Annotated in this window: 50 protein-coding genes and 2 tRNA genes (1 of these 52 running past the window's edge); 27 read left to right on the forward strand and 25 right to left on the reverse strand. The window is 50.0% G+C overall.

All coding sequences use genetic code 11. The annotated features are described in order from the left end of the window. The first annotated feature begins 664 nt into the window (after positions 1 to 664). On the forward strand, positions 665 to 4,501 hold the full coding sequence (locus HQ41_RS06140) for a thiol protease/hemagglutinin PrtT (RefSeq protein ID WP_044189338.1): 3,837 nt from the start codon (positions 665 to 667) through the stop codon (positions 4,499 to 4,501). Positions 4,502 to 4,605: 104 nt separating this feature from the next. Here HQ41_RS06140 and ftsY read toward each other — a convergent pair whose 3' ends face one another. Next, positions 4,606 to 5,571 carry a signal recognition particle-docking protein FtsY gene (gene ftsY, locus HQ41_RS06145; protein WP_044189342.1) on the reverse strand — a complete coding sequence of 322 codons (966 nt, stop codon included), beginning with the start codon at positions 5,569 to 5,571 and terminating at the stop codon, positions 4,606 to 4,608. A 7-nt stretch (positions 5,572 to 5,578) separates the two neighbouring features. After that, complete coding sequence (gene nspC, locus HQ41_RS06150; protein WP_044189344.1) at positions 5,579 to 6,718, reverse strand: carboxynorspermidine decarboxylase; 1,140 nt, start codon at positions 6,716 to 6,718, stop codon at positions 5,579 to 5,581. A 308-nt stretch (positions 6,719 to 7,026) separates the two neighbouring features. Here nspC and mscL point away from each other — a divergent pair, with 308 nt between their 5' ends. From mscL to HQ41_RS06200, 11 genes are all read left to right on the forward strand, one after another. Further along, positions 7,027 to 7,470 carry a large-conductance mechanosensitive channel protein MscL gene (gene mscL, locus HQ41_RS06155; RefSeq protein ID WP_044189347.1) on the forward strand — a complete coding sequence of 148 codons (444 nt, stop codon included), beginning with the start codon at positions 7,027 to 7,029 and terminating at the stop codon, positions 7,468 to 7,470. Positions 7,471 to 8,556: 1,086 nt separating this feature from the next. Then, the gene (locus HQ41_RS06160) at positions 8,557 to 9,381 is read left to right on the forward strand and encodes a hypothetical protein (RefSeq protein WP_044189349.1); all 825 of its coding nucleotides are present in this window, start codon (positions 8,557 to 8,559) and stop codon (positions 9,379 to 9,381) included. Positions 9,382 to 9,481: 100 nt separating this feature from the next. Continuing rightward, positions 9,482 to 11,704: a hypothetical protein gene (locus HQ41_RS06165; RefSeq protein WP_044189351.1), complete on the forward strand. Its 2,223-nt coding sequence runs from the start codon at positions 9,482 to 9,484 to the stop codon at positions 11,702 to 11,704. A gap of 419 nt (positions 11,705 to 12,123) precedes the next feature. After that, positions 12,124 to 14,355 carry a formate C-acetyltransferase gene (gene pflB, locus HQ41_RS06170; RefSeq protein ID WP_044189353.1) on the forward strand — a complete coding sequence of 744 codons (2,232 nt, stop codon included), beginning with the start codon at positions 12,124 to 12,126 and terminating at the stop codon, positions 14,353 to 14,355. A gap of 12 nt (positions 14,356 to 14,367) precedes the next feature. Further along, entirely contained in the window at positions 14,368 to 15,096 is a 729-nt protein-coding gene (pflA, locus tag HQ41_RS06175; RefSeq protein WP_044189355.1) for a pyruvate formate-lyase-activating protein, read from the forward strand. A 5-nt stretch (positions 15,097 to 15,101) separates the two neighbouring features. Then, a complete protein-coding gene (locus HQ41_RS09360; protein ID WP_052405322.1) occupies positions 15,102 to 15,284 on the forward strand; it encodes a hypothetical protein in 183 nt (60 codons plus the stop codon). A 225-nt stretch (positions 15,285 to 15,509) separates the two neighbouring features. Further along, complete coding sequence (locus HQ41_RS09365; RefSeq protein ID WP_052405323.1) at positions 15,510 to 15,701, forward strand: hypothetical protein; 192 nt, start codon at positions 15,510 to 15,512, stop codon at positions 15,699 to 15,701. A 137-nt stretch (positions 15,702 to 15,838) separates the two neighbouring features. After that, the gene (locus HQ41_RS06185; protein ID WP_044189357.1) at positions 15,839 to 16,714 is read left to right on the forward strand and encodes a pirin family protein; all 876 of its coding nucleotides are present in this window, start codon (positions 15,839 to 15,841) and stop codon (positions 16,712 to 16,714) included. 337 nt (positions 16,715 to 17,051) lie between these two features. Continuing rightward, the gene (locus tag HQ41_RS06190; protein WP_044189360.1) at positions 17,052 to 18,017 is read left to right on the forward strand and encodes an ROK family protein; all 966 of its coding nucleotides are present in this window, start codon (positions 17,052 to 17,054) and stop codon (positions 18,015 to 18,017) included. A 109-nt stretch (positions 18,018 to 18,126) separates the two neighbouring features. Further along, positions 18,127 to 18,669, forward strand: coding sequence for an NUDIX domain-containing protein (locus HQ41_RS06195; RefSeq protein WP_044189362.1), 543 nt, complete (start codon positions 18,127 to 18,129; stop codon positions 18,667 to 18,669). Beyond that, positions 18,666 to 19,556 (forward strand): hypothetical protein, encoded by an 891-nt coding sequence (locus HQ41_RS06200; protein WP_044189364.1) that lies wholly within the window; start codon positions 18,666 to 18,668, stop codon positions 19,554 to 19,556. The genes HQ41_RS06195 and HQ41_RS06200 overlap by 4 nt, the downstream gene beginning before the upstream one ends. On the opposite strand, the gene HQ41_RS06205 is transcribed toward HQ41_RS06200, so the two are convergent. The 5 genes from HQ41_RS06205 to holA form a co-directional block, all read right to left on the reverse strand. Beyond that, on the reverse strand, positions 19,527 to 20,087 hold the full coding sequence (locus HQ41_RS06205) for an HDIG domain-containing metalloprotein (protein WP_044189368.1): 561 nt from the start codon (positions 20,085 to 20,087) through the stop codon (positions 19,527 to 19,529). The two genes, HQ41_RS06200 and HQ41_RS06205, sit on opposite strands and share 30 nt — an antisense overlap. A gap of 81 nt (positions 20,088 to 20,168) precedes the next feature. Then, positions 20,169 to 20,816 carry a MarC family protein gene (locus HQ41_RS06210; RefSeq protein ID WP_044189371.1) on the reverse strand — a complete coding sequence of 216 codons (648 nt, stop codon included), beginning with the start codon at positions 20,814 to 20,816 and terminating at the stop codon, positions 20,169 to 20,171. Between the two features lie 41 nt (positions 20,817 to 20,857). Then, a tRNA-Gly gene (locus HQ41_RS06215) sits at positions 20,858 to 20,930 on the reverse strand. A 326-nt stretch (positions 20,931 to 21,256) separates the two neighbouring features. After that, positions 21,257 to 21,475, reverse strand: coding sequence for a hypothetical protein (locus tag HQ41_RS06220; protein WP_044189373.1), 219 nt, complete (start codon positions 21,473 to 21,475; stop codon positions 21,257 to 21,259). 146 nt (positions 21,476 to 21,621) lie between these two features. Beyond that, on the reverse strand, positions 21,622 to 22,626 hold the full coding sequence (gene holA / locus HQ41_RS06225) for a DNA polymerase III subunit delta (RefSeq protein WP_044189375.1): 1,005 nt from the start codon (positions 22,624 to 22,626) through the stop codon (positions 21,622 to 21,624). An 88-nt stretch (positions 22,627 to 22,714) separates the two neighbouring features. Between holA and HQ41_RS06230 the strand changes: the two genes are divergently transcribed. Then, entirely contained in the window at positions 22,715 to 23,179 is a 465-nt protein-coding gene (locus HQ41_RS06230) for a type I restriction enzyme HsdR N-terminal domain-containing protein (protein ID WP_044189390.1), read from the forward strand. Between the two features lie 129 nt (positions 23,180 to 23,308). On the opposite strand, the gene HQ41_RS06235 is transcribed toward HQ41_RS06230, so the two are convergent. After that, a complete protein-coding gene (locus tag HQ41_RS06235) occupies positions 23,309 to 23,779 on the reverse strand; it encodes a GNAT family N-acetyltransferase (protein ID WP_044189392.1) in 471 nt (156 codons plus the stop codon). Between the two features lie 854 nt (positions 23,780 to 24,633). Between HQ41_RS06235 and HQ41_RS06240 the strand changes: the two genes are divergently transcribed. The 3 genes from HQ41_RS06240 (at position 24,634) to HQ41_RS06250 (ending at position 29,585) form a co-directional block, all read left to right on the forward strand. Further along, positions 24,634 to 25,965 carry an alpha-L-fucosidase gene (locus HQ41_RS06240; RefSeq protein WP_044189394.1) on the forward strand — a complete coding sequence of 444 codons (1,332 nt, stop codon included), beginning with the start codon at positions 24,634 to 24,636 and terminating at the stop codon, positions 25,963 to 25,965. 5 nt (positions 25,966 to 25,970) lie between these two features. Beyond that, on the forward strand, positions 25,971 to 26,717 hold the full coding sequence (locus HQ41_RS06245) for a copper homeostasis protein CutC (protein WP_044189398.1): 747 nt from the start codon (positions 25,971 to 25,973) through the stop codon (positions 26,715 to 26,717). 222 nt (positions 26,718 to 26,939) lie between these two features. Beyond that, positions 26,940 to 29,585 carry a transglutaminase family protein gene (locus HQ41_RS06250; RefSeq protein WP_369794233.1) on the forward strand — a complete coding sequence of 882 codons (2,646 nt, stop codon included), beginning with the start codon at positions 26,940 to 26,942 and terminating at the stop codon, positions 29,583 to 29,585. A gap of 92 nt (positions 29,586 to 29,677) precedes the next feature. On the opposite strand, the gene HQ41_RS06255 is transcribed toward HQ41_RS06250, so the two are convergent. The 9 genes from HQ41_RS06255 to HQ41_RS09655 form a co-directional block, all read right to left on the reverse strand. Then, a complete protein-coding gene (locus HQ41_RS06255) occupies positions 29,678 to 30,304 on the reverse strand; it encodes a fumarylacetoacetate hydrolase family protein (protein WP_044189404.1) in 627 nt (208 codons plus the stop codon). Further along, positions 30,301 to 30,978, reverse strand: coding sequence for a redox-sensing transcriptional repressor Rex (locus HQ41_RS06260; protein ID WP_044189406.1), 678 nt, complete (start codon positions 30,976 to 30,978; stop codon positions 30,301 to 30,303). The genes HQ41_RS06255 and HQ41_RS06260 overlap by 4 nt, the downstream gene beginning before the upstream one ends. Positions 30,979 to 31,073: 95 nt before the next feature. Continuing rightward, positions 31,074 to 31,826: a DNA repair protein RecO gene (gene recO, locus HQ41_RS06265; protein WP_044189408.1), complete on the reverse strand. Its 753-nt coding sequence runs from the start codon at positions 31,824 to 31,826 to the stop codon at positions 31,074 to 31,076. 22 nt (positions 31,827 to 31,848) lie between these two features. Beyond that, entirely contained in the window at positions 31,849 to 32,553 is a 705-nt protein-coding gene (locus tag HQ41_RS06270; RefSeq protein ID WP_044189410.1) for a YjjG family noncanonical pyrimidine nucleotidase, read from the reverse strand. Next, complete coding sequence (locus HQ41_RS06275; protein ID WP_044189411.1) at positions 32,553 to 33,407, reverse strand: hypothetical protein; 855 nt, start codon at positions 33,405 to 33,407, stop codon at positions 32,553 to 32,555. Before HQ41_RS06275 ends, HQ41_RS06270 begins: the two co-directional genes overlap by 1 nt. Before the next feature lie 26 nt (positions 33,408 to 33,433). Continuing rightward, positions 33,434 to 34,123 carry a 16S rRNA (cytidine(1402)-2'-O)-methyltransferase gene (gene rsmI / locus HQ41_RS06280; protein ID WP_044189412.1) on the reverse strand — a complete coding sequence of 230 codons (690 nt, stop codon included), beginning with the start codon at positions 34,121 to 34,123 and terminating at the stop codon, positions 33,434 to 33,436. A gap of 17 nt (positions 34,124 to 34,140) precedes the next feature. Further along, positions 34,141 to 34,953 carry an MBL fold metallo-hydrolase gene (locus HQ41_RS06285; protein WP_044189414.1) on the reverse strand — a complete coding sequence of 271 codons (813 nt, stop codon included), beginning with the start codon at positions 34,951 to 34,953 and terminating at the stop codon, positions 34,141 to 34,143. 85 nt (positions 34,954 to 35,038) lie between these two features. Beyond that, the gene (locus HQ41_RS06290; RefSeq protein WP_044189416.1) at positions 35,039 to 36,118 is read right to left on the reverse strand and encodes an asparaginase; all 1,080 of its coding nucleotides are present in this window, start codon (positions 36,116 to 36,118) and stop codon (positions 35,039 to 35,041) included. A gap of 426 nt (positions 36,119 to 36,544) precedes the next feature. Beyond that, positions 36,545 to 36,724, reverse strand: coding sequence for a hypothetical protein (locus HQ41_RS09655; protein WP_152567357.1), 180 nt, complete (start codon positions 36,722 to 36,724; stop codon positions 36,545 to 36,547). Positions 36,725 to 37,219: 495 nt separating this feature from the next. On the opposite strand from HQ41_RS09655, the gene HQ41_RS09875 reads away from it, so the two are divergent. Further along, positions 37,220 to 37,360, forward strand: a complete 141-nt coding sequence (locus tag HQ41_RS09875) for a hypothetical protein (protein WP_235316919.1) — start codon at positions 37,220 to 37,222, stop codon at positions 37,358 to 37,360. A gap of 396 nt (positions 37,361 to 37,756) precedes the next feature. Here the strand turns inward: HQ41_RS09875 and HQ41_RS06300 are convergent, their stop codons facing one another. Then, positions 37,757 to 39,586, reverse strand: coding sequence for a tetratricopeptide repeat protein (locus tag HQ41_RS06300; RefSeq protein ID WP_161780587.1), 1,830 nt, complete (start codon positions 39,584 to 39,586; stop codon positions 37,757 to 37,759). Between the two features lie 1,287 nt (positions 39,587 to 40,873). Here HQ41_RS06300 and hcp point away from each other — a divergent pair. Then, positions 40,874 to 42,532 (forward strand): hydroxylamine reductase, encoded by a 1,659-nt coding sequence (gene hcp / locus HQ41_RS06310; protein ID WP_044189427.1) that lies wholly within the window; start codon positions 40,874 to 40,876, stop codon positions 42,530 to 42,532. 146 nt (positions 42,533 to 42,678) lie between these two features. Here the strand turns inward: hcp and HQ41_RS06315 are convergent. The 6 genes from HQ41_RS06315 to HQ41_RS06340 all read right to left on the reverse strand — a co-directional run bounded on the left by HQ41_RS06315 (position 42,679) and on the right by HQ41_RS06340 (position 47,986). Further along, a tRNA-His gene (locus HQ41_RS06315) sits at positions 42,679 to 42,754 on the reverse strand. A gap of 225 nt (positions 42,755 to 42,979) precedes the next feature. Beyond that, positions 42,980 to 43,411 carry a ribose 5-phosphate isomerase B gene (rpiB, locus tag HQ41_RS06320; protein WP_044189480.1) on the reverse strand — a complete coding sequence of 144 codons (432 nt, stop codon included), beginning with the start codon at positions 43,409 to 43,411 and terminating at the stop codon, positions 42,980 to 42,982. Between the two features lie 21 nt (positions 43,412 to 43,432). After that, complete coding sequence (locus HQ41_RS06325; protein WP_044189430.1) at positions 43,433 to 45,472, reverse strand: transketolase; 2,040 nt, start codon at positions 45,470 to 45,472, stop codon at positions 43,433 to 43,435. Positions 45,473 to 45,601: 129 nt separating this feature from the next. Next, positions 45,602 to 46,330 (reverse strand): SDR family oxidoreductase, encoded by a 729-nt coding sequence (locus tag HQ41_RS06330; RefSeq protein WP_044189433.1) that lies wholly within the window; start codon positions 46,328 to 46,330, stop codon positions 45,602 to 45,604. Between the two features lie 21 nt (positions 46,331 to 46,351). Then, complete coding sequence (locus HQ41_RS06335; RefSeq protein ID WP_044189434.1) at positions 46,352 to 47,482, reverse strand: 4-phosphoerythronate dehydrogenase; 1,131 nt, start codon at positions 47,480 to 47,482, stop codon at positions 46,352 to 46,354. Positions 47,483 to 47,677: 195 nt separating this feature from the next. Beyond that, complete coding sequence (locus tag HQ41_RS06340; protein ID WP_044189437.1) at positions 47,678 to 47,986, reverse strand: DUF3467 domain-containing protein; 309 nt, start codon at positions 47,984 to 47,986, stop codon at positions 47,678 to 47,680. Between the two features lie 19 nt (positions 47,987 to 48,005). On the opposite strand from HQ41_RS06340, the gene HQ41_RS09935 reads away from it, so the two are divergent. Continuing rightward, positions 48,006 to 48,140: a hypothetical protein gene (locus HQ41_RS09935; protein ID WP_255327526.1), complete on the forward strand. Its 135-nt coding sequence runs from the start codon at positions 48,006 to 48,008 to the stop codon at positions 48,138 to 48,140. Positions 48,141 to 49,166: 1,026 nt separating this feature from the next. Beyond that, the gene (locus tag HQ41_RS06345; RefSeq protein WP_044189439.1) at positions 49,167 to 50,090 is read left to right on the forward strand and encodes a glucosaminidase domain-containing protein; all 924 of its coding nucleotides are present in this window, start codon (positions 49,167 to 49,169) and stop codon (positions 50,088 to 50,090) included. Between the two features lie 225 nt (positions 50,091 to 50,315). Here HQ41_RS06345 and HQ41_RS09940 read toward each other — a convergent pair whose 3' ends face one another. Continuing rightward, a complete protein-coding gene (locus HQ41_RS09940) occupies positions 50,316 to 50,441 on the reverse strand; it encodes a hypothetical protein (RefSeq protein ID WP_255327528.1) in 126 nt (41 codons plus the stop codon). A gap of 10 nt (positions 50,442 to 50,451) precedes the next feature. Between HQ41_RS09940 and HQ41_RS06350 the strand changes: the two genes are divergently transcribed. The 7 genes from HQ41_RS06350 to HQ41_RS06380 all read left to right on the forward strand — a co-directional run. Next, on the forward strand, positions 50,452 to 52,353 hold the full coding sequence (locus tag HQ41_RS06350) for a T9SS type A sorting domain-containing protein (RefSeq protein ID WP_044189441.1): 1,902 nt from the start codon (positions 50,452 to 50,454) through the stop codon (positions 52,351 to 52,353). A gap of 263 nt (positions 52,354 to 52,616) precedes the next feature. Continuing rightward, on the forward strand, positions 52,617 to 53,780 hold the full coding sequence (locus HQ41_RS06355) for an AIR synthase-related protein (RefSeq protein ID WP_044189443.1): 1,164 nt from the start codon (positions 52,617 to 52,619) through the stop codon (positions 53,778 to 53,780). A gap of 50 nt (positions 53,781 to 53,830) precedes the next feature. Continuing rightward, a complete protein-coding gene (locus HQ41_RS06360; RefSeq protein ID WP_044189445.1) occupies positions 53,831 to 54,244 on the forward strand; it encodes a hypothetical protein in 414 nt (137 codons plus the stop codon). 27 nt (positions 54,245 to 54,271) lie between these two features. Beyond that, positions 54,272 to 55,360 (forward strand): peptide chain release factor 1, encoded by a 1,089-nt coding sequence (gene prfA / locus HQ41_RS06365; RefSeq protein ID WP_044189448.1) that lies wholly within the window; start codon positions 54,272 to 54,274, stop codon positions 55,358 to 55,360. Positions 55,361 to 55,375: 15 nt separating this feature from the next. Next, entirely contained in the window at positions 55,376 to 56,212 is an 837-nt protein-coding gene (gene pyrF, locus HQ41_RS06370) for an orotidine-5'-phosphate decarboxylase (protein WP_044189450.1), read from the forward strand. Between the two features lie 11 nt (positions 56,213 to 56,223). After that, the gene (lpxD, locus tag HQ41_RS06375) at positions 56,224 to 57,273 is read left to right on the forward strand and encodes a UDP-3-O-(3-hydroxymyristoyl)glucosamine N-acyltransferase (RefSeq protein ID WP_044189452.1); all 1,050 of its coding nucleotides are present in this window, start codon (positions 56,224 to 56,226) and stop codon (positions 57,271 to 57,273) included. Position 57,274: 1 nt separating this feature from the next. Continuing rightward, on the forward strand, positions 57,275 to 57,671 hold the start of the coding sequence (locus HQ41_RS06380; protein WP_044189455.1) for a bifunctional UDP-3-O-[3-hydroxymyristoyl] N-acetylglucosamine deacetylase/3-hydroxyacyl-ACP dehydratase. 989 nt of this gene lie beyond the right edge of the window; 397 of the gene's 1,386 nt are visible here — the first part of the coding sequence; it begins with the start codon at positions 57,275 to 57,277; its stop codon lies beyond the right edge, outside the window.

Here is a 57,671-nt window from a genome sequence, read left to right on the forward strand (position 1 = left end):
GCAAGCATTGATTTGGCGGAGAAAGGAGTGCTTCATACGGTCGCGACGAACCTGAGTATATACTTGTAGGAAGCTCGGAGCTTGTTCGGTTGGTTTGGGTGCCATGTCGATACAATTAATTACATATTAAAGATAGTAATAATCAGAGATATATACAACGTTTCTAACCGAAAACAGGCAAAATGCCGTGCAACGGTCTCCTATTTTGCGTGTTTCCTCCCATCAATCCTTTAGGATTAGTCGATACACCTGATGAGGTTAACCCTACGATCCGAATCAATCTGCCCATCAATTTCTTTCAGCCAAACCATTCTCCTTTATGAACCGTTATACCATTCACATAAATTCCTCACTATATCCTTAACACTCCTTAACCAAAAAGTAGAACAATTGCCATACTAAGTTTGGGCATTTTTGAGTAGATGCCACTAACCCTAGGCTCCCCCGCCCTTATGCTCAGACCTATGAATAGAGCACAAGAGCCTAACATTTGTATCAAACATATATTCGTCATCAACATCATTACCCAAATATCCGTATATTTGCGCTCTCAAATAGCCGATAAGCAACACGTTCACAGTTATTAACACCATATATTAGTATATAGCCCGAGGACACCTCTATCTATATTCAGTATCAAAATCACAGCGTAATCCACAAAGACATGAAGCAGAGATCTATTTTATCTTACTTAGCCTTTGGCTTGTGCCTCCTCCTTGCATGGAGCGGTTGGGCAGGGCCAATAGGCAGAGAGCAGGCTATGCGCCTAGCCGAGCGATATGTACAAATTGACCGAGCAGGAGAGCTTAGGCTCGCCGAGGGAGAGAAGAAGGGCGGACTAAAGCCTACATACTACATCTTCAACGACACCGACCGCTCTGGGTTTGTGATTATCTCGGGCGATGACACCACGATACCTGTCCTTGGCTACTCCGACAAGGGGCAAGTCCATCTAAATCGACTACCCGAGCAGCTCTCTGGTCTGCTCAAACGACACCAAAAGCAGGTCGATGCACTACGCTCCACCGCAGTTACCCCCGGGCTCCCTAGCCCAACGCCGAAGCCTAACCCCAAAGCCATACGGGGGCCTCTGACCAAATCTCTGTGGGATCAAGACAAACCATTCAACGACCAAGCTCCCATTATCGGCAAAGAGAGGACGGTAACAGGCTGCGTCGCCACGGCTATCTCGCAGGTTATGTACTACCATAAGTGGCCCGAGCGAGGCAAAGGGAAGCACACCTACACACCTCGAACTGGCTCGATCGGGGAGCTGTCGGCGGACTTTGAGCAGTCTGTCTACGACTGGGCTAATATGATTGACTCCTACACGTTTGATTGGAAGTGGAACAACGACACCCGTACCTACGACAAAGAGGGGCATTGGACAGAAGCTCAAGGCAAGGCTGTAGCTAAACTCATGTCCGACGTCGGGATTGCGGTCAATATGAACTATCGACGCTCTCGTGACGGCGGCAGCGGTGCCTACATGCACGATGCTGCTCGTGCGCTCAAGAAACACTTCTCCTATCATGTACGTCATCTCTCTCGCAACGAGAGCCCCAACCAGCTCTTCCTCTCCCTAATACAACAGGAGCTAGACCTAGACAACCCCATCATCATGTCTGGTGCTCAAAACGACGCAGGACATGCGTGGGTCATAGACGGCTATGACGAAAACGGCTATCTACACACCAACTGGGGCTGGGGAGGCACAAGCAACGGCTACTTCGCTCTCAGTTTCATGAGCCCTCCGATACTAGGACATGGCGGTGGAGATGGAGGATTTAACCAAGGACAGGACATCATCTTGGTACGCCCCGATAGAGAAGGACACGAACCCTTCCCTATCCAAGAGCGGCGCTACTCCTTTTTCGGCGACGGTGGCTTGTCATTTAGATCCGAGATAACCGACCTCGATCAAGACAAAATAGGGCTGATGCTTACCAATCTGAGCACCAACGCCTCGGACCTCTACCGTGGCGATCTTTCGATCTCCCTACGGGACGCCTCCGGCCAAGAGATTATGCTCTCGCAGACCAATCTCGACCTAACTGGGATCTCTAGAGGGTCATACTTCACCTCCCTACTGACCTCTATCACACTAGATCCTATGCCCGCCGATGGCACATATACTTTGAGAGCAGTATGCCGAGAGATCATTGAGCCAGACACCAATGTAGATGTACCCAATGCACAGCCTTGGCTTGAGGTTGAGTATGGAGAGCCGCTGAGTATCGAAATCAACCAAGGACGTATCACACTACCTACAATCCCCACAGAGATCAATCTATCTCTCAGCAAAGAACCCAAGCAGACAACCCTATTTTGGTCAAATCATCAGACCAGCCTACAGTTGTCTATATCCAATTCTACTCGCTTTACCACCGACTACGGCTATATCGTCGTGGAGCTAAGCCGTGCAGGAGTATCGGTAGATAAGATGAGGAGTGAGGGGTATCAGTTCTTTGATCATAGCACTTTCGATGGGATTATCACATTTCATCAAACCCCTAGCTCTTCACTGGCAGCAGGTATCTACGATGTCACCTTCTCATTCCTCGTACCAAGCAAAACGGTGCACTACACCGATGGGACAAGCCAAACTATTCCGGAGCGGAGCTATCCTATCAACAACCCTTTCGGTACCTATAAGCTAGAAATACTTGACGCAAACCAAAAGCCTATCCTGACCTACAGACCCAATAGGAACAGCAACCTAGACACACCAGAGAGCGGGACAAAAGATCTGGAGATACGCCTCAATGACGAGCTGTGGACGGAAGAAGAGCTAGACCTCAAACAGCTCGATAGCTCTACCCTCTCCATCGCCTGCGAAATCGAGAACGTAGGAGCCGAGAGCTTCACGGGTTCTCTCCGCTACGATCTAGTAGACGTAGAGCTAGGACAGCGCTATCCCTTGGGGGCGACGGGCGAGCTAACAATCCATAAACATAGGAGCGTTGATATCTCCAAAACTAAGATCAATATCCCCAAATCCGCATTCGAGCCTATACCCCTAGGGCGAACCTACGAGCTACACCTCACCGCCAATATCGCTGGTGTCGATCGAGATGTTTGGGCGACGGGGACCTATCGCCGTACACTCAAGCTCAAACAGGGTGGCACTCCCACCCCACCCAAAACCTATTATAAAGTAACCCTCACCTCAAATGAGGGCGGGCGCATTAGCATACCCGATGTCCAACTATCGGCAGTCGAGGCTAAGAAAGAGCTTAGAGTAATCGTAGAGCCAGAAATAGGCTATGAGCTGGCGAGCTTGACCGCTGGCGGCAAGGACATCAAGGACACAAAGACATTTGTCGTCGAGGGAGATACGGAGGTTATTGCCCAGTTCACTAAAAAAGTCTACCGAGTAACCCAAAAAGTAGAGGGGCAAGGAAGCATCAAGATATCTGGAGCAGATAAGCTAGAAGCAGTGACACACGGTACGCAGCTGAGCATACAAGCTAGCCCTGCCGAAGGCTACGAGCTGGCGAGCTTGACCGCTGGCGGCACAGACATCAAGGCCACAAAGACATTTATTGTCGAGAGAGATACAGAGGTTATTGCCCAGTTCACTAAAAAAGTCTACCGAGTAACCCAAAAAGTAGAGGGGCAAGGAAGTATCAAGATATCTGGAGCAGATAAGCTAGAAGCAGTGCCACACGGTGCACGGCTGAGCGTACAAGCTAGCCCTGCCGAAGGCTACGAGCTGGCGAGCTTGACCGCTGGCGGCACAGACATCAAGGACACAAAGACATTTGTCGTCGAGGGAGATACGGAGGTTATTGCCCAGTTCGCTAAAAAAGTCTACCGAGTAACCCAAAAAGTAGAGGGGCAAGGAAGCATCAAGATATCTGGAGCAGATAAGCTAGAAGCAGTGCCACACGGTATGCAGCTGAGCGTACAAGCTAGCCCTGCCGAAGGCTACGAGCTGGCGAGCTTGACCGCTGGTGGCACAGAGATCAAGGCCACAAGAACATTTGTCGTCGAGAGAGATACAGAGGTTATTGCCCAGTTCGCCAAAAAAGTCTACCGAGTAGACGTACCTAATGCCCTAGAACATGCGACACTTCGTGTAGAGGGAGCGCAAGATCTCTCCGCCGTCGAGTATGGAACAGAGCTCACACTCATCATTACGCCTCAAGCAAGCTATCTAATAGATGAGGTCAAAGTAAACAATCGTCCACTCGATGCGCCATATCGCTTCTCTGTTACTGAGCAGTGTACGGTTGAGATCACAATCAAGCAGGACACAGGCCTGACCGATATTGCAGGTGCCGAAGCCTTAATCTACCCCAATCCTGCGAGCCACTTCGTCATCATCAAGCACGTTAGCCCTAGCACTCCACTTCGCCTACGCACACTAGACGGCAGAGTGGTACGCCAAGCAGCCATGCCAGAGGCCAATGAGTTTAGATGGTCGGTAGCAGATCTAGGGCGAGGCCTATACATCATAGAGATTGGCCTACAAGCCTACAAGCTGATCCTCGAATAATCGCTCCCGATCGGAGCGGCAGGGCTTCCGTCTAAAAGCAACTATCCCCCAGATTGCCGAGTGCAATCTGGGGGATAGTCCGTTGATACTAGGCAGATAAAAGCCTACTGACCGAATAGCGAGTCCACAAATTCCTTTTTGCGGAAGAGCTGTAGGTCGTCGATGCCCTCACCCAAGCCAATGTATTTGACAGGGATTTTGAACTGATCTGAGATACCGATGACGACACCACCCTTGGCTGTGCCATCAAGTTTCGTAACGGCTAGGGCATTTACCTCCGTTGCTGCGGTGAACTGCTTGGCCTGCTCAAAAGCATTCTGTCCCGTAGAGCCGTCCAGCACTAGCAGTACTTCGTGTGGCGCATCGGGCACAACCTTCTGCATCACACGCTTGATCTTGCTCAGCTCATTCATCAACCCAACCTTATTGTGCAGACGTCCAGCCGTGTCGATGATCACGACATCTGCCTCTTGTCGAACCGCTGCGCTCAGCGTATCGTAGGCTACCGAGGCTGGGTCGGCATTCATCTTTTGTTTGATTAGGGGCGTGTCGGTGCGTGATGCCCAGATCTCGAGCTGCTCAATGGCTGCAGCACGGAAGGTATCGGCTGCTCCTAGCACAACCTTGAGACCTGCCTTCTTGAACTGATGCGCTAGCTTGCCAATCGTCGTGGTCTTACCTACGCCATTGACCCCTACCACCATTATGACGTATGGCTTCGCTCCCTCGGGAATACCGAAGGCATCGCCATCGATGACACCATTCTCGGTCAGCAGGGCTGCGATTTCTTCTCTTAGTAGAGTCGTCAGCTCACCTGTGGTTACATACTTATCCCGTGCGACACGCTCCTCAATGCGTCGAATGATCTTGAGCGTCGTGTCCACACCTACGTCCGAGGTTACTAGGACGTCCTCGAGGTCATCGAGCACATCATCATCGACCTTACTCTTACCGGCAATCGCTCGGGTGAGCTTGGAAAAAACATTCTCCTTACTCTTATTAAGCCCTTCGTCAAGCTGAGCCTTTTCTTCTTCCTTCTTTTTCTTGGAGAAAAAACTAAATAGTCCCATAGTATTTCTAGTCCATACGGTTTTTATAATCCTCGTAGCTATACTCACGAAGCATCTGTAGAGAGCCATCTAAGCGACGAAAGGCTATTGAGGGATGCGGAATGCCATTGAACATATTCGTCTTGACCGTGGTATAGTGCAGCATATCCTCAAAAATAATCCGCTGGCCGATCTCTAGAGGTTGCCCAAACGCCCAATAGCCGATGAAGTCGCCACTCAGGCAGCTATTCCCCCCGATGCGGTAGGTATGCGGAGCCTCGGTATGCGTCTGCACAATGCGTGCACCTCGTATGGCTGGTTGGTAAGGCATCTCCAGACAGTCGGGCATATGGCAGGTAAAAGACACATCAACAATAGCTGTCTTGATGCCATGATGCTCCACAAGGTCTATGATCGTCGCCTCGAGATAGCCCGTTTGCCAAGCGAAGGCACTCCCCGGCTCGAGAATGAGCTTGAGGTGCGGATGTCGCTCGCCGAAGGAGCGGAGCGTCTGCACGAGGTGATCTACATTATAGTCCTTGCGTGTCATCAGATGTCCACCACCCATATTGAGCCACTTGGCCTGCTCTAGAGCCTTGGGGAAGTTACGCTCGACGATCTCGAGCACCTCGCTTAGATTCTCGGCATCGCCCTCGCAGAGGACATGCAGATGCAGCCCCTCAATACCCTCGGGGAGCCTATCGCCCAGCTCGCTAGCCGTCACGCCAAATCGAGAACCGGGAGCACAAGGATTGTATAGATCCGTTTCGACCACAGAGTACTCTGGGTTGATGCGCAGGCCAAAGGACACACCTTGACTTGCCTCTATCTGCTCTCGGAGAAGCTCAATTTGGCTCAGCGAGTTGAAAGTAACGTGACTACTATATTTAAGGATCGTAGGGAAATTCTCGGGCGTATAACCGGGGCTAAACGTATGAGCAGGCGCACCCATCTCTTCGTAAGCTAGCTGAGCCTCGTAGATAGAGCTGGCCGTACTGTGCTTGATGTATTCGCGGAATACGGGGAACGTTTTCCAGAGCGCATAGGCCTTGAATGCTAGAATAACTTCAGCACCACTTCGTTCGGCAACTGAACGGATTAGCTCCAAGTTGCGGCGTAGTAGGCTTTCCTCTAGCACGTAGCAAGGTGACGGAATGTTATTGTTCATTTAATTATAGTCGTATCATCTTTATTTGTACAAAGATAAAAAACTGTTTGCAAACCTTGCTGTCCTCGCCTAGCTCCTCTCTCCATGCGGTTAGAGAGCAGAGGAGATAGCCCTCAAATATCGGCTCCAATCCCTTGGTTACAACGAATAGCAGACTTGCTCCTCGCCCCCTATCTCTCCTGCTATTTTAAGCAACGACAGCAGCACTCCTTTTCGGAGCGAAACAATTAAATTTATATAATTTTAAATAAAATTAGATATCTTTGCCTTGATTATTCCAATACGAATCATTTAATACAAATAGACAAATGGGAAAGTTTATCCAAGAGTTTAAGGAATTTGCGATGAAGGGCAATGTGATGGATATGGCAGTGGGTATCATCATTGGTGGTGCCTTTGGCAAAATCGTCAGCTCTTTTGTCAATGACATCATCATGCCTCCTATCGGCCTGCTGCTCGGAGGTGTCAATTTTACAGACCTCAAGCTCACCCTCAAAGAGGGCGTAGCAGAGCAAGTGAATGCCGCTGGCGAGGTAGTTAGCCCTGCCGTAGAGGCTGTAACGCTCAACTACGGTAGCTTCCTACAAGTGACTGTAGACTTCTTGATTATCGCTCTAGCCATCTTCCTCATGGTGAAGGGGGTTAATAGCCTACGCAAGAAGCAGGAAGAAGCACCTGCCGAGCCTGCAGCAGATCCAGCAGATATCGCTCTACTCAAGGAAATCCGCGACGAGCTCAAGAAGCGCAACTAGTACGATCATCCTAGACCTCCCCTCGAGGCTCTGGGTGTCGTATAGCAACCAAACAACCTAGACACCCAAGGGCGGTGTGCTGAAATACAAATTTCGGCACATCGCCTTTTGATTTCGGCCACTCCTCTATGAGAAACGAAAGAGCAGCAAGTCGTTCATCATCTTTTTAGGTTAAGAAACGTAAAAAACCCAAGGGGATTTTGGCTGAGGAGAGAGGGCTCTTGCTATGGAATAGTAAGCCAATCGGCAAGAATTGGAGGACTAATCTAAACGGATTGGTGGGCTAATCCTCTCAGAGGTGCCCACTCATCTGAGAGGATTGATGGGAAGAAATCTCCCAAAGTCGTGCATGCACGAAGACAATTACAGCAGGCAGCACAACAAACGAACTAAAATCTAGGCACTTACAGAAAGCTCGTTTTAGGCGGTTATTTTCACTCAGCTGGGAGCAAGTGCACAAGAGAGGTCAAGCGCAATCTAGAGCCTCCTAGAGGCCAAATACGCGATCTACCGTTTTTGACCCACGCTCAAGGCATTTCTCTCTTCAACATTCTGAAATTTGAGCTAAAATATAAATTTTGGTCTTCCCTACTTCTCTCTCAGCACGGCTCTATCCTCCCAATCCACAATATGCTAAGGACACAAATTTAATATCAGCTAAGGACACAATTTCATAATAATCAATATGTCGCAAGGTCTCAAGCGCACAGCCCAACGCTACATCTAGCTATTCTACACCATAACGGCTCTATCGGGGCGGATCCGATGCGTAGGGATACCCCACTCAACTCAAACTGGCAAGTATTCTAAAAGTTCTATTAGCAGATTCTCGCTTGACATGATAAGCGATAATGATTGATTGAGAATATCATATACTATTGTGTATATGAGTTTTTTGCTGTAAATTTGCGCTCTAAACAAAGAAACAAGAACAACATAAAAAGCTAACTACTAAAACAATATAAAACAAACTATATTGTCGCTCATTCTTAGATATTTCAAAAACAGCCGTCTTCTTTCGCAAATTAAGCAGCTAATAAGCGAAGGTCAGCGAATAATATAGTTTAGTTCCATCATAAATACAGTATGAACACCCTAGCCTCTAAAAGATTCAAAAAACGTACTCCCTCTTCTGTATCTCTGTTTGAATACATCGTTGCCAAACTAGTTGGCATAGGGGAGATACCTCCCAAATCCATAAAAGAATACAACGAAGAACTCGAGCAGTACAATATGACACGCTATATGAAAACACTGTACTTCTTATGCCTTGCTAGTTGCTGTGTAATTAAAGATCAGAAGCTATTTACCCCTCAGATTAGATCCCCCAAAAGACTCCCTGGTTCAAAGAAAAGACTCACTGATTCTCTTTATGAACAAAGTTTGTTTAGATTTTTCAACTTCACGACCTTTCCTAATGGGCCTGTAGAACAAGATATATATAACAGTATGTTAAAATCCGATGCTGCAGTGAGATGGTTTACACTTGACCGAGTAATGAAAATGAAAGAAAGTGTGAGTAAGGGGAATAAATCTGACGAAGTTCCTATATTCGATGGAATTAAACAGTATGAAGATGAGTTTACAGAAACTGTTATTTTAGTTAAGAAGTCTCTCAAGTACTTATTTAGTGGAGAGTACACCCCTTATTCCCAGAAGCAGGAGACTGGATCAGACCTCATCAAATATAAGGAGATTGACACACAAATGCTTATTGATGTCTCCCACTCTTTCCCTACCTGGAGAGCCCAAAAGGACGAGGATAATAGGTTAAAGGATTTGAAGGGAGCAGAAGCTATCTTTGCATTCATCAAAGCAAACAGATTGGAGAAAAATATGTCGAGACATTTGGAAGAAGGAACAAATTTGATGGCAGAGATTAGGGCATTTGAAGAATTCCGCCGAGGATAGGACAATACAAATCAATGAGGCTAGACTACTCTATGGACGAGTCTAGCCTCATTCTATATCCAATCAGACTAGAAAACATTTAAAACATACACTAGACAATATGGAATCAGAGATATTGTATATCAAACACCTTAAGAATTTAGTCGAGGAATTACTAAGAACAAGTGAAGAGACTTCCGAAGAACAAGCACTCCCAAAAAGAGATGAAAAACGATCAAAAGAGTCTCAAGAGCAAGAAGAAGTCCTCAATGCTATAAGTAAGACTTGGCTACTATTTGCAAATTCAATTATGAGTGGAGAGTTTCTTTCTCACAAAGACTACTCTCGAGATTTAGATGATATCATTCGATGGGTTGAAGAGCGAGTGAAAAAAATCAAGCCAGTATCAGCCGCCGATATAAATAACACAGAGCCCTCTTTGCATCCAATTTTATTCGTTATTCACGATTTATGCTTCAAGCTACGAACTCTGTGTATGCTCATGCGCATTCAGATTAAGATTGAGGAGAAGAATGATGTTTGGGCAATCTCCTCCCCTTTGTCTCAAATACCATTCAGCACCTCGCATCCACACGATGAACTTTTACCTCTAATAAATGGTGTGAAGATCTTGGTGGAATACTTAATTGATATGACTGAGATTGATTTTACTTGCCGTACAAGTGAAGAGAAGCTTAAAATGCTGTGCACTTTCTTTGATTTATGCGGAGCTTTAGCTGAAGAAAAGCCTATTTTCAGCACTGAGAAAAAAACAAACGATTTACTTTATGTCAAGCCAGAGGCAAAGGGGACAGCCATCGAAATGCTATATGGTAAATACCTATTTCAAGCTATTCAATGCAAATGTTCTCTATTAGCCTATCAATCCGCATTTAAAATAGAGAAGTTCGGAGGTGAAAGTATTGACGTTGCTGATAGAGACCAACAAAAGTCTTCAAAATATACAAAGCAGCCTATATGGCTATGGTCTAATTACAATGAAAAAACATACAGAGCTGTAGGAGGATCCTTTTTTATTCTCAACGGCGAACGTTATTCTAGCTCTTGGATGCTTACAGATGTCCCTTTATTTTCTTATTGGAAGAAGAATTTATTCAACTCTACAAACACCCATGCGCCGAAAGATCTAAACAGAAACCAAAAAGACACTAAGCATATATCTCAGTACAATGAGTACATAATGCGTTCTAAAGAAAACAGAGATAAGTTCCAACCTATCATTCAAAAAATACAAGACTGTGAGGATTCAGTGGCTGAGCTCTATAAAATCGCCACTGATAATAATATCTTGGAGAATGACAAAGATGATAATGCCCCTCTTGATTTTCTAATCGTATACATGAGAAAAGTAGAGCAGCAAAAAACAAGTTCTGATAATTACGAAGACAATCATAAGCGGGTAGAACTCCTTGGAGCTCTATTGTTACACTTACATCACATCAAAAAGAAGTACAAACGAATTAATCAGCCCTACGAGCAAATTCGTCTTTTTGAGGATTCTTTTTTCACTTATGAACCAGGGAAGCCATCGTTTTTTATTGCCTCCTTTGGGTGTAAATTTGTCAATCCTGATTGGTTGGAAGATGTTGATCTACGATACAATCGACTACTCAGAAAATTTAGAATAGATGAGTCTAAAGAACTATATAATGATGCTCAAGCTATATTTAAAAACGTGAAAGCTCATGGGAAGACACTTGAAACTCTACAAAAAGATAATGTTGAGTCTCTCAAATCACAACAGCGAGACTACCTTGCCCTTCTAGGTATTTTTTCTGCACTTATTGCTCTCACTATTAGTACCGTTACATCATTTAGACTTGCAGAAACTATTTGGGACTACTTAGTGATGCTCGGAGGAGCTTATCTACTAATTGCTCTACTTGTACTAGTCCTATATCTAAGGAATGAAGAGCAAGGAGTGATTGAGAAGTGCCTAGAAGGCGATGAGAAGGAGGGAAGCAAACCAATATCACCAAATAAGAAGGCGCAATTAGGCGATGAGAAGGAGGGAAGCAAACCAATATCACCAAATAAGAAGGCGCAATTGTGCAATTCTACTAAGATTATATACTTATCGATGGCTATTGCTGCACTCCTCGCGCTTCTTGGTATTGGCGTTAAGAGTGGATACATAAGAACTCCTTTAGGTATTACCATCATAACAACGGATAGTATCAACCTTAAAACACCAGCAGTGGTTAACGAAATTAACTTAGAGGCACCTCAAGTAACGGTATCCTCCACTACCTCGTCAAGCACCTCGGAGAAAAAAAAGAAGAAGGTAAGCAAACAAAGTTCTAGTGCTCAGACTTTAGATTGACAAAATGTCGACAGAGTGAATATCGTAACAGACGAGCTCTGATACACCTAAAATAGGGAAAATGTCATAGTCATCGTAGCCCCAAGATTGAAGAGTTGTATCGCATCACATAGTAAGGGCTGTCACATCTGTGACGCACTGAGCAAAATCTGAGGACTAATTTTGCTCAAAATATCAGGACGTTCGTTAATCTCATTGCAGCAATCAATGCCTGTCAATACCTATTAATCGGTATTTTCATAAAGTATTTAGATTAATAGGTGCGATATGTTTAATTTTGCTACGCAAAGAGAACGGCAGCCACCAGATCAAAACCTCACTCTACGAGGACACGCTGAAGCTATAGCTCTTGGCGAACATTAGGTTAGGTGTGGTCGATAGCCGTTTATTTAACTCGTCATTCATCAAAAAATGCTGTAATGCAACAACAACCTAACTTCAAACGTGGTGCTTGGGAGCACGAACTCAATGTCCGTGACTTCATCGCACTCAACATTACGCCCTACGATGGCGATGCGAGCTTCCTATGCGGCCCGACCGAGAAGACTCGTAAGATCTGGGACCTCTGTCTAGAAGCACTCAAAGAGGAGCGTGACAACAATGGCGTTCGCTCTATCGACACCAAAACCATCTCTGGCATCACAGCCTTTGCCCCCGGCTACATCGACAAGGATAATGAGGTAATCGTAGGTCTACAGACCGACGAGGTGCTTCGCCGTGCGATGAAGCCCTTCGGTGGCTACAAGGTGGTGGAGAAGGCTGTACACGAGAATGGCCTCGAAGTAGACCCTCGTGTAACGGATATCTTCACCAACTACCGCAAGACGCACAACGATGGAGTGTTTGATGTGTACACGGACGAGATCCGCAAGTTCCGCTCCTTGAGCTTCCTCACGGGGCTACCAGACAACTATGCCCGTGGTCGCATCATCGGCGACTACCGCCGTCTTGCCCTCTATGGTGCCGACCGTCTGATCGCATGGAAGAAGGCAGACCTAGCCGCTCTACTTGGTCCTATGACCGAGGAGCGCATTCGTCTGCGTGAAGAGGTAGCCGAGCAGATTAAGGCACTTCACGAGATTGTACAGATGGCTGCGGATCACGGCTTCGATGTTCGCCGCCCGGCCTACACAGCTCAAGAGGCTGTACAGTGGGTATACTTCGCTTATCTAGCTGCCGTCAAGGATCAGGACGGTGCTGCCATGTCGCTGGGTAACGTGTCTGGGTTCCTAGACATCTATATCCAGTACGATCAAGAGCACAACGGCCTAAGCGAAGAGCTGGCGCAGGAGCTCATCGACCAGTTCGTCATCAAGCTACGTATGGTACGCCACCTACGCATGAATGCCTACAACGAGATCTTCGCTGGCGACCCAACATGGGTAACGGAGTCTATCGGTGGTCGCCTCTTCGACGGTCGTCACAAGGTAACCAAGACGAGCTTCCGCTTCCTCAATACACTCTACAACCTCGGCCCAAGCCCAGAGCCCAACATCACGCTGCTCTGGTCGCCAAGTCTACCGGAGGGCTTCAAGCAGTTCGCCGCTCAGGTATCTATCGACACGTCTTCTATCCAGTATGAGAATGACGATCTGATGCGCTCTACACGCCACTCGGACGACTACGGGATTGCCTGCTGTGTGTCCTTCCAAGACATCGGTAAGCATATCCAGTTCTTCGGGGCACGTACGAACCTAGCCAAGGCTCTCCTGTTGGCGATCAACGGCGGACGCTGCGAGGCTACTGGCACGGTGATGCTCGAGAATATCCCAGAGCTCAAGGGCGATGTACTCAACTTCGACGAAGTATGGGCGAACTACCTCGTAGTGCTCAAGGAGGTAGCACGCATCTACAACGAGTCGATGAACATCATACACTACATGCACGACAAGTACTACTACGAGCGTGCTCAGATGGCTTTCATCGACACGAACCCACGCATCAACCTAGCCTACGGTGTAGCAGGTCTATCCATCGCAGCCGACTCACTCTCCGCCATTAAGTATGCCAAGGTAATGCCTAAGCGCAACGAGAAGGGACTGACCGAGGGCTTCACCATCGAGGGCGAATTCCCTTGCTATGGCAACGACGACGACCGTGTAGACAGCATCGCCACCGAGCTGACGAGCCTCTTCTCTCGTATGCTACGTGATCTACCTATATACAAGGGCGCAGAGCCTACGCTATCGGTGCTGACCATTACCTCCAACGTGATGTATGGCAAGAACACTGGTGCTACGCCAGACGGACGTGAGGCTGGTACGGCCTTCGCCCCCGGAGCGAACCCCATGCACGGCCGTGACAACCACGGAGCGATCGCCTCACTCAGCTCGGTGGCTAAGCTCGACTACGCAGACGCAGAGGACGGCATCAGCAATACCTTCAGCATCATTCCACACTCTCTAGGGTCTAATAAGGAAGAGCAGGTAGAGAACCTTATCGCTATGATGGACGGTTACTTTACTAAGGGTGCACACCACCTCAACGTCAATGTGCTCAACCGTGAGATGCTCGAGGACGCTATGGAGCACCCAGAGAACTACCCACAGCTGACGATCCGTGTGTCGGGCTATGCGGTGAACTTCATCAAGCTCAGCCGTGAGCATCAGCTCGAGGTGATCTCTCGCTCATTCCACAAGAGAATCAGATAATCACCACAGACAATGCTTCGAATACATTCATTCGAATCCTTGGGAACTTTCGACGGGCCGGGTATCCGGCTCGTCGTTTTCCTACAGGGCTGCAATTTTCGCTGCCTCTATTGCGCCAACCCCGACACGATCCCAATCGGTCAGGACGGCAAACTCGTAGAGCCCAGTGAGGTGCTACGCCGTGCGATCAATGAGAAGCCTTTTTTCGGCAAGCGAGGCGGTATTACCTTCAGCGGAGGGGAACCGACCGTACAGGCCAAAGAGCTCATTCCGCTCTGCCACGACCTCAAGGCCGCAGGTATCCATATCTGTCTGGACACGAATGGGAGTATTCACAATCAGCACGTCCGAGAGCTGTGGGAGCTAGTGGATCTAGTCTTACTAGACTGCAAACAGATCAACCCCGAGCGACACAAGCTCCTGACGATGCTCGACAATAGGCGCACGCTCGAGACGGCGCAGATCCTCTCCGAGATGGGCAAGCCCGTTCGCCTGCGCTACGTACTCGTGCCGGGCTATAGCGATGCCGAGGAGGATCTACATGCTTTGGGCAAACACTTCGGCGGATTTGCCAATATCGAGCGCCTAGAGATCCTCCCCTACCATACCTACGGCAAACACAAATACGAAACTCTCGGCCAGCCCTATGCCCTAGAGGCCATTCACGAGCCTACGCCCGAGGAGGTAGACCGAGCCGTAGCTATCCTCTCGCCTTACTTCCGTACCGTCTGGACACAGTAGGCGCTATGAATCAGTTCTTCACACCTATTACCTCGTCCATCAATCCAGACATCGTCTTGGAGGACATCGAGCTAGAGCTCGTACGAGCAGCTTGTACACGCAAGCAGCTAGCCAAAGGCGACTTCCTCCTGACCCATGGGCAGCGGTGCCGCCATACTTTTTTCATCGAGCGAGGGCTGGTACGCTAGTACTCAATCGACCCCAAGGGCAAGGAACACATCTTATTCTTTGCTGCCGAAGGGGCTTTCCTCGACAATATCGAGGCGGTTCACTTCAACGCTCCCTCGTCCTACTTCATTCAAGCCATTGAGCTGACAGATGTACTCCTCATCAGCGAGGAGGCTCTCGCAGAGCTAGCTAAGCGCCTGCCTCACTTCTCCGATCTACACAGTCGGCTTCTCTATCAGCACATCATGCATCAGCACAAGCGTATCACCCAGCTACAGTCGAGCTCCGCCGAGGATCGGTATATGACTTTCGTACGCGATTACCCCGAGATGATGCTCCGTGTGCCACAGCTCATGATCGCATCATACCTTGGCATTACCCCAGAGAGCCTCAGCCGAGTAAGGAAGGCTTTAGCCGACAAAAACTTCAAACGATAATTATGAAAGAGGGCATTGCCGTTGGCAATGCCCTCTTTCATTTCTTAGGCTTTCATCTTCGTTCTTACCATAGGTCAATGCACAGGGCTAGCGATGGCCGTACCTTTGTATCATCAAACGATATAATTAATGAAGCAATGACTAAGAAAATTCAGTTCGTGGCTGCCCCTCAAGAATCCCACTGGGTAGGGGACGGCTTCAAGGTACACAACTTGATCCCCAGCTTGCCGGGGCTAAGTATGAAGGAGATGGACCCTTTCATCATGCTAGACTACAATGCGCTGATGCAAGTCGAGCCTCACGAAGTGCCTAGAGGCGTGGGCGTTCATCCGCATCGTGGGTTCGAGACGGTGACCATCGCCTATGAAGGCAAGGTAGAGCATCACGACAGCGGTGGCGGTGGCGGTATCATCGGAACTGGCGATGTGCAGTGGATGACGGCTGCCTCCGGAGTACTACACAAAGAGTACTACGAGCGCCAGTGGTGCAGGCAGGGGGGAGCCTTCCAGATGGTTCAGCTCTGGACAAACCTCCCTGCCAAGGATAAGATGAATCCACCCTCCTATCAGGCTATTGCCAACGCAGATATGGGACGGCAGGAACTAGACGACGGCAAGAGCTTCATTGAAGTGATCGCTGGGCAGTATGGGGAGGTTCAAGGACCGGCCAAGACACATTCGCCAATCCACATGATGAATGCAAAGCTCTTCGACGGAGCCAAAGCCGAATTCTCCTTCCCTGCTCACTACAATACACTGGTACTCGTCATCTCTGGTCAAGTACTCGTCAATGGTACGGAGGTAGCGACCGATCATCTGGTCAAGTTCGCCAACGAGGGAGAGTCGTTCAGCATTCAAGCCCTTGGGGAGCATGCGGTAGCACTTGTCCTCAGCGGCGAACCACTCAACGAGCCGATCGCAGCCTATGGCCCATTCGTGATGAATACTCCGGGGGAAATCAAACAAGCTTTCATAGACTACAACCTAGGGAAATTTGGGTATCTGGAGGATTAACCCAAAGCGCAAGCACTCGTTTAGCCCACCCAAAGCCTCGGGAGCGAGGACAAAGAAGTGAACATTATTGAGCAAGGCGTGTTGTGATGAGCCACAGCACGCCTTGCTCGATGAGTATAGATCGAGTATTCGTAGGCCAAAGCATTGATCAACAAGCCAGACAAAAGCCTACTATGCAACCCTCGAAATTAAGTATCGGGGCAAAGATTTCTAAAACTCTATGGGGATTTAATGCATTTTGGAAGAAGTAAAAAGCATTACATTCTGAAAAAAGACATTATCTTTGCCACAGAGATATAAATTATTAACTAACTACAAACGAATAAGCTCTACTCTTATGGAGAAGCCCTACGTAATAGGCGTAGACCTCGGAGGCACCAATACGGTCTTCGGTATTGTAGATGCACGAGGCAACGTGGTTGTGAACGCATCGATCAAAACAGGTACGCATAACGACATTGAACTATACCTAAACGATCTCGAGGTTGGTCTGAACATGCTCATCGAGCAGGTAGGTGGCAAGGAGATGATACGAGGCATCGGTGTAGGAGCGCCAAACGGCAACTACTTCACAGGCTCGATCGAATTTGCCCCCAACCTACCTTGGAAAGGAAAGATTCCTCTAGCACAGATGATCCAAGACCGTATGGGCATCCCCGTAGCACTAACCAACGACGCCAATGCAGCCGCCATCGGAGAAATGACCTACGGTGCAGCTCGTGGCATGAAGGACTTCATCGTGATCACGCTCGGCACTGGCGTAGGTAGTGGCATCGTAGTAGGCGGTCAGCTCGTGTACGGACACGACGGCTTCGCTGGCGAACTTGGTCACATGATCGTGCGTCGCAACGGGCGTATCTGCGGTTGCGGTCGTCAAGGTTGCCTAGAGACCTACACATCTGCCACTGGAGTAGCACGCACAGCTCGTGAATATCTAAGCATTCGTTCCGAAGACAGCTTGATGCGCTCTGTAGACATCGACACGATTACCTCTAAGGACGTATTCGATGCGGCGATCAAGGGAGATAAGCTAGCCCTAGAGATCTTCGAAGCTACTGGTGCTATCCTTGGGGAGGCATTCGCCGACTTCGTTACGTTCTCCAGCCCAGAGGCGATCATTCTCTTCGGTGGTCTGACCAAGTCTGGCGATCTGCTGATGAACCCCATCAGACACCACATGGAGAAGAACCTGCTGAACATCTACAAGGGCAAGACGAAGCTACTCTTCTCTCAGCTCAAGGGAAGCGATGCAGCCGTACTAGGAGCCAGTGCTCTTGGTTGGGAAGCTAAGCCTATCGCATAGGCGCGATAGACCTAAACAACTAAATATATAGAGCGGAGGCTGCATCGAGGTAAAACCCTCGTCGCAGCCTCTGTCTGTTTTTCATCACCTATTTTCCTCGTTAAGCGTTATGTTAGCAGAGAATCCTTTACATAGCTTCAAGTTCTGTCCTCGCTGTGGGGCAGAGGGCTTCGCCGATCACGGCAAGCGAGCCAAGAGTTGCGCCCAGTGTGGGCTGACCTACTACGCCAATGTCGCCTCCGCTGTGGCTTGCCTGATACTCGACCGACACGACAACGGCCTATTCGTGCGTCGTGCCTTCGAGCCTGCCAAAGGAACGCTTGATCTACCAGGCGGATTTGTCGATCCTCTCGAAACAGCGGAGGCTGCCGTCATCCGTGAGATCAAAGAAGAAACGGGACTTGATGCCCAAGATATAACCTATCTAATGTCACTACCCAATATCTACCCTTACTCTGGAGTTACGGTCTATACCTCCGACCTATTCTTCCTCGTGCGAGTAGATAGCTTCGATGGAGCAGTAGCGGCGGACGATGCAGCAGAGCTTGTCATCCGTCCACTCTGCCAAATCCACTCCGATGAGTTCGGCCTTTCATCCATCAAGCAGTTCATCGCTTCGGTAGAGCATTACCTCCCCAAAGATAATCTATGAGGGTCAAAGACCTGATTCCTCTGCTGGTACTACTCGCTGGTATTGTCTTGAGTCGGTGGCTGGCTCCTCTCGCTCCGCTCATTCCCTACACCATATCGGGAATGCTCTTCCTCACATTCCTGCGTGTGCGACCTAGGGACTTGCGCTTGCAGGCTTCGCATGGGGTACTCTTGCTCATTCAGCTCCTGCTGGCAGGCATAGCTTACTTCTGCTCCCTGCCTCTCGGCACACTCGCCGCCCAGTCCGCCCTACTACTATTCTTGACTCCTGCCGCAACGGCTGCACCTACCATCGTGATGCTCCTCGGTGGGCAAGCTGGCTACACGACTACCTACGTCCTGCTGAGCCACACGATGATTATGTTCGTTGCCCCTGCAGTCTTGCCCTTGGTGGGTGATGCTGGGGCAGATGTCCCCTTCATCACACAAGCCTCGAAGATCTTCTGGAGTATCACTCCACTCATCGTGCCAGCGATTGTCCTCGCATGGGGATTGCTGTGGCTACACCGCCCTATAGCCGAGCGAATCTCTCGGTTCAAAGGCTTACCCTTCTTCATCTGGCTACTCTCTCTGCTTCTACTCATGGCGCACACGGCCGAGTTTATGCGTCAGCACTCTGGCTGGACGTGGCAGGAGATCACCCTACTTGCTGGCATCAGCCTAATCGCCTGCTTGGCTCAATACTTCATCGGGCATACACTCGCCTCTAGGCTCGGAGCGGAGCAGCATACTATCCGCCACGCTCTCGGACAAAAAAACACGACGCTATCCCTGTGGTTAGCGTCGCTATTCCTACTGCCCCTCTCGCCCGTAGCCATCGCCTGCTACATCATTTGGCAGAATATCATATTGACCTATCTATTGGCTCGCTTCCGTCCTCAGACCTAACTCTTGATGCAGGGCATCAAAGCGGATGACCGCCTGCTCGCCATGCTTGAGTAGAGAGCGACGAACGGCCCCTAAACTCTTGCGCTTGCCGAGCTTGGTTTTGGAGAAAAACTTGTCGGCATAGCACACGATGCGCTCCTCGACGCTCTGGGGGGCATAGATCCCCTCTGGCAAATCAATCCCACGTTGTCTGATCTCCTGCATTATCAGCCCAGAACCCGTATGCCGCTCGGCGACCAGAGCATGCCTCGGATAGCCTAGGCTACGCAGTAGCTCTGCCCCGAGATAGCCATGTCTGATGTAGGGTTCATCTCCATGACAGTCGATACCAGAGGCATCGGTGAGATAAATCCCGATATCGTGGAGCATAGCCGCCTCTTGGACGAACTGTAGATCTGCACCAAGCTCGGCATGAGCCTGCACGATCTCGGTCGCCATCTGGCACACATCTTGGCTATGCGCCACAAGAATCCGATAGGCCTCGCTACTGGGCGAATAGTATCGCTGGATAATCTCTATTGGGTCAATCATACCAAAAGCTAAACTAAAAAACTAGGCTATCGAGGAGCAGGACACTACCCAATAGCCTAGCGAATATTCACAATCGAATCTCTACTGCATGGCAGCCTCAACTCCCGTACGGACCGTGGCGATGACGGCAATCAAGCTATTGGCGATGAACTTCACCGAGATTGCCAGCAGGATTACCCCGAAGAATTTACGCAGGATATACGCCCCATTCTTGCCGAGCATACGCTCAATAGGGTCTACGAACCTAAGCCCAAGATAGACGACAATCATATTGAGGATAACACTCATAGCGACATTGATCATCGCGATGCCCTGCCCTTGTAGGGTAAGGATAGTCGTGAAGGCGGCAGCTCCTGCAAAAAGGGGGAAGACTAAAGGAATAAATGTCGCATTAGCCGTAGGACCATCCTCGCGAAAAATCTGTATGCCGAAGACCATCTCGGCAGCCATCACAAAGAGAATAATCCCCCCCGCTACACCAAAGGAAGAGATGTCTACACCTAGCTTGTCGAGCAGAGGCTCACCAATAATTAGGAAGCACAGCAACACCAAGCAAGAATAGATCCCAACTTGCGCTGCACTAAACTTCTGACCTCTATCCTTGAGCGACAGTACGATCGGGATCGCACCTAGGATATCGATCGTCACAAAAAGAGGCGCAAATGCTTTGATGATTTCGCTGATGCTAAACAGCGATAACTCATGGGTAATGTTGGAGAAAAACGACATAAGGGTTCGATCGATCTATTTGAACTTCTAGGTACAAAAAGAGCGGTAGGCGAGACTCGAACTCGTGACCCTCGGCTTGGGAAGCCGATGCTCTACCAACTGAGCTACTACCGCTTGTAAAGGCAGATGACTTGTTCCTAAAAAGGCCATCTATTTCCTTGGCAACAAAAGTAGATAAATCCGACAAAATCACAAAACCTTTTTGCAGATTACCTCACAGATCCGACACGACCTCTGGATACCGCCCACGGATAAAAAGAGAAAGGTGTTTCATAATGCACGAGCAACACAACTGTTTGCGCATTATAAAACACCTTAAAAGGGGGCCGTGCCAAAAATAAAGTCTGACACACCCCCTCCGATGTGTACTAGGCAGGGAGCTCAAGGCTCCTTGCTTGGGCAGCCTCTCCCTACCGATACGGCAGAGGAGGTGCGGTCTACTAAAGGTTTTCTACCTTCTCTACGATCTCAGTAGCCATAGAGTCTGCAGCAGCTGCTGTAGAGTCAGCAACAGCTTCAGCCTTTTCTACTACTGCTTCTACTGCTTCGATAGCTTCGTTCTTCAGAGAGTCTGTAGAAGCATTTTCGTTAGTCTTGTTACCGCAAGAAACGAAAGAAAGAGCAGCAACGAAAGCGCAGAGTGATACAAATTTCTTCATTGTAATTGATTTTTAATGTTTGAATTCAACTTCTAAAACGGCGCAAAGGTAAGGTAAGTTTCTGATATCGCAAAATTTCCACCCGACTTATATGCGTGTTTTTTACTTCTACCGACATCGCCCCAGCACACCCTCTCCCCTAGCGCTCAGCGAGAGAAAATGAACCCGAGCAACTCCTTGAGGATCTCCCCACTAGAGAGCGAGGCATCTACCCCCTTGCTTGCAGCATCGGCCAGACGAATCCGACGGATAATCTCGAAGACTGCCCCCGAAGAGTAGAGCCTAGCCCCGGTAAGATAATCTCGTACTTGGAAGCTCCCCACTTTGAGTAACTCCCCGACACTCCGCTCATTGATCTGCGGCAGATAGTACACCGCCATAAGCGTCGAGAAATAGTTGAATAGGACTGGGAGTGTCGTCTGAATTGGGTAGTTTTTCTCATTAGCCGCAAAATAATAAGCGACCTTGAAGGCCTTGGCTGCATCTCGCTCGACCACCGCACGCAGGAGCTCAAAATTATTGTACTCCTTACTGATACCGATATGCCGCTCTATGAGTTCTGGCGTGACCAACCTGCTGGACGCCCCACTTAGGGCAATAGAGAGCTTATCCACCTCCGAGAGTATCTTTTCTAGATCATTGCCCGTATGGTCTGCCATGATATAGGCCGTGCGAGGCTCTATATTGAGCCCCACGGCAGAGAACGATTTGATGATGAAATCCGGGATCTTGGAGTCGTAGATCTTGCTGCTCTCGTAGAGCCCATCAATGGCCTCTAAGGCCTTGTAGAGCGCACGGCGCTTGTCCGCCTTCTTTTTGTAGCAGAGTACTAGGCAGGTCGTATCGGGCAGACTCGGGATATAGGGGGCTACTTGCTCTAGATCCTTGATCATCTGAGCCTCCCGCACCAGCACGAGATGCTTCTGCCCCATTAGCGGAAAGCGCATGGCCTCGGAGATGATATCCTTGGCTGCGACATCGTGCCCGTAGAGAACCGATAGATTGAAGTCCCGCTCATCTTCGGGGATCAGCTCCGAGGCAAAAACCTCGGCTAATTTATCAATGAAGAGAGGCTCCTCACCCCAGAGCATATAGGCGGAGGCAAGGCTCTTTTTCTTGATTTTGCGTACAATATCTTCGTAGGTCGGCATCTTGAGAAACTCGCATATTTGGACTTAATCGGGCAGAAATCTGTACTTTCGCTTAGGCTACGCCCGCATAACTCTAGGACAAAGATAGATGATTAGACTAAACCTACCCCCCTATGCCATTCGGCTCAAGCAAGACTCAGACAAGTACTATGTCTTCGACGATCTACGCCAGAGATTCGTACGCCTCACACCAGAGGAATGGGTACGCCAACACTTCGTGCATTACCTTACCGATCATCTTGGCTATCCTAGAGAACTAATGATGAACGAAGTTCCTCTACAACTCGGTTCCCTAAAGAAGCGCAGCGATACGGTCCTCTACGATCGCACCCTCCGAGCCCAGATGCTTATCGAGTACAAGGCTCCGTCTATTAGGCTCAGCGAGGCTGTACTAGAGCAAATAGTCCGGTACAACTATCACTTCCGTGTCCCCTACCTCGTCCTGAGCAACGGGTTGGAGCATGTCGCCTATCAAATAGACTATACTCAAATGAGCTACAAGCAGCTAGAGGAGATCCCCCACTACTTGGCCTTGGCACCAAAGCAAGCATAGTCGAGGGCGAATCACCCTGTACAACGCTATGAGATCCGTGCCCTGCTCTCTGCAAATCTCAATTTATTACTCCTTTCATCTTCCATGGTTGCCAGACCTGTAGTGCTGCAAACTAGGAGTGGCAGTATCTCAAAGTTTACAAATCATGATGTAGTCTTCTTGATGCTCATGAGCAACCTCAAAGCCGACTTTCTGATACATACGCACCGCATAGTTCATCTTTTGGACTGATAATGAAACTTGCTTATACCCATGCTCTCTCAATGCCGAGAGCATTTGCCTCATAAGTTCTGTACCGATGCCCAAATTTCTGTACTCTTTGAGAAGAGAAATCGAAAGTGATGGTGTTTCATCATCGACATGGCCGTAATCATTCATAATGCGAGTCCACACTGCCCCTACTATATCCCCATCTACTTCTACGACATAGCACACATCGGTTTTCTTGCCAAAATCCGAGATGTACATTTGTAGATCAGGGTGCTTGATGATATCCTTTGATGGCGCTTCAACTCCTTCTGGAATAAAGATAGCCTCGTACAAAAATGTATCGAGGACACTGACCTCAGTTGGCTTTAATGCTCTTATTCTATAATCCATATACCCCCTCTATGCTTATTCAATTAGGTTTAGAAATTTCCCTATTCGATCGTTTTCTGTGTATAAAATTAGCTTGTTCTCTTCTATGTACAGCAATATAGCGTGCTTGGCTCAAAATCTCTTGCATTACACACTCCGCTCTGTCTATTGCGTGATAATGCGCACGTAGTGTCCCGACACATCAATCGAAAGCAAAATCAGTTTTTCGCTTTTTATGTTAAAATACATAAACGGATTGAGCCTAAATTTTGGGAACCAAAAGAGCATTTTGGGAGAAGCTATTAGTTCCAAGCAATAAATTGATGGGAACGTTCTTTTGGATTGTAGGACTAATCCTCGGTGATGTGCCCACTAATCCGCAGAGATTGATGGGAAGAAAACCTAATAGTTTGGCTTCTCTGAGAGAAAATCGGTCACAAAAACAAAATACAAATCTGATTATCAATACATTATAAACAGCCTGTTTTAGACAATTATTTTCGTTCGCCTAGGGGTAAAGTACCCCAAAGAGGGCAAACCTCGTCTAGAGGCTCCTAGGGGGTAAATACGTGATATAAACAAATTATCCACTGTTTATACACATCTTCCCATCAACATTCTGAAACCTGCACTAAATTATAAATCTCCATCGCCTATCGTCAAATGTAATCTACTCAGGTTACTTGCGACATTTGCTCTGCTCAGACCTGCCAAAGGGAGCGATAGATAGAGGCTAGAGGCCTAGAAGTGTACACTTGCTGGTAGCTTACAGCACAGAGCTTGCTCAAATGAGCCATTTTGCACAGAGAATTGGCTATCTTTGAGGGACAACGTAAATAACTAGATCGACTATTAGCTACTAATTTGTGTAAAGCATGAAAAGCGTATTGACCTCCGCCCTGCGTATAGCCTCCGTGGCCGTAGGGCTCCTCTCTGCTACGCCACAGCTAGAGGCTCAACAGGGCTATCAGCCTACTACCGACAATCTGCAAGCTCGTGAACAGTTTAGGGATAAAGGCTTCGGCATCTTCCTACACTGGGGCTTGTATAGCATGTTTGCCCAAGGCGAGTGGTATATGACCAATGCCAACATCAATCATCTGGAATATGCCAAGTCTGCGGCAGGGTTCTATCCCGCTAAGTTCAACGCAGCCGAGTGGGTAGCCGCAATCAAAGCCTCGGGAGCAGGCTATCTGACCATTACCTCGCGCCACCATGACAGCTTCTCCCTCTGGGATACCAAGTACAGCGACTACAACATCGTCAAGGCGACCCCTTTTGGCCGTGATGTACTGGCCGAGCTACGGGACGAGTGTCGCAAGCAGGGGCTCGGCTTCCACATCTACTACTCTCTGCTCGACTGGCACAGAGAGGACTATTACCCTCTAGGACGCACGGGCCGAGGCACAGGACGCACGGGGCAAGGCAAATGGCAGGACTACGACGACTTTATGAACAATCAGCTCACCGAGCTCGTGCGGGACTACGACGCCGACGCCATCTGGCTAGACGGCTGGTGGGACCATGATATTCACCCCGACTTCGATTGGAACTTTGGGCGTATGTACCACAACATTCATCAGATCAAGCCCAGCTGCCTCGTGGGGAACAATCATCATCAGACACCTTTTGAGGGCGAAGACTTCCAGATGTTTGAGCGAGATGTACCGGGCGCTAATACAGCAGGCCTATCGGGGCAAGACATCAGCCACCTGCCTCTAGAAACCTGCCAAACGATGAATGGCATGTGGGGGTACAAGATTATTGACCAGAGCTATAAGTCCGACAGTACACTTATCCGCCTGCTCGTGCAGACGGCAGGGCGCAATGCCAACCTCCTACTCAACATAGGCCCCGAGGCATCGGGTGTACTCCCTAGCTTGGCTCTGGATCGGCTCTCCAAAATAGGCAAGTGGATGCAGATCTACGGCAAGACAGTCAAGGACGGCGTGCGTGGGGGAATTATCCCTCCGCAGGAATGGGGCGTGACGACGCAACGTGGCAAGACGCTCTACCTACATATCCTCGACTGGCGGAGCCGTATGCTCTCCCTACCTCTGGTAGAGCATGTGCGTAGCGTCAAGGTTTTCGATAGTGGCCGCCCCGTACCTTTCCAGCAGACGAAGGCCGGTCTAACACTTACTTTTGACAAGGCTCCCTCAGAGGCCAATCCGATTGACTATGTCGTAGAGGTAACACTCAAGTAGCAAGTATGGAGTATCGGATAGAGAATTGTGCTAACTGCGCCGAAAGTGCTCGTCGTGCTGCGCTTGGCGGTGCCTATCGGGTGGAGCTATGTGCAGGTATGCCCGAGGGGGGGACAACCCCCTCGTACGGAGAGATTAGAGCGGCACGTGCACTCATCGACATCAAGCTCAACGTAATCATTCGCCCCCGTGGTGGGGACTTCCTCTACACGCCTCTAGAAGTCAAGACGATGCTCTACGACATCGAGATGGCTCGCTCGCTCGGGGTAGACGGCATAGTGGTCGGTTGCCTAACGGCAGAGGGTGATGTGGACAAGGCTACGATGCGCCAGCTCATCAAGGCTGCGGGGGGGCTACCCGTAACCTTCCACCGAGCGATAGATATGTGCCGTGATAGGAGTAAGGCCTTGGAGGACATCATAGAGCTGGGCTGTACACGTGTGCTCACTTCTGGAGGTGCAGCCACAGCCATGGACGGAGCTGACGAGATAGCTCGCTTGGTAGCACAGGCTCGTGGGCGTATCATCATGATGCCGGGTAGTGGCGTCAATCCGTCCAATGTGGCAGAGCTAGCACGCAGGACAGGAGCGCAGGAATTTCATTTCTCTGGTCGTAGCGGTGAGGACAGCCCGATGCGTTACCGCCACGAAGGCGTTTCGATGGGCGGCACAGTGACGATAGACGAATACCGCCGTGAGCTCACCGACCCCGCCAAGATCCGTGCAGCCGTCGAGGCCCTAGCAGGGATATAGCGGGTTGGCAGGTCTTAGAGTAAGTATTCTGTATAGGCTGAACAACCTTGTAGATTACCTATAACCAACGAATATCTTGTAGCATGCTGCGTCGCTATAAGCTAGGGTCTGATTGTTGGTACAACTAATCACCTAAACTCCTTAATGAAACATCATTGACAAAATCGAATAACAATGGTAACACGAATCTTATCTTTTGCGCTTGCGCTTGGGTTATTGGGTATGGCTTCGGGAGAGGCGGCTCCTCAAGGCAAGCCCCTCACACCTCTGGAGCGTAAGCAACAGATCTTCCCCGAGGGAGATCTATTCCGCATCTTCAAAACCCCAATGAGCGAGCAGGAGCGTGAGGCAATGGCATTCCTCTACGCCTATATGCCAGCCAACGATCTAATTGATTACTCAGGCGAATTCTACTTAAGGCATGTACGCTCCTCTCTCCAAGCACGCCAAGAAATGCCTTGGGGAAGTAAAATCCCTGATCGAGAATGGCGACACTTCGTCCTACCCGTACGTGTCAATAACGAAACGCTCGACTCGGCACGTATGGTTTTCTACGATGCACTCAAAGATCGTGTCAAGGGGCTTTCGCTCTACGATGCTGTGCTAGAGGTCAATCACTGGTGCCACGAACACGTTGTCTACACACCGAGCGACTCTCGTACCTCTTCGCCTCTGGCTACGATACGCACAGCATACGGCCGCTGTGGGGAGGAGTCTACACTGCTGGTAGCTGCCCTGCGAGCCGTTGGTATCCCAGCCCGACAGGTCTATACCCCACGCTGGGCTCACACCGACGACAACCACGCTTGGGTCGAGGCTTGGGTCGATGGCAGATGGCACTTCCTCGGAGCCTGTGAGCCAGAGCCTGTGCTCGACCTCGGGTGGTTCAATGCTCCAGTATCTCGTGCTATGCTGGTACACACCAAGGTTTTCGGCCACTATGATGGGCCAGAGGACGTGATGAGCCGAACCCCCACTTACACCGAGATCAACGTCATCGGCAACTATGCCCACACGAGCCCTGTAGAGGTCGAGGTCGTAGACGAGGCAGGCAGACCTCAGTCAGATGTCTTGGTAGAGTTTAAGGTCTACAACTACGGCGAGTTCTACTCCGTAGCGACTAAGCGAACTGACAAAAGGGGGCGCACCTCTCTCACGGCTGGGCGAGGCGATATGCTCATCTATGCGAGCAAGCCAGAGGGTTCTGGCTATCGCTATGGTATGGGGCAGGTCAGCTTCGGGCAGGATAAGACGCTTCGCCTCGTGCTCAAGCATCAGCCTAGCGATAAGCTAGAGATGCAGCTCACAGTGACACCTCCACGAGAAGACGCTCGCTACCCCGAAGTGACAGAAGCACAGAGAGTAGAGAATAACCGCCGTATGGCTCAGGAGGATTCGATCCGCAATGCCTACGTATCTACATTCCTAGACAAGCAGCTCGAGGGGTTAGATGCTCGAGGCAACTGGCAGACACTCAAAACCTTCGTAGAGGCAGCTAAAGATCGCACCAAGGCAATTGCGCTGCTACGTGCCATATCTGCCAAAGACCTTAGGGACGTTGAGCTAGCCACTCTTCAAGATCATCTTGAGCATACGCAGATTCAACCTGCCTATAGTGGGCAGGACGAGCTGCAGATGGCGTACATCTACAACCCTAGAGTCGCCAATGAGATGATTACTCCCTACAAACGTTACTTCCAAGAGCAGATCCCTCTGTCCCTCCAGCTCCGATTCAAACAGTCGCCCGAGCAGATCCGCCAGTGGTGTCTAGAGCACATTCAAGATGTTAGTGGCTACAATCCGTTGGCGTACCCCATTCAGCCTAGAGGTGTCTGGGTGAGCCGTCGTGCCGATGCTCATTCGCTTGGTATTTTCTTCGTTGCCCTCGCCCGCTCAATGGGCTGGCCTGCGCGTATTGATGGTGTTACGGGTAAGGTGCAGTGCTACACAGAGGATAGATGGCAGGATGTTTCGCTTGCTGAGGCTTCGAGCAAGCCAGCAGCACGCGAGGGTGCGCTTCGCTTGAGCTACGAGGATAATGGGATCGTTGATAACCCGAAGTATTACTACCACTTCTCTATCTCCAAGTTTGGCTCCGACGGACGCCTAAGTCTACTCAACTACGACGAGGGAGATAATGGTCTGGAGCAGGGAAGTAACTGGGCTGGCACGTTTAAGAACGGAGCTCCGATGGACGAGGGACAGTATCTTTTGGTTTCGGGATCACGTCTTGCCAATGGTAGTGTGCTGGTGGATATGAAGACTTATACGATTGAGTCTGGGCAGACAACGGACGCCCAGCTTACAATGCGCCGTGACACAACCGCCGTAGCGGTACTAGGTAGCTTCAACTCGGAGAACCTCTATAAGCACCTTGGCGATGCACACCAGCTCGCCACCACGGAGGCTGTAGCTGGGGCTACGGGACAGACTAAGTCAATCCTCTCGACTACTGGGCGTGGCTACTACATACTCGGGGTACTAGGAGCAGGGCAAGAGCCCACCAATCATGCTCTACGAGATATTATCGCAGAGAGAGAACTGTTGGAGAGCTGGGGACAGAAGATGCTTTTGGTCTTCTCGGACGAAGTTAGCCGTAGCCGCTACCGAGCCGAGGACTTCAAAGCACTACCCAAGACAGCAACTCTCGGGGTGGATATAGACGGCAAACTCTTGGCCGAACTCAGAGCGAATATGAAGCTCAAGACAAGTGATCTACCAGTCTTTGTGATTGCGGACACTTTCAATCGTGTGGTCTTCATCTCTCAAGGCTATACGATCGGCCTAGGTCGCCAGCTCCGTAGCGTGATCACCGCTCTAGAGGCAGACCGCTGTCCGACTCCGACACGCACGTGCGCCGTCCCTTAGTTGGATACGCATCAGATGAAATAAAAACATTAGGTCCAGCTGAATAAACTCAACTGGACCTAATGCTTTTACGTAGTCAATGGTTCAATAAATCATTTGATTGGGACGTGTAGCAGATGGCGACCACATAGATAGGCATCAAGCCTCTGACCAATCTGACATTGCCCTACGCCTGCTGGAGTTCCAGTGAAGATGATATCACCCATTTTGAGCGTATGGTAGCGACTGATGTAGGCAATTAGCTTATCAATGCTGTGTAGCATCTGCTCGGACGAGCCTTGTTGCCGAAGGGCGCCATCTACCTCTAGGGAAAAGGTCATCGGTTCGGCTGGATAACCCAACTCTGCTTTATTGATCCAAGTGCCGATGGCGGCAGACCCATCGAAAGCCTTAGCCATGGACCACGGACGCCCATGAGCAATAGCCTCTCTCTGCAGATCTCTGGCCGTGAAGTCTATGCCTACACTGACCTCATCGTAATAGCGATGCGCAAATCGCTCGGCGATATGCTTACCCACACGGGTAATATGCACGACAATCTCCACTTCGTAGTCGATCTGATTAGACCAATCGGGCAGAAAGAAAGGAGCACCGGGGCGAAGAATCGAATCCCCTTTGTGAAAAATAATGGGTTCCTGCTCAGCATAGGTTCGGTTGAGCAAGCTGGGCGCCTCATCTTGATGGGTGGGATAGTTGAAGCCGACGGCTAGTATCTTCATTCCACCTGCTGACTAGTTGCATGGGCTTGCAGCCTCATGCGTGTGAAGATGAGAGCTAAGTGTGCATACATTGAGGTATTCTGCACGACAACCCCTTCAGGCACTCGGATACGTACGGGCGTGAAGTTCCATATCGCCTCGAAACCAGCCTCTACGAGCTGGTCGCACATGGGCTGAGCTTGCTTGATCGGCACAGTCAAGATAGCTATATGCACATCGTCGTCCTGCATACGCTCTCGCAATTCGTCAATATGATAGACGGGGATTTCTCCGATATTATGCCCCACAATCTCGGGATCAATGTCGAAGCCAGCTACAATCTCTAAGCCAAACTGGCGTAGCCCCCTATCCGATAGCAGGGAGCCTCCTAGGCTACCAACCCCAAAAAGGTAGGCACGATGCGTAGCCGTGAAGCCTAGGAACTCCTCTAGGGCTTGGATCACCTCCTGTGTTTTGTAGCCGACACGTGTACGCCCCTGCAGGGTAACGTAAGACAAATCTTTGGCTACAAGTGAGGCATCTACTCCCACACCTTTGGCTATGGCGGTGGAGGATACGGAGCGCTGTCCGTCGGCATGAAGGAGTTTAACGTGGGACAAATACCAAGGCAAACGCCTAAGTGAAGGCTCAGGAATGAGCGTACTGGTTTTATTTTGTTTCTTACGTCCGGGCATTCTCTAGAAAGAATTAGCTATTTAATTCCACAAAGTTATAATGTCTGAAGCTAAATGCAATCATTTTCTAGATGTAAAATGCTGTTTCGGCCAGATCAATTAGCCGAATTCGAGCGTACAGAAGTCGCCGAACGTAGGATTTCGATAGAGCGCAGTGGGGAGAAAGCAGGCAGATGCAAACGATAGAAGAGCATCAAACGATCTAGAATAATCGCTCGATCGTGGCGATTGTACCTAAAAGCCGATAGATTGTCGAAGCGGATACGTGCAAAGAGCCTAAGGTGTACGGCCTCGTGTGGGGCTAGTGCATACTGGACTGAGCGTGGTCTTGGCGTGAAGCAAGCCTCCGCTAGGTCAAACCACAGAGCAGGAGCAGACCTGTCCTGACGCTGAATCTCGGGAGCTACGGCTAGGAAATGTAGCAGATGATACGTAAAGCAAAGGTAGAAATTGGCCACTCCTCTCTGTATTACCTCAAAAATTTGCATGGCAGAAGAGATATAGTCATAGAGGGCATGGTCAGCCTCGGGCAGACTGAGTACACGATAGAGTAGCTCACTGAGGAAAATAGCTTGGCTACACTTGGCTGGGTGTGTCTGAATAGTATGGTGGGCGGATAGGATTTTCGCCTCTTTGAGCAAGGCCAGATCTCGCCTAGGTTTGAGCTCTGCCGTGAGCTCTATCTCCGCTAGAGGCGTCAGCAACAAGTGATGTCGAGATCGAGATCTTCCACCACGTGGGACAAGTACGTTGAGCCGCCCATGCTCACGGGTGTAGAGATGTGCAATGATGTAACGGTCGTTGTAGGCCGTACTATGCAGGACAATAGCTGGCGTTTGGATAAACACAATCGCTCGTGTCAGATGAGCTCTAGAGGAGCACCTTCAGCTCCGCTAGATCGTTGATAATATGTAGCGGAGGCTTGACTCCCTCGCTCTGGGGCATCGGGAAGTCGTAGGCGTTGTACCAGATACTGCCGATACCTGCATTCGATGCCCCTGCGATGTCGCTCGAGAAGCTGTCCCCGATCATTAGACTCTCGCCGGGCGTGGCCCCCATACGCTCTAGTGCAATGTGGAAGATCTCCGCCGCAGGCTTGTTGATACCTACATCTTCCGATAGGACCACCTCGTCGATATAAGGGGAGAGTCCCGTCTTCTCAATCTTGGTGTACTGCACTTCGCCGAAGCCATTGCTTAAAATGCAAATGTCGTAACGACTCTTCAGATAAGCCATCGTATCCAGAGCATTGGGGCAGAGGAGCGTCTGCTGCTTGACAAACGAGAGAAACTGTTCGTCGATCTCCCGCCACTGATCTTGCGTAAGGCTCAGATAGGGCGAGAGAGGCAACCGAAGTCGATCGAGCGCTAGCTCTTGTTTGGTGATGTACCCTTGGTTATACCGCTCCCACAGCTCGACGTTGATGCGGTAGTAGGTAGAGAAAAAATCCTCGAACGAAACAAAATACTGCCCCCAGTTGAGGGCAGTATAGAGTTGTTCGAGGCTTTTTTTGTTATTGACGTGGGTCGCCCAGAGGGTATCGTCCAAATCAATAAGCAGTAGCTTGGTTGCCATTAATCGACTTCTACGACGAGGATTTTGGAGTTCGCCCAGAAAGCCTTAGGATCCTTGATATTGAGCGTTAGCTTCTTCTCCCCATCTGGTACTAGCTCGTAGCTGTCCGATGAGTGTACGGTCAGGATCTTGGCACGCTTGCTCATGAGAGGGATCTGCGTTAGCTCACGCAAATCTGCCTTGGTGAAGTAGCTGTCGTTTGCGTTCTCGGTAACGATGCGTCCACCCCTGAGCAGGTTCATGTCCTTGAGGTCACGCTTCGTGCCCATACAGAAGCGCACAGTGTTGAGTTCCTTCTCTTGGCTTGCTAGAGCTGCAGCCTGACGAGCAGCTGTTTCGCTCAGACGATCTACATCGCCGCTGAGACCCGTTACCATGGCATCAAGTGCACCAATAGTCATATTCTTGCGTTCTAGCTCCTCTGTTAGGGCTAGCACACGACTCTTCTGTAGCTCCATCTCACGTTTGAGAGCCGAAAGCGTCTGGCGAAGTCTTTTATTCTCGGCACCGTTACTCTCTAGTTTCTTGGTGAGAGCCTCAAGAGCTTCGCTACTTGCACGCAGCTTCTCCGAGATGAGTGTAACGTTATCCTTGATTCTTTCCTTCTCGCTCATACGCATGTCACCCTTCATTGGATTGACATTGATCATGCTCTCTACCGAAACGATCTCCTGAAAGTTCGTCAGCACACTAGCGACGAGTGAGTCTGTCTCACTCAAGTCTGCCTCATAGGTCTGATTGACCATGGCCACAGAGTCATACTGTGCCTTAAGCGCCTTGTAGGCCGACGAGTTCTCTCCGCACGAAGCGAGCCCTAGAACTACCACTCCGGCCATTAACAATTTCCTATTCATAATTTACTATTTTTTAGGAGAATAATTTATTTCGCTGTATCAAAGGTAGTACTTTTCCCGATAATAAGCACAAATTCGCCTTTTGGTGGAGTCTGTTGAAAATGCTCGATGAGCTCTTTCAGTGTTCCACGTACGATCTCTTCGTGCAGTTTACTAAGCTCTCGGCATGCAGCTGCGGGGCAATCCTCCCCCTTGTACTCAGCAAGCTGTGTGAGGGTCTTGACTACTCTGAATGGGGACTCGTATAGAATGGTAGTGCGCTCTTCCTCTGCTAATTCTCTGAGCTTGGTCTGGCGCCCTTTCTTCTGCGGGAGGAAGCCCTCGAAGACGAACCGGTCGCACGGAAGGCCTGAGGCAACCAATGCTGGCACAAAGGCGGTAGGCCCGGGCAGACACTCCACCTCAATACCACGTCTAATACATTCTCGTACGAGCAAAAAGCCGGGATCACTAATAGCAGGCGTACCAGCATCCGACACCAAAGCCACATCTTCGCACTCCTCTATGCGGCGACAAATGACCTCTAGGGTTTTATGCTCGTTGTGCATATGATGGCTCTGCAGAGGACACTTGACACCAAAATGCGCAAGCAGGATACCAGTCGTGCGGGTATCCTCAGCCAAAATAAGTCTCACCCGCTTGAGTGTCGATAGAGCACGCAGAGTAATATCCTCCAAATTGCCGATGGGCGTGGGGACAATCGTTAGTTTAGCCATAGTGATATGCCGATAGTCTAGGATTCGAGGATATACATAGGAGAGGGGGTAGTACGCTTGAGGGCAATGAGATTGACATCTTTGCCCACACGGATCCCCTCGGCAAAGAGGCGATTCTCTACTGTCTTCCAGCAGAGGTCGGGGTGATTATTGTCTTTACTTAGATGACAGAGCCAAATGTTCTCCAGCTCAGGATGGAAGATCTCGCTGAGTACCTCGGCTGTCTGGGTATTGCACAGATGTCCCAGTGGACCAGCAACACGCTCCTTGAGGAACTCTGGATAAGGGCCTCGCTTGAGCATCTCATCGTCATAGTTAGCCTCGATCACCAAATGCTTGACTTCGGAGGCGAAACGTTTGATCTCTGGAGTAATATGCCCGATATCCGTAATGAGGGCAAAGCTAAAGTCGCCACGACGAATACAGTAACCGAAGTTCTGCGCGCTATCGTGCGGTACCAAGAAAGAGGATACCTCGAAGCCAGCCAGCTCAAAATGCTGTCCTAGCTCTATGGTTCGCCTAGAAGCACCCAAATCCTCATCTATATATCTATTAGAAGCGATACGATTATGCACTGGGACGCTCGCATATATAGGAATATGGTAAACCGTACCAAGGACGCCTACAGATCTAATGTGATCGGCGTGATCGTGGGTAACGAGGACGCCTCTGATGTGTCCATCATCGAGGCTGATCCCCTCTGCCTTGAGTGCTTTGCTGATGCTACGAGGGGCGATACCTGCATCAATAAGCAGACCGCCCTCTTCGTGACCGAGGTAATAGCAGTTGCCACTGCTACCACTGGCCAAACTCATGAACCTAATCAAAATATGCTGTTCCTTTCCTTTGAGTTATCAACTATGACTATTAAATGTATCAAACATTCATAATGTTTAGTCCATACCAGAGTCCCAATCATCGCCTCCAACAATAGAAGTCTTCATGATCTAGACTCAAGTTCATTTCCCCTCTTAGGGGTGTCCCCATCAGCTCCCTCACTCGATTTGCCTCGAGCCCCTGCCCCAATAGGTACATCATCTTAGTCACAGCACTCTCGCTAGTCATATCGTAGCCACAGACGACGCCTGCCGCATGCAGCTGGCGTCCCGTTTCGTAGCGCGACATATCGACCGTACCAGTAGTACACTGTGTGACATTGACGATGACCATACCACGTGCTGTCGCCTCGGCCAAGCACTCGGTAAACCACTCGAACTTGGGAGCATTGCCACTGCCGAAGGTCTCGAGAATAACCCCCTTGAGGTTGGGCACACCAAGGATCGCCTCCACTATGGGGCGAGTAATCCCGGGGAAGAGTTTGAGAATGGCGACGTTGGGGTCTAGAGTGGAGAGAACCTTGAGTTCATGGTGCTGAGCATCTCGGTGAATGACGCCCTCGTTGTAATGAATATCAATCCCAGCGAAAGCTAACTGTGGATAGTTGTGAGATTTGAAAGCTCTAAACTTATCCGCACTCACCTTACTGGTTCTATTGCCTCGCATCAAATAGTCTTGGAAGAATATGCAGACCTCTGGCACACGTGCCGATCCGTCCTCTCTCTTGGCCGCTGCTATCTCGATAGCGGTGAGCAAATTCTCCTTACCATCGGTACGCAGACGCCCGATAGGTAGCTGAGAGCCCGTGAAGATGACTGGCTTGGTAAGACCTTGGAGCATGAAGCTGAGTGCAGACGCAGAGAAAGACATCGTATCTGTACCATGCAAGATAACGAAACCGTCATAGAGATCGTAGTGCTGCTGGATCAAACTAGCCATGTTGATCCAGTTCTCAATAGAAATCGTAGAGGAGTCTATGGGGGGATCTACCTGCTTGATATCTATCTGGCATGCTAGGCGCTTCATCTCGGGTATGTTGTCATAGAGATAAGCGAAGTCTAAAGGCTCCAATGCGCCCGTCGCTGGATTCTCTACCATGCCAATGGTTCCGCCTGTATAAATCAATAGGATTGATGTAGATGTCGTATTTCCACACATAGCCACTCTAAATCTTTGGGTGAATGAATAAAGACTACGCCTAATCAGGCAAACAAAGATAAGAAACTGTTTGTATAGTTGGTCCAATAGAAGGTGTTAATCAATCGTTTTGCTCTCGGCGGCTTAGGCAAGCGAAACAACCGTTTTACTCAATCCGCCAACAAGGCTGTGCGATTTGCCCAAGATAGCCAGACCAATCGTATCAATACGACAACCAAGACCTCCAATTACGAACAAAGCTCATACGTCTAGAAATACCAGAGAGCTCCCTACGCTACCCGCGCAGAGAGCTCCAAATTCTAGGGAATATAAGCTCCCACAAAAGGAGCCTATGTCGATTGTTTCAATTTAGTGTGCCTTGCTTGCGTTCTTTTTAACTTCCGTAGACAGCTCTCCTTCAATCCAAATACAAGACAGGGGATACAGTTACCCCTCCCTTCGTACTAGGTCCTCGCTCGATACCTCTGCTGTGATGCTCCACAGAGGCAAATGAGGTATAGAGGAGAGCGAATGCTCCTCCGTCCCTAAAGCGATGCGGTGTTGTAGATTGAGTGGTTGTTTCTGACTGTTGTGATGTCCCCAAATCCATTTCGTCTTGGCAGACATGCATCTCTGAGGGGCGTCGCGATGCTTACACACCGCTTCCCCTTGGTACCGCACTCTAGTACATCTTCTCCTCTTTGATTTGGTGAGTCAGCTGCAAGCTATCTCTCCATTTCTCTACCGCAAAGGTAGGACTCTTCGATATGCTAAAACAAATAAATTACGACCTTTCGTATCTTGTTTTTACAATTTGACGATATAGGAGAGGGAGAGAGTGCTATCTAGAATCGTAAATTTACGATTCTAGATTATTGTTTTTACGATTCTAGACAGTATTTCAGGGAGACGAAATACTCCTAACACTCTAAAAAGCAAAATACTAAATAAAAGAGGATAGCCTAGATGGATCATTGGCGACAGAGTACCCCGAAGAGCAAAAATGGACTAAGGGACAGGACAAAAAGAGCCTTGAAACAGCGACCAAAAGGCCCCTCACTCCTATTTGCAAGACTCAAAATAGAGGACACAGCCCGAGGGCAAGAGACGCCTCCTCCAGCTATGCTCTATCTACACCAGCGAGGCATAGCTTTACTAGCACCAACCAGCCCCAGCACTTGGGGGAAATATCAGAACCACATTGAGGGAGCTCCGTCGTGGAGCAAAGATCGAGGGACAGACAAGATAAGGGCAGAAGTATAACAGCAATGCCCCTACTCGATTCCTTAGGGCAGACGTACACTAGAGAGATAAAGGGCTAAAGCTAGCGGGAATATAAGGCAGGCTGACCTCGGGCGAGGCTTCGGTGTATGTCAAATCTCTATTGTATCAAAGCATCTATAAAGGGCGTGAGAGGGTATCATCGAGGAGAAAGGCAAAGGCAGAGAGGGCAAGAAGCTGATACTCCTGCTCTAGCCAAGCGATCGATCGCTCCTTATAGAGCTTGCAGACTGGAGCTCATAAGAGTACACCAGAGTCAGACAGAGTTAAGCCTATGGGGGAATCTACCTAAATATGACAAGGCAAACACACGGTCTGCGCCTGACGGACCTCCTCTCACTCGGCATACAGCTCATCTGAGTAGAGCCTCGTAAGGCTCTACCTCTCCTCCATCTCTCGGATTACCTTACGATATTCGTTGGGAGATATCTGTTCGCTCTTTTTGAATGCAGCATAGAAGGTTTGGGTACAACCAAATCCGCACTCTATGGCAATGACCCCCACCTTGTCATTGGTCGTCGCCAAGCGGTACTTTGCCTCTTCGATGCGGTAGAAATTGACATAGTCAGCAAATGCTCGACCAATACGATGATTAAGTATGTGTGATAGATAGGTTCGATTGGTTGCCACCTTTTGGGCAAGCGTTTCGAGGCTCAACCCGGGGCTGAGGTAGGCTTTCTCCTGCTCCATACAGATCTTGAGCCTAGCCAACAAGGCATCGCTAGCCTCACTAGAGGCTGCTACATCGACTTGCTGCGCGACAGAATCATCGGCAAGGGGCTCTTGCCCTGCTTGCCCCTCTTCACCCTGCACGGGTTCGGATGTCGTGATCTGTGTATCGGCAGTGGGCGTTAGGTTACGGTTGATCATCTCAGCCAGTTGTGTATTAGCCAAAACAAGAGCTCGGTGCTGGCGTAGAGTACGTCGACGCATCCAGACAGCAAAGCCAAGTATCAGGAGCAGTAGTCCCACAAACGACACGAGTAGAGTCCTATGCAGACGACCAATCTCTAGCTCCGAGTAGGCTTGCTTGAGCTCGGCGTCCTTCTGTGCGGTCTTATGTTTGATGGCGATATCTTGCAGTGCCTTATATTTTTCCTCGGTGAAGAGCGAGTCCTTGAGCCTTATTTGCTCTCTAAGGGCCTCAATAGCCTCTTCGTAGCGCCCTGTTCTTGCAGATATGTCGGCCAGAGTGCTCCACACGTCCATCTGCAACACTTTATTGTCGGTCTTCTGTGCGAGGTTGAGAGCCTCTCTTCCGTAGTGATGCGCCTGCCGAGGATCAGCCAGAGCCATGGCCAAATCCATTTGCGACGAATAGACTTGGGCTAGACCAGCCAAATCGCCCTTCTCCCCACGTATCTTCTCTGCATTATCTAGTGCCTTCTTGCTGTTTTTATAGTCCTGCATCGCCAGATAGATGCGCCCTCGGTTAGTGTAGATGATGCCGAGTAGGTGCGTATAGCCTATCTTCTGGGCTAGTGCCTCGCACTCCTGATTGAGGGTGAGAGCCTCGGCGTAGCGGTGCATATCTTGTAGCACGGTCGCACGATTGCTACGCGCCGCCAATGCTTCTTTCTCTTGCTTGTGCTTGGTATGTGCCTCGTCTGCGGCAGTAAAGAATGTATATGCTCGCTCTAGGTCTTCTTGTACAAAAAAGCAGTTGCCCATAGCTTGCAGGATCCCCCCCTCTAGCCTCTCATTCTTGCTCCCTTTTTTGGACTCACGCACACAGGCCAGAGCCTTATTGAGGTAGTCCAGAGCCTCGGCCTGCTTGTCTAGAGAGCTGTATGCCATACCCATATTAGTCCAGATGAGCGCAGAGATCTCGGACTTAATCCCAGCCCTCATAGCACACGTCTCAGCCTCCTTGTATAGACCAATGGCCGCCTCGCTATTCCCTCGGCGCAGCTCATTGCTGGCCATATTGGCGTATGCATGCGCCACCTTAGCCGAGTCACGGGGAGAGGGTGTCAGGTCTATCAGACGCAAGAAGCAGCTATCACTCTTGGCCAAATCCATGTGATAGACATAGTTGCAACCAAGTTTGTAGAGGACTATGGACTCTAGGTAGGTATCGTCGAGCATCTTGGCTTGCTCAAGCAGGCCAAGCAGGTAGAGTTGTGCCGAGTCTATGTTGGGGTGTTGTGCAAGCTCTGGCTCTAGAGAAGCCAAATCAAGTATCTCTCTGCGTATCTCTTCCTCCATACCATCGGCCGGCTTGTTGCCATAACAGCTGCCTAACGAAACAATCCAAACAACGATGGCCAACCATCTTAGATAACCAATATACGAGTATAGAGGAGGCATAGTTACTGCAATTTTTATTGTAAGATGTTATGTATCTGAATCGGAGGAATACTTGCCCAAAGGTATATAAAATATGCTTTAGGACATATACTACTACCCTGTCGAAAGTATCTCGCTTTTTGTTTAGCTTCTTTTCCACGTCAAACTTTTCGTCTCCATATCTTACCCTACTTGCTAGTAATATCTAGCAAGTCACGGAGTCGCCATAGACCTCACACAAGACCATACTTTTTGGTGATATTTTTTTCTAGAATTAGCTCAAGCAACTCAATCAGCAGGCCTTGTAGGCATTTTCGGCGACTTTTGTGGTCCAAGGTAGGACGGTGTGTCATAGCGCGCAACTGCTGTGTTACTTGCGACATTTACCTCATACGGGCTTCGGCTTCAGACACATACCCCGGCATGCTCCTTTTGCGCTGCATGCACTATGTTCCCTGCCTGAGTCTTGGCGCCTTGCATCTTGCCCATTCTGAAACACCTAGAATGGGTAAATTTTGCCACAACCCCATGCAACCCAATCGTTAAAATATATTAAAGAAAAAGCCACAAATTATCTACAAATATGGCGTCTGGCTCTAGCATCTGGCTAGACTTTGGGGCAAATTGGTGGGAAGACTTCGGGGAATCTATGGGCTAATCCGCCGAAATGTATCCACCAACCTCAAGATATTGATGGGAAGAAATATCGGACGCTGCCTCATGAGCAGGCGAAAAGCCCAGACCAGTCAAACACATACACCTATATATTAGTCAATTACAAAGGCGCCTTTGGGGGCGTGTGTTTTGAGCTGGCTGAGCCAAAGTACCTCAACGGAGCCAAACGCAACCTAGAGGCCGCTAAGGGGCAAATACGCTGCCTCGTCTTTGGAGGCACGACTCACTCCTCTCTCCCCATCAAAATACTGAAATATGACCCAAAATATAAATAATCGGATCCCTCAGCCTTGACGGGTGACTAGGTAACTTGAGCGGCTCATCATGTGATTTTGGGGTCTTATATCCACGCCCTGCTAGCCCAAGCAAGCAAATACAGCAAGAGCTATCTAGAGGCGATCGGTGATGCCAAAGGGAGAGCATTCAGCAATCTTTCATAGTTGTAACATTCGTTACAGAATAGCTCGATATAGCCCTCTACCTTTGCTCATGAATTCTAGGGAATATCACTTTTAACGGCTTACCTAACTTATGAATAAAACGACAATGTTTTGCTACCAGTGCCAAGAGGCTGCCAAAGGAATTGGCTGTACAATCAAGGGTGTGTGTGGCAAGGAGGCCAGCACCTCGGCCTATATGGATCTGCTGATGTTTACCGTCAAGGGTGTATCGATCATCACCCGTGCGATGCGACAGTCTGGAGTAGAAGTTTCGGATCAGGTCAATCACTACGTGACAGATGCACTCTTCTCCACAATTACCAATGCCAACTTCGACGACGAGAGCATCAAGGCTCGCATACACAAAGGGATCGCTCTACGCAATGAGCTCCAAGATGCAGCACAGAAAGCAGGCATCGTACTACCCCAAGCAGACGCCCTACTCTGGGACGGTGCAGAAGACTCTTTCTCCGACAAGGCTGAGGAGGTTGGAGTCATGAGCGAGGCCAACGAAGATGCTCGCTCGCTCAAGGAACTAGTTATCTATGGTCTCAAGGGTATGGCTGCCTACCTAGACCATGCGATGCGTCTAGGGCACAACGACGAGGTCTGCCACGCCTTCACACAAGAGGCTCTAGCGCAGATTACGGTAGACAACTCATCGGTAGAGGAGCTCATCGCCCTTGTCCTAAAGACAGGCGAAATGGGCGTTCGTGCCATGGCTCTACTCGACACGGCCAATACCTCTCGCTACGGGCACCCCGAGATGACGAAAGTTAATATCGGTGTCGGCACCAATCCGGGTATTCTCATCAGCGGACACGACCTAAGGGATATTGAAGACCTGCTCAAGCAGACCGAGGGTACAGGTGTCGATGTCTATACGCACAGCGAGATGCTACCAGCGCACTACTACCCTGCATTCAAGAAATACAAGCACTTCGTGGGCAACTATGGCAATGCTTGGTGGCAGCAGCGTGAGGAGTTCACCTCGTTCAATGGCCCGATTATCTTCACGACCAACTGTATCGTGCCACCGCTCAAGAATGCGACCTACAAGGATCGTATGTTTACCTCCAACGCTACGGGCTTCCCCGGCTGCAAGCATCTGCCAGAGGACGCCGAGGGGCACAAGGATTATAGTGAAGTAATTGCCATTGCCAAGACCTGCCAGCCTCCTACGGAGATAGAAACAGGTGAGATACTCGGTGGCTTTGCTCATCATCAGGTATTCCAGCTAGCAGAAGCTGTAGTCGATGCCGTGAAGAGTGGCGCTATTCGTCAGTTCGTGGTTATGGGCGGTTGCGATGGGCGCATGAAGGGTCGTGACTACTACAGCGACTTCGCCAAGGCTCTTCCACAAGACACCGTGATCCTAACGGCTGGGTGTGCCAAGTATCGCTACAATAAGCTCGCCCTCGGCGACATCAATGGTATCCCTCGTGTGCTTGACGCCGGTCAGTGCAACGATAGCTATTCGCTAGCAGTGATTGCCCTCAAACTCAAGGAGGTCTTCCAGCTCAACGACATCAACGAGCTACCTATCACTTACAATATCGCTTGGTATGAACAGAAGGCTGTCATCGTACTGCTTGCACTACTCCACTTAGGCGTGAAGAATATCCACCTTGGCCCCACACTGCCAGCCTTCCTATCGCCCAACGTGGTGAAGGTGCTTGTCGAGAACTTCGGCATCGGAGGCATCGGAACAGTCGAGGAGGATCTCAAAAAATTTGGATTAGTATCCTAACTATCAATTTCATCAATTATATCCAAGAGGGCTACGCTGGGAAGCGCAGCCCTCTTTTTTAGCACAACCCAAAGCCACCGAAAGGCAGCTAGGGATACATAAAAGAAATAGGAGATAACCTCTCTGAGGCTATCTCCTATTCATTTGGGTGATAGATGGGGCTCGAACCCACGACCTTCGGAACCACAATCCGACGCTCTAACCAACTGAGCTACAACCACCATATTCAATCAAACGGCTGATCTGTACCAGCGTTTGCACTGCAAAGGTAAACATTTATTCTTAATATACAAAAACGGGCCACTTTTTTCTAGTTGTCAAGCGACCCGCCTAACCGAGCGAGCCATTAGTACGGCGACCTCTTGTAGGGAGGCAAAAACATTCGCCCCATCGCTCAAACTAAGTTGGGCGATGGGGCGAACCCTTTTGACTGATGACTTGACCGAGCTACAAGGGAATCTTGGCTACTCGACCGGTATGTCTGCCTCCCTCGAAGTCCGAGGTCAGAAAAGCATCAACGATCTCTCGGCACTGCTCTTGCGAAACGAAACGACCCGGAATAGAGAGCACATTGGCATCGTTATGAGCTCGTGCCAGAGCCGCAATCTCGGCATTCCAGCATAGAGCTGCACGTACAGAGCGGTGCTTATTGAGCGCCATAGAGATCCCATTGCCCGAACCACAGACTGCCACACCCATAGCGAGCTGACCTAGATCTATGGCACGCCCCATAGCATGAGCGAAATCGGGATAATCAACACGCTCGGAGCTATGCGCCCCGAAGTCCTCAACCTCAATCCCTCGCTCGAGCAGAAGCGTCTTGACGAACTCCTTGATCTCATAGCCCGCATGGTCGCAGCAGAGACCTAACTTCTGTATCTTGGACATAGCTTATCTTCTTTAGCGGGACATTACTTTCTTCACCTGCTCATAGACATTCGTGGCAGTGAAGCCGAGCTTCTCATCAAGCACCTTGTATGGAGCAGAGAAGCCAAATGAGTTGAGCCCCCAAATGCACTTCTCACAACCCACGAGCCCAAGCAGATTGACAGGCAACCCAGCCGTTAGACCAAAGCGTAGCACGCCTAGAGGCAATACCTCTGCCTGATATGCCTCACTCTGGAGACGGAACAGCCCCTCACTCGGTACAGACACGATCTGCAAACGGATACCGTCCTTACGTAGTAGCTCGGCACCCTCTACCAGAGTAGACACCTCGCTACCCGTAGCGATGAGCACGACCTCTGGGTTCTCGTCCCTAGACACGATGTAGCCCCCACGAGCAGCCTGCTTCGCTTCTTCGTAGCGGCTAGCACCAGCTTTGAGCGTTGGTAGGTCATTGATATTCTGACGAGAGAGGATAAGTGCCGTAGGCGTCTTGACGTTGCGCATGGCTAGCTCCCAAGCGACAGTTGTTTCCTGCACGTCGGCTGGGCGCAGTACGAGGACACTATTCTCTCCACTGTGGTTCTGTAGCTTCTCCATCAGACGGATCTGAGCCTCATGCTCTACGGGCTCATGCGTTGGGCCGTCCTCACCGACGCGGAAGGCATCGTGCGTCCAAATAAACTTAACTGGCAGCTCCATCAGTGCAGCCATACGAACGGCAGGCTTCATATAGTCGCTGAAGACGAAGAACGTACCGCAAGCAGCGATCACACCACCGTGCAGAGCCATACCGATACAGAGGCAAGCCATGGTCAGCTCTGCCACACCGGGCTGCAAGAATGCTCCACCAAAATCGGTTGCCGTGATGGCACGTGTTTTCTTGAGGAAGCCGTCAGTCTTATCACTATTGGACAAGTCCGCAGAGGCTACGATCATATTCTCTACCTTACCAGCCAGAGTACCCAGTACAGTAGCCGATGCTGCACGTGTAGCTTGATTGGGCTTTTGCTCGATAGCACTCCAATCGACCTCTGGAACTACTCCAGAGAACCAATCGCCCATCTTCTTACCCAGCTCTGGGTGCTCGACACGCCAGCGTGCCTCTTCCTGAGCACGAGCCTCGGCTAGTTGGTTCAACTCCTCAAGGCGTGCGTCGTAGAGCGCCTGAACCTCTGGAAAGATTGCAAAAGGCTCATCGGGATTGCCGCCAAAAGCCTTGATTGTAGAAGCCATGCAAGCACCTGCTGCCGAGAGAGGCTGACCGTGCGTGCTCACAGCGCCTTCAAACGAAGTGCCGTCTGCTCCGACCACTCCCTTGGCCATAATAGTGCGACCAATGATTAGGGTTGGCTTGCCCACCGTAGCCTTCGCCTCGGTAAGAGCCCCGCGAATCTGGTCGATGTCGTGCCCGTCAATGTCGATGACATGCCAGCCCCAAGCCTTGTACTTGAGGGCAATATCCTCCGATGTTACCTCGCTTACCTTCGTAGAGAGCTGCACATCGTTGGCGTCGTAGAACATAATTAGGTTATCTAGCCCCAGATGCCCTGCGATACGGCCCCCGCCCTGCGAGATCTCTTCTTGGATACCACCGTCCGAGATGTAGGCATAGATGGTTTGGCTCATGACCCAGCCTAGGCGATTCTCTAGGAACTTAGCTGCAATGGCTGCTCCCACTGCATAGGTATGCCCCTGACCAAGGGGGCCGGAAGTGTTCTCTACGCCGCGAGCCACATCGACCTCGGGGTGCCCCGGCGTCACACTCCCCCACTGACGGAACTGCTGCAAGTCCTCCATACTATACTTGCCAATCAAGGCAAGCTGAGCATAGAGCATAGGCGACATGTGCCCGGGGTCGAGGAAGAAGCGGTCGCGCCCAGCCCAATAGGGATTTTTGGGGTCAAAGATGAGGAACTCCGAGAAAAGCACATTGACGAAGTCTGCTCCGCCCATAGCTCCACCGGGGTGACCACTCTTGGCCTTCTCTACCATAGATGCTGCCAGTATGCGGATATTGTCGGCAGCCTTAGTCATCAGTTGGTTACTGTTCATGATGCACAAAGCGTTTGTTTATTGGATGTTATCGAATATTCTTAGCACATGTCGTGTAATGCTACCCCAAAGTTACGGATTATTCCGCAAAGGCATGGGGATATTCTAGCTCCGTCCAGCTAGGACGAGTCACTTAATCGGCAGACGCTCCCACAGGGGCCGTGGGATCAGTCTCCATAGCCCCATGATGAGACGGTATCGCCAGTCTATAATACGGATAGTTTTTTGGCGATCTATCGCTCGGGCAATCTCCCGAGCTACTGCATCAGCCTCCATAAGCAAGGGATAATTGCCCCCCGAGAGAAGCGCCGTGCTCACAAATCCGGGGCGAATATCCGTAATGTAGAGGTTGGCTAGGCAACGAATAGCAAGCAGCTGACGAAGAGCCTGCAAATAAGTTGCTTGATAAGCCTTACTAGCCGAATAGGCGGACGAGGCGCCCAGCCCTCGAGTGCCTGCGACGGAACTGATAGCGCTGATATGGCCAAAACCTTGGGCAGAGAAGAAGCCGAAGGCCCAATCAACACACCGAGTGAAACCCTCGACATTAACCGAGGCAATCTTGAGCTCAATAGTCGGGTCGAGAACAGGATTCTGCCACCCCACCCCAGAGCTATGTACATAAATGTCCATACCCCCTAGGCGATCGACCAGTTCCCCCAGCTTCTGGGGAGCCTCGACATCGGTCACATCTATTGCAGCCACCTCTACTCGATCTGGAGCGAGCTCTCTAAGCTGTTGGAGCAGGCTAAGCCGACGAGCAGCAAGACCGACCCTATAGCCACGGGCAATATAGAGACGTGCTAGCTCCATGCCGATACCGGAGCTAGCTCCCATGATAACGATACGTTTGAGCATACTACTTAACCAAGAGATAAATTAACTGTTACGCACGATGAAGCCTAGTACCCTAAGCCGACGAGCCATATCCTCTCCCTCCGGAGCAATGGCTGTATAGGCCTGCATCTCCCTGGGATAGTCGTAGTGCTTACGCAGACTCTCGAAGCGACTAGGCTCCGCTCGGAGCTTACTATCTATATGTATAGGGTCGAAACTGTGCAGCATCGCTCGTCTAAGGCATTCGCTCTGTGGCACACGCCTCAGATCAAGAAACGGATACTCTGGCTGCGGCACATCATCAGACTCCAACAGACCTTCGCTAGGCTGTCCATAGTACCGAGCTACGGCCTCAAGCGACATACGTGCACCTCTAAATTTACCGTCCGCAGAGAAGCCCGCGATATGAGGTGTAGCAATATCAGCCAAAGCAAGCAGCTCGGGCGATATGCTAGGCTCACCCTCCCAGCAGTCGATAATGAGGCGAGAGAGGAGCCCTTGTGTCCTTCCCCGAATGAGGCTATCGGTGTTTGTGACAGCTCCACGGCAGGCATTGATGAGTATTGGGCTGCGGCGGCACTGGGCTACGAAGTGGTCATTGACCATACCATAGGTTGGGTAGCGCCCACCTCTAGTCAATGGTACATGCAGAGTGATGATATCCGCTTCACTCTGGATTTGCTCGATAGAGCAGAAAGCCTCACTTCCCTCCTCATCGGCCCTTGGGGGGTCATAGAGCAGAGGTCTAAGCCCCATGGCTAGAGATAGGCGTAGAACCTCACGTCCTACATGCCCTACACCAACGATCCCGATCGTTTTGCCCTCCAAAGGCTCGCCGGCCTCAAGCGATACCCTGCTCAGGGCAGACATCACGTACTGTGCGACAGCTGTTGCGTTGCAGCCGGGAGCATTCGTCCATGTGATCCCTGCCGAGAGGCAATACTCGGCATCAATATGATCTGCCCCTGCTGTAGCCGTAGCGATGAAGCGAACGGGCGTCCCCTCTAGAAGTTCACGGCCACAACGTGTAATGCTGCGCACAATCAGGGCATCAGCCTGAGCGAGTGTATGAGGCGAGAAATCCGCATTGTCTAGATAAGTTACCTCACCGATACTCTCGGCGACACCTCTAAGATAGGGGATAGAGCCCTCAATGACCAGACGTGGTTTCATTGTCCTAATATCATATATACAAAGAGAGGCTATGTCGAAATCTATGTTTCGGCACAGCCTCTCGTAGGTTATTAGCTAAGCAAAGTGCAAAGTGCTCGAGGGAGGAAAGAATACTCCTCCAAGCATATCGGCATAGCCTAAGCGGCAATTTGCTGATTACGACACACCGCTAATCAATCTTTGCTTTCGCTGTGCCTATGCCTGCCCTTGTGGGAAGGCTTCATTGGGGTTCTGACCCTCCTCGGGCAGAACGATTGGACCACACTCCTGCTCGTACGTATAGATATTCTGCTGGAGGACACGCACAAGACGCTTGATATTGTCTGGAGTCATGATGACACGGCTGTGCACCTTGGCGGATTGCTTACCGGGCAGAAGACGAACGAAGTCCAGCACAAACTCACACTGTGAGTGCATCACCACTGCAAGGTTGCTATACACGCCGTTTGAGATCTCTTCTGGGAGTTCGATATTGAAAGACTGATTTTGATCTTCCTGTTGCATTATTTTTGTTAATAAGTATATGAATAATAAAATCGTTTACTGCACCCAAAGATATACAAAATCCCCCTATCCCATAGCACTACGCAGCCCCTATTACTACTCGATTACCCAAGTCTTTGGGCGCAAGCTAGACACTGTGGCCAGCATAGCATGAGAAGATGAAGGTATGATACTCAATACCTCTCGGGGTTGTTGCTCTTTATTGTCTTGAGCTCGCAACGATAATTCTTGTGAAATCTAATTTTAGCTTTCTTGAGCTTAGGATCAGACCTATTACTAGGAATAGAAGTGGAACAATACGAACCCACTCTAGCTTATTGCTATGGTGGGCAAAGAGGTTATTCTTCAATGTGCCATCAGTCAGTTCCACTCTAGACACTGCTTGCGGACGCTCCTACCAATCAAAACAAAAACGGATAACAGAAATTTACGCTTTGGGTGACGATTGAGCCTACCGCCCAAGAGGCGAAGACAAACTAGAGGCAAAACGGCAGACTGCGTATTTGCCCCCTAGCAGGCTCTAGGTTGCGTTCACCCTAGCTTGAGCACCCTACCCCTAGCGGAGCAAAAATAGCCGCTTAAAAAGCGGCTCTCATATAATCCTATTGATCAGATACTTATATCTACCAATGCAATCATCTGACGCAGTAGTTCTACTTTTAACTAGATTTCTTCCCATCAACCTGCTCGGGTCAGTGGGCACTCTTCGGCGTATGAACCCACCAATCCGAATAGATCTTCCCATCAATTCTCCGCTAAGGCCACACAGAACTTTACAAATCCAGACGCAGTTCCATAAAATTCCTCAATAATAAATTCACATTATTTAACTAAAAAGCAGACAATCGAGCATACAGACACCCCTTGCTTGGCTGCAAACTAAGTACAATATGAGGTAGAGGCTGATCGTTTTGGGAGGGGCTAATAGACATATCTAGGACAAAACTGTGTACTATACCAACCTAGCGAAGCAGAGGAAAGGCACTGGATAATTGCAGCTTACCCGCTCCGTACCGCTATCATCACACAACGAGGTAGCACAATCTAGAGGCAATCGCCCATCTCCGCAAGCTCTTATAGACTCTGAGTGCTATTATTTTGTATTTTTGTGGGAAACTTAAAAAAATTTAAGGAAATGAATTTGATAAAAGCAGGTTGTTCTGCCTACATAATTTACTATATGATCGTGATGCTTGGGCTTGGGTGTATGGCACTCGGTGCTGCATCTAGTATACGCAACTCCAATTTCGAGGCCTATGTGCGCAAGCACTACACCGAGGCGCTCAAGCAGATGGAGCGACACCAGATCCCAGCAAGCATCAAGATGGCGCAAGGGCTACTCGAAACGGGGGCAGGCCAGAGCACACTTGCTCGTGAGCACCACAACCACTTTGGGATTAAGTGCCACAGATCGTGGCAGGGCAAGCGTACCTTCCGCACCGACGATCTCCCCGACGAATGCTTTCGTAGCTACCGCAGTTGGCAAGAGTCGTACGAGGATCACTCACAGTTTCTCAAGGCGCCACGCTATCGCCGTCTTTTTACCCTCAGATACGACGACTATCAAGGCTGGGCAAGGGGGCTACAACAAGCAGGCTATGCTACAAACAAGGGCTATGCCAATAAGCTCATCAAAATCATCGACGACTACGAGCTCTATGCCCTAGACCGAGGCAGGCTACCCTCTTGGATGCGTAACGAAACGACCAATACCTCGAGCAAAGCCAACAGACGAGCCAAAAAGGAGGTTAGCTACGACAAGCCCATGCGCCCAAGCTATGTGAGCTACGGCCTACTCTATGTCTTGGCCGACCAAGGGGACAGCTTCGACAAGGTCGCCGAGGATATGGGTATCTCTGCTAAGAAGCTAGCCCGCTACAATGATGCTCCACTAGACTATCCTCTACAAGAGGGCGAGGTCGTCTATCTACAAAACAAGCATCGCAAGGCTACTGCCGAGCACACCACCCATATTATACGTATAGGGGACTCTATGCACAGCATTGCACAGCTATACGGCATCAAGCTAAAGTCACTGTACAACCTCAACGACAAGGACGAAGACTACGTCCCCGTAGAGGGAGAAGTACTACGTTTGCGCTAGTACCCCTCAAGCCTATTCCCCAAAAGTCAGATTTGCAATTGACCACCGAAGTCGATGTATCGAAATCCCTCTTCGACACATCGACTTCGGCAATTAATCACAGACAAGCACCAATTTTCGCATAAATACACACGTAGAAAACAGCGAAATTTTAATATACACGACCGCATTGAGCCAAGAAAGAAAACACAAGAACTTTTTCTATCTTTGCTCACAGCGAGTTTACTATGTCACCTTCTCTAGGTATCTGCATAGGACGAAGCTCACGAATACAGCCTCGTGAGCCTCAGCCGAGGTGGAGGAGATGGATATGAGTAAGTAAGAAGTCCTTGCACGTTTCACTCTAAACATACAAACAGCAATGAAGAAAGTATTTACGTTTGTGCTATTCGCCCTATTATCCCTCATTGGGATAACCGTGGCACAGGGACAAGAGCCGGACAGAGTCGTCCTCAAGTCGGGTCACAAGACTGGCTTTTTCGTTACCCTAGAGCTCAACTATGGTGCCGAGGTCGATCCTCAAGCTCTAGAGTTGGTAGACATCTTGGAGGAGGACCAAAAGACTCAAATTAAGAAGGTAAGGTACAAGCTCCTCAAACCCGAGGTTACTATCACGGGGAATATAAAGCTCATTAATGCTACATTCTTCAAGCTCTCTGGGGTAGAGATCGTGCGTGCCCCCAATCTAGAGTCTTTCTTCTCGGAGCCCAGGCCTCAACAAGCAGGGCAAATCGACAAGGCAGACTTCTCGGCTTGCCCCAATCTGCAGAAGCTTGCCCTCAGCAACGCTCAACTCAAAGAGATCAACGTCAAGGGTTGTAGCAAACTAGAAATCCTAGCCCTTGCAGGCAATCAGCTCAAGGAGCTCGACCTAACTGGTTGCTCTGCCCTCTACTGGGTACAGATGCAAAGCAACCTATTCGAGCCAGATGGCTTCGACCGAATGATCAAGACCCTAACACCCAAGCCCGGTGGAGAGGACAATGGATATCTATTCGTCATTGACCTGCACCCAAGTGCCAAGGACCAAAACAAGTGTAGCGCCAAGAATGTACGTGATGCCAAGGCCGTCAATTGGATCGTACGTGATGCTACAAACGAAGGCTACCCCGGCCACGACTACAAGCCCAACCAGCTCTCTAGCGAAGAGATCCATATCAAGACACGACTCACCATCGGCCAAGGCGACAATTATATTCCTCTAGGCATCGAGGCCCACGAACTTGAGGAGTTTGAGGTTGAGGGTGGCGAGTATACTACGACAGCCAACGGCAAGCGCTACTACAAGATTAGCTCCCAGAGCTTGATCATCAGAGGGAAGGTCAAGAGCTTCGACTGTAGCAGTGCAGAGATCACCTATGTTGATGTGAGCAAAAACCCAGAGCTAGAGACCCTCAACATAGAGGACAATGCTTATCTATCTAAGGTAATCTTCGGCGACATCAGCAAACTGCGCCACCTGTATGCTGGCGACATCAAGCTCGGCAACAGCATAGACCTCTCCAAAGCAGAGAACGTAGAGTCCCTATTCTGCCAGCGTACAGGCGTCGCTATGCCAGACCTAAGCAAGCTAACCAAGCTACGTGAACTCAACTGTACGGGCAATAAGTGGTCTAAGCTCGATGTATCGCAGCTCCCCAAGCTAGAGATACTCATTGCAGCAGACTGCGGTATCCGCTCCATCGACCTGAGTCAAAACCACAAGCTCAGAGATGTACAGCTACAAGGCAATTACCTCAAGGCTCTCAAGTTTACCTCTCCTAGCCTATTCCACGCAGTCATCTTCGACAACGAAATCAAGGACGCCAACATGACTGAGCTCATGGCGAGCCTGCCCAGATTTCGCAGAAGCCACGAAGATGGAGCCCCAGAGGAAGCCCTCATTATCGTAGTCAATAAGGACGGAAATCCAGAGCTCAACAAGTGCCTAGATACGGACGTTGCTATCGCTGTAAAGAAGAATTGGAAAGTAAGAGCCATCGACAGCGACTACCAGATTTCCCCTTACGAAGGGATTAAATCCAAAGCTATTGAGCAGCTCGGTAGTGCAAGCCTAAATATCTACCCCAACCCAACGACGGATGTACTCAAGGTAGAGGGAGTACCTGCGGGGCTCAGCATTCAGCTATTTGACACTAGAGGTGTACTCGTTCGCTCGTTCATCTCACAGGGCGACATCGTAACTATGGCGGTAGATACTCTACCCAAAGGCATCTATATGCTGCGGATCGCAGATCGCACCCACAAGGTCCTAGTCAAGTAAGTTAGACAACGCATATATCATATAGGGCGGAGCTCTTGCCAATGCAGAGCTCCGCCCTATCGTTTTGTGCCGCCACGAGGCATCAGCAGCAGGGAACTAGCAGTTTGGGGGGCGGGCTAATTATTTGTATTTTTGCGCAAAACTAGGATGCTTAGGCCTCTCGTTGGGTCAGTACAGCTTCGATTACTTGCTCCGCCAATAGGACAGGTACAGAGCACGTAAGTATCATACACCAATAGCAAATAAGCAAGAGTAAAAACTCTATGAACGAACGATATATGCAGCGTGGCGTCTCGGCCTCCAAAGAGGACGTGCACAACGCCATCAAAAATGTGGACAAGGGTTTGTATCCCTCGGCTTTCTGCAAGATTATCCCCGACATTCTCGGAGGAGACCCCGAGTACTGCAACATCATGCATGCCGATGGAGCTGGTACCAAGAGTTCACTCGCCTACATGTATTGGCGCGAAACGGGAGATCTATCGGTGTGGCGAGGCATCGCACAAGATGCGCTCATCATGAATATTGACGACCTACTCTGCGTGGGTGCCACGGACAATATCCTCGTATCCTCGACCATCGGACGCAACAAGCACCTAATCCCCGGAGAAGTAATCTCCGCCATTATCAACGGGACCGAGGAACTATTGGCCGAGCTCAGAGAGCAGGGCGTGCGTGCCTACTCGACAGGAGGAGAAACAGCAGATGTAGGCGACTTGGTACGCACCATCATCGTAGACAGTACTGTTACCTGCCGTATGAAGCGTAGCGACGTCATCGACAATGCCAATATCAAGGGCGGCGATGTGATTGTCGGCTTAGCCTCTTACGGACAAGCTAGCTACGAGCGTGAGTACAATGGCGGCATGGGGAGCAATGGCCTTACCTCTGCTCGCCACGATGTGCTGGAGCATTCGCTAGCGAGCAAATATCCCGAGAGCTATGATGCAGCAGTACCAGCGGAACTCGTCTATAGTGGTAGCCGAGCCTTGACCTCGCCAGTAGAGGGAGCACCACTAGATGCAGGTCGCCTCATTCTATCACCGACACGCACCTACGCACCGATCATCAAGAAGGTGCTAGACGAGATGCGTGAGCGTGTACATGGTATGGTTCACTGCTCGGGAGGAGCTCAGACCAAGGTGATGCACTTCGTCAAGAATAAGCGTGTCATCAAGGATAATCTATTCCCCGTACCTCCACTCTTCGACCTGATCCACAAAGAGAGTGGTACGCCTGCCAAGGAGATGTACAAGGTCTTCAACATGGGGCACCGTATGGAGTTGTATGTTTCGCCCGAGGACGCCCAGCACATCATCGCTATCAGCGAAAGCTTCGGTGTACCAGCGCAAGTCATCGGTCGGGTAGAAGATGCCGAAACGAATAGCCTACTCATTCGCTCGCCCTACGGCGACCTAGAGTACTAGGCTTGGTAGAGAGGTGAAGAATCTCATTACTCTATAATATTGACTACGCAATGAAAGTCAGACTCTTAGAGAAGTTACTGCTAGTGACTCTACTACTATTCCTCCTAAGCCAGACGATGCTCTATCGTTACTTCCCCGTCGCTGGAGATGTCATCGGGGCGTTTTTGATATTCTTGGTGGTTTCTAATATGGTGTATAGGGCTTTTTACCCAAGTGCCGACTCACTACGCTGTATCTTGAGGAAGCTCCCCCTCTCAGGGCAGTACATCTCCATTGCGCTGCTCCTATCTATAGGTGCTGCCCTAGTGTACTACTCCTTACCAATCTCTGCCGACTTGTCTAAGGGAACCCTCTCAGACTGGGCAAGTGCTCTCTGGCCACTCTGCTGCGGATTGATTTTGCTACTAAACGCCTTGCTCTGGGGCGTGGAAGTGGTACGCCGCCCGAGGCAGAAGGCTCACTGATTCAAGAAATACGATTAAACAAAATAAATGGCAACAGACAATGATTTGCTAAGCAGAATAGAGGGGCTGGAGATCCGCTTCGAGGAAGTATCCACCCTGATTACTGCACCCGATATTATCGCCGACCAGAAACGCTTCATGAAGCTCAGCAAAGAGTATCGTGATCTAGAGCGTATTCTGGAGAAAGGCAAAGAATACCGCAACCTACTTGGTAATATCCAAGAAGGGCGGGAAACGCTCGAGAGTGAGAGCGATCAAGAGCTCAGAGCTATGGCTCGTGAGATGATGCAAGAGGCCGAGGAACGTATCCCATCTCTCGAAGAAGAAATCAAACTACTGCTTATCCCCGCAGATCCCGAGGACGAGAAGAACGTCGTCATGGAGATACGTGGCGGTACTGGTGGCGACGAAGCTGCCATCTTCGCAGGCGACCTATATAAGATGTATGTACGCTACTGCGAGGGGCGTGGCTGGCGCACAGAAGTAACGAGCATGTCGGAGGGAACGGCTGGTGGATACAAGGAAATCGTATTCACAGTAACCGGCGAGGGCGTGTACGGGATCCTCAAGTATGAGAGTGGTGTACATCGTGTGCAGCGTGTGCCTGCGACCGAAACTCAGGGGCGTGTACACACCTCAGCTGCATCGGTAGCTGTACTACCGGAGGCGGAGGAGGTAGACGTCGTGCTGAACCCTGCGGATATTGAGTTCCACACAGCTCGCTCGGGTGGAGCAGGTGGCCAGAACGTCAATAAGGTAGAAACGAAGGTACAGCTTACCCACAAGCCCACAGGGATCGTAGTGGTCTGTCAGCAGGCTCGTACGCAGCTAGCCAACCGAGAGCTAGCGATGCAGATGCTCCGTACCAAGCTCTACGATATGGAGGTCACCAAGCACAATGAGGCTATTGCTGCCAAACGCAAGACGATGGTGTCTACTGGCGACCGCTCTGCCAAGATCCGCACCTACAACTATCCTCAAGGCCGTGTCACCGACCACCGCATTAACCTAACACTCTATAACCTAGCTGCCATCATGAATGGAGAAGTTCAGCCAATCATTGACGAACTGATCATCGCCGAGAATATCGAGCGCATGAAAGAAGCAGCCCTCTAACACCATAATATCCGTATGACAAGAGAACAATTATTCGAGAATATCCAGCGCAAGCGATCCTTCCTCTGTATAGGACTAGACACAGATATTCGCAAAATCCCGCAGCATCTGCTCGAGGACGATGATCCGATCTTCGCCTTCAACAAGCGCATCATAGACGCCACGGCTCATCTCTGTGTTGCCTATAAGCCTAACTTAGCTTTCTACGAGAGCATGGGTTCTTTTGGCATTCAGGCATTTGAAAAAACTGTACAGTATATCCAGAAGAATTACCCCGACCAGTTCATCATCGCCGACGCCAAACGTGGGGATATTGGCAATACTGGCGATATGTACGCTCGTAGTTTCTTTGAGCATTTGCGTGTAGATGCCCTCACCGTGTCGCCTTATATGGGAGAGGATAGCGTGAGGCCTACGCTCAAATATCCGGGCAAATGGACGATTTTGCTAGCCCTAACCTCCAACGAGGGTAGCGAAGACTTCCAGATGATGAAGGACGAGTCGGGCGAATACCTCTTTGAGCGGGTACTACGCCGTAGCCGCGCTTGGGGTGATGCCGACCAACTGATGTATGTAGTGGGAGCCACCAAAGCACAGATGCTAGAGCGCATTCGTCTTATTGTCCCCAATCACTTCCTCCTCGTCCCCGGTGTCGGCTCGCAGAATGGCAGCCTAGAGGAGGTGGCCGAGTTCGGTATCAACAGCCAGTGTGGTCTACTTGTCAATGCTTCTCGTAGCATCATATTCGCCGATAGCACCGAGGCTTTTGCTTCTCGTGCAGCAGAGGAAGCGGAGAAGCTCCGCCGACAGATGACCGAGATCCTTATCAAACATAAGCTCATCGAGGCTTAATATCCTAGACTATGACGCACAAGCTAGAGTTCACGATCCAGCAAATCGCACAGATGCTAGGAGGCCGTGTTGAGGGAGATCCCAGCCGACTAATTAGAGCTTTCGGCAAAATCGAAACGGCACAAGAAGGCGAATTGACCTTTCTAGCCAACGACAAATACAAACCTTTCGTCTATACGACTGGAGCTTCGGCTGTTTTGGTCAGCGAAAGCTTCACTCCTGAGCAACCTATACAGGCATCTCTAATCCGTGTAGCCGATCCGTATGCTGCACTGGCACAGCTGATGCAGTTTACCGAGAGCCAGCTTCGACCTCGCCGTAGGGGCATCGACCCTAGAGCTGTGGTAGCGCAGGACGCACAAGTGGGAGCGGACTGCTACATCGGGGCGAATGCTATCGTGGAGTCTGGTGTCGTACTGGGAGAGGGCTGCCAAATCTACCCTAATGCTTTCATAGGAGAAGGGACAAGAGTAGGAGCAGGGACGGTCATCTACCCCAATGCAACCCTATACTATGGTGTGGTTGTGGGCGAACGTTGCATCATTCATGCAGGTGCTGTCGTAGGAGCGGACGGATTTGGCTTCGCTCCTCAGCTGGACGGCTACCACAAGATACCACAGCTAGGCAACGTTATTCTAGAAGATGACGTCGAAATCGGAGCAAATACCTGCATTGACAGAGCGGCTATGGGTAGCACGATCATCAAACGTGGGGTGAAGCTCGACAATCTCGTGCAGATCGCACACAACTGCCAAGTCGGCGAACACACCGTACTAGCCTCTCAGGTTGGTATGGCTGGTTCGTCCACAATGGGGGCTTGGTGTCAGGCTGGCGGTCAGGTGGGTATCGCAGGTCATCTATCTATCGGCGACAGAGTGCAGATGGGAGGCCAAACCGGTATCCTTGGTAATATCAAGAGCGATCGATCGATCTTTGGTTCTCCAGCTATGGAGGTAGGCGATGCGATGCGTAGCTTCGTGGTTATCCCCAAGCTGCCAGATATGTATCGCCGACTAGGTAAACTAGAGAAAGAAATAGAAATAATCAAACTCAAAGAATAATATGGAAAAGCAGAAAACCCTCGCTGGTAGCTTCTCCCTCTCGGGGAAGGGGCTACATACGGGGCTTAATATCGAGATTACCTTCAGGCCTGCCGAGATCAATACGGGGAGGGTTATCCGTCGTGTAGACCTAGAGGGGGCTCCAGAGATCCCAGCCCTATCGGAGTTCGTCAAGGGGACTGAGCGTGGCACCGTGCTAAAAAAAGGCGATGCAAGCGTCAGCACGATTGAGCATGCCATGGCAGCCCTCTATGCCCTAGGCGTAGACAACTGTCTGATAGAGGTCAATGCTCCCGAGTTTCCTATTCTAGACGGTAGTGCAATCCGTTATGTTCAGGAGATCGAGCGTGTCGGCCTCGTAGAGCAAGAGGCCGATCGTGAGTACTACATCGTCAAGC

Source organism: Porphyromonas sp. COT-290 OH860, from assembly GCF_000768935.1.
In the GTDB taxonomy this organism is placed as follows: domain Bacteria; phylum Bacteroidota; class Bacteroidia; order Bacteroidales; family Porphyromonadaceae; genus Porphyromonas.

Excerpts from the sequence above, each read along its gene's own strand:
- HQ41_RS06140 (WP_044189338.1), top strand. The coding sequence starts at position 665 with ATGAAGCAGAGATCTATTTTATCTTACTTAGCCTTTGGCTTGTGCCTC.
- prfA (WP_044189448.1), top strand. The coding sequence starts at position 54,272 with ATGGCAACAGACAATGATTTGCTAAGCAGAATAGAGGGGCTGGAGATC.
- HQ41_RS06300 (WP_161780587.1), bottom strand. The coding sequence starts at position 39,586 with ATGGAGGAAGAGATACGCAGAGAGATACTTGATTTGGCTTCTCTAGAG.
- HQ41_RS06210 (WP_044189371.1), bottom strand. The coding sequence starts at position 20,816 with ATGTCGTTTTTCTCCAACATTACCCATGAGTTATCGCTGTTTAGCATC.
- pyrF (WP_044189450.1), top strand. The coding sequence starts at position 55,376 with ATGACAAGAGAACAATTATTCGAGAATATCCAGCGCAAGCGATCCTTC.
- HQ41_RS06350 (WP_044189441.1), top strand. The coding sequence starts at position 50,452 with ATGAAGAAAGTATTTACGTTTGTGCTATTCGCCCTATTATCCCTCATT.
- HQ41_RS09365 (WP_052405323.1), top strand. The coding sequence starts at position 15,510 with ATGCATCAGCACAAGCGTATCACCCAGCTACAGTCGAGCTCCGCCGAG.
- nspC (WP_044189344.1), bottom strand. The coding sequence starts at position 6,718 with ATGAACAATAACATTCCGTCACCTTGCTACGTGCTAGAGGAAAGCCTA.
- hcp (WP_044189427.1), top strand. The coding sequence starts at position 40,874 with ATGAATAAAACGACAATGTTTTGCTACCAGTGCCAAGAGGCTGCCAAA.
- HQ41_RS06245 (WP_044189398.1), top strand. The coding sequence starts at position 25,971 with ATGGAGTATCGGATAGAGAATTGTGCTAACTGCGCCGAAAGTGCTCGT.
- HQ41_RS06205 (WP_044189368.1), bottom strand. The coding sequence starts at position 20,087 with ATGATTGACCCAATAGAGATTATCCAGCGATACTATTCGCCCAGTAGC.
- HQ41_RS06325 (WP_044189430.1), bottom strand. The coding sequence starts at position 45,472 with ATGAACAGTAACCAACTGATGACTAAGGCTGCCGACAATATCCGCATA.
- HQ41_RS06185 (WP_044189357.1), top strand. The coding sequence starts at position 15,839 with ATGACTAAGAAAATTCAGTTCGTGGCTGCCCCTCAAGAATCCCACTGG.
- ftsY (WP_044189342.1), bottom strand. The coding sequence starts at position 5,571 with ATGGGACTATTTAGTTTTTTCTCCAAGAAAAAGAAGGAAGAAGAAAAG.
- HQ41_RS06270 (WP_044189410.1), bottom strand. The coding sequence starts at position 32,553 with ATGGCAACCAAGCTACTGCTTATTGATTTGGACGATACCCTCTGGGCG.
- HQ41_RS09875 (WP_235316919.1), top strand. The coding sequence starts at position 37,220 with ATGCTCTATCTACACCAGCGAGGCATAGCTTTACTAGCACCAACCAGC.
- HQ41_RS06200 (WP_044189364.1), top strand. The coding sequence starts at position 18,666 with ATGAGGGTCAAAGACCTGATTCCTCTGCTGGTACTACTCGCTGGTATT.
- HQ41_RS06355 (WP_044189443.1), top strand. The coding sequence starts at position 52,617 with ATGAACGAACGATATATGCAGCGTGGCGTCTCGGCCTCCAAAGAGGAC.
- HQ41_RS09360 (WP_052405322.1), top strand. The coding sequence starts at position 15,102 with ATGAATCAGTTCTTCACACCTATTACCTCGTCCATCAATCCAGACATC.
- HQ41_RS06345 (WP_044189439.1), top strand. The coding sequence starts at position 49,167 with ATGATCGTGATGCTTGGGCTTGGGTGTATGGCACTCGGTGCTGCATCT.
- HQ41_RS09655 (WP_152567357.1), bottom strand. The coding sequence starts at position 36,724 with ATGTCTGCCAAGACGAAATGGATTTGGGGACATCACAACAGTCAGAAA.
- lpxD (WP_044189452.1), top strand. The coding sequence starts at position 56,224 with ATGACGCACAAGCTAGAGTTCACGATCCAGCAAATCGCACAGATGCTA.
- HQ41_RS06165 (WP_044189351.1), top strand. The coding sequence starts at position 9,482 with ATGGAATCAGAGATATTGTATATCAAACACCTTAAGAATTTAGTCGAG.
- mscL (WP_044189347.1), top strand. The coding sequence starts at position 7,027 with ATGGGAAAGTTTATCCAAGAGTTTAAGGAATTTGCGATGAAGGGCAAT.
- HQ41_RS06235 (WP_044189392.1), bottom strand. The coding sequence starts at position 23,779 with ATGGATTATAGAATAAGAGCATTAAAGCCAACTGAGGTCAGTGTCCTC.
- HQ41_RS09940 (WP_255327528.1), bottom strand. The coding sequence starts at position 50,441 with ATGTTTAGAGTGAAACGTGCAAGGACTTCTTACTTACTCATATCCATC.
- rsmI (WP_044189412.1), bottom strand. The coding sequence starts at position 34,123 with ATGGCTAAACTAACGATTGTCCCCACGCCCATCGGCAATTTGGAGGAT.
- HQ41_RS06240 (WP_044189394.1), top strand. The coding sequence starts at position 24,634 with ATGAAAAGCGTATTGACCTCCGCCCTGCGTATAGCCTCCGTGGCCGTA.
- HQ41_RS06275 (WP_044189411.1), bottom strand. The coding sequence starts at position 33,407 with ATGAATAGGAAATTGTTAATGGCCGGAGTGGTAGTTCTAGGGCTCGCT.
- HQ41_RS06160 (WP_044189349.1), top strand. The coding sequence starts at position 8,557 with ATGAACACCCTAGCCTCTAAAAGATTCAAAAAACGTACTCCCTCTTCT.
- HQ41_RS06335 (WP_044189434.1), bottom strand. The coding sequence starts at position 47,482 with ATGAAACCACGTCTGGTCATTGAGGGCTCTATCCCCTATCTTAGAGGT.
- HQ41_RS06195 (WP_044189362.1), top strand. The coding sequence starts at position 18,127 with ATGTTAGCAGAGAATCCTTTACATAGCTTCAAGTTCTGTCCTCGCTGT.
- pflB (WP_044189353.1), top strand. The coding sequence starts at position 12,124 with ATGCAACAACAACCTAACTTCAAACGTGGTGCTTGGGAGCACGAACTC.
- pflA (WP_044189355.1), top strand. The coding sequence starts at position 14,368 with ATGCTTCGAATACATTCATTCGAATCCTTGGGAACTTTCGACGGGCCG.
- HQ41_RS06220 (WP_044189373.1), bottom strand. The coding sequence starts at position 21,475 with ATGAAGAAATTTGTATCACTCTGCGCTTTCGTTGCTGCTCTTTCTTTC.
- HQ41_RS06330 (WP_044189433.1), bottom strand. The coding sequence starts at position 46,330 with ATGCTCAAACGTATCGTTATCATGGGAGCTAGCTCCGGTATCGGCATG.
- HQ41_RS06255 (WP_044189404.1), bottom strand. The coding sequence starts at position 30,304 with ATGAAGATACTAGCCGTCGGCTTCAACTATCCCACCCATCAAGATGAG.
- HQ41_RS09935 (WP_255327526.1), top strand. The coding sequence starts at position 48,006 with ATGAATAATAAAATCGTTTACTGCACCCAAAGATATACAAAATCCCCC.
- HQ41_RS06190 (WP_044189360.1), top strand. The coding sequence starts at position 17,052 with ATGGAGAAGCCCTACGTAATAGGCGTAGACCTCGGAGGCACCAATACG.
- HQ41_RS06340 (WP_044189437.1), bottom strand. The coding sequence starts at position 47,986 with ATGCAACAGGAAGATCAAAATCAGTCTTTCAATATCGAACTCCCAGAA.
- HQ41_RS06250 (WP_369794233.1), top strand. The coding sequence starts at position 26,940 with ATGGCTTCGGGAGAGGCGGCTCCTCAAGGCAAGCCCCTCACACCTCTG.
- HQ41_RS06360 (WP_044189445.1), top strand. The coding sequence starts at position 53,831 with ATGAAAGTCAGACTCTTAGAGAAGTTACTGCTAGTGACTCTACTACTA.
- HQ41_RS06290 (WP_044189416.1), bottom strand. The coding sequence starts at position 36,118 with ATGTGTGGAAATACGACATCTACATCAATCCTATTGATTTATACAGGC.
- HQ41_RS06260 (WP_044189406.1), bottom strand. The coding sequence starts at position 30,978 with ATGCCCGGACGTAAGAAACAAAATAAAACCAGTACGCTCATTCCTGAG.
- holA (WP_044189375.1), bottom strand. The coding sequence starts at position 22,626 with ATGCCGACCTACGAAGATATTGTACGCAAAATCAAGAAAAAGAGCCTT.
- HQ41_RS06230 (WP_044189390.1), top strand. The coding sequence starts at position 22,715 with ATGATTAGACTAAACCTACCCCCCTATGCCATTCGGCTCAAGCAAGAC.